Annotated in this window: 51 protein-coding genes (2 of these 51 only partly in view); 33 read left to right on the forward strand and 18 right to left on the reverse strand. The window is 72.0% G+C overall.

Annotated features, from left to right (window positions below):
* Positions 1–748, forward strand: partial view of a transglycosylase domain-containing protein gene (locus BLQ67_RS11910; RefSeq protein ID WP_172802316.1) — the 3' portion only. 1814 nt of this gene lie to the left of the window's left edge; 748 of the gene's 2562 nt are visible here — the last part of the coding sequence; its start codon lies beyond the left edge, outside the window; the stop codon is at positions 746–748.
* 42 nt (positions 749–790) lie between these two features.
* On the opposite strand, the gene BLQ67_RS11915 is transcribed toward BLQ67_RS11910, so the two are convergent.
* Entirely contained in the window at positions 791–1525 is a 735-nt protein-coding gene (locus BLQ67_RS11915) for a GntR family transcriptional regulator (RefSeq protein WP_092505338.1), read from the reverse strand.
* A gap of 204 nt (positions 1526–1729) precedes the next feature.
* On the opposite strand from BLQ67_RS11915, the gene BLQ67_RS11920 reads away from it, so the two are divergent.
* From BLQ67_RS11920 to BLQ67_RS11965, 10 genes are all read left to right on the forward strand, one after another.
* A complete protein-coding gene (locus BLQ67_RS11920) occupies positions 1730–3907 on the forward strand; it encodes an alpha-ketoacid dehydrogenase subunit alpha/beta (protein ID WP_092505340.1) in 2178 nt (725 codons plus the stop codon).
* Between the two features lie 20 nt (positions 3908–3927).
* Positions 3928–5250: a dihydrolipoamide acetyltransferase family protein gene (locus BLQ67_RS11925; RefSeq protein ID WP_092505342.1), complete on the forward strand. Its 1323-nt coding sequence runs from the start codon at positions 3928–3930 to the stop codon at positions 5248–5250.
* 203 nt (positions 5251–5453) lie between these two features.
* A complete protein-coding gene (locus tag BLQ67_RS11930; RefSeq protein ID WP_092505344.1) occupies positions 5454–6563 on the forward strand; it encodes a BMP family ABC transporter substrate-binding protein in 1110 nt (369 codons plus the stop codon).
* Between the two features lie 136 nt (positions 6564–6699).
* A complete protein-coding gene (locus BLQ67_RS11935; RefSeq protein ID WP_092505346.1) occupies positions 6700–8202 on the forward strand; it encodes an ABC transporter ATP-binding protein in 1503 nt (500 codons plus the stop codon).
* The gene (locus tag BLQ67_RS11940; protein WP_172802317.1) at positions 8199–9575 is read left to right on the forward strand and encodes an ABC transporter permease; all 1377 of its coding nucleotides are present in this window, start codon (positions 8199–8201) and stop codon (positions 9573–9575) included. The genes BLQ67_RS11935 and BLQ67_RS11940 overlap by 4 nt, the downstream gene beginning before the upstream one ends.
* Positions 9572–10894: an ABC transporter permease gene (locus BLQ67_RS11945; RefSeq protein WP_092505348.1), complete on the forward strand. Its 1323-nt coding sequence runs from the start codon at positions 9572–9574 to the stop codon at positions 10892–10894. Before BLQ67_RS11940 ends, BLQ67_RS11945 begins: the two co-directional genes overlap by 4 nt.
* Entirely contained in the window at positions 10891–11301 is a 411-nt protein-coding gene (locus tag BLQ67_RS11950) for a cytidine deaminase (RefSeq protein WP_092505350.1), read from the forward strand. Before BLQ67_RS11945 ends, BLQ67_RS11950 begins: the two co-directional genes overlap by 4 nt.
* Before the next feature lie 36 nt (positions 11302–11337).
* Positions 11338–12627, forward strand: a complete 1290-nt coding sequence (locus tag BLQ67_RS11955; RefSeq protein WP_092505352.1) for a thymidine phosphorylase — start codon at positions 11338–11340, stop codon at positions 12625–12627.
* Positions 12628–12805: 178 nt separating this feature from the next.
* Entirely contained in the window at positions 12806–13087 is a 282-nt protein-coding gene (locus tag BLQ67_RS11960) for a hypothetical protein (RefSeq protein ID WP_092505354.1), read from the forward strand.
* A gap of 4 nt (positions 13088–13091) precedes the next feature.
* Positions 13092–14555: an amidase gene (locus BLQ67_RS11965; protein ID WP_092505356.1), complete on the forward strand. Its 1464-nt coding sequence runs from the start codon at positions 13092–13094 to the stop codon at positions 14553–14555.
* A 6-nt stretch (positions 14556–14561) separates the two neighbouring features.
* On the opposite strand, the gene BLQ67_RS11970 is transcribed toward BLQ67_RS11965, so the two are convergent.
* Positions 14562–15494 carry a nucleoside hydrolase gene (locus BLQ67_RS11970; protein WP_092505358.1) on the reverse strand — a complete coding sequence of 311 codons (933 nt, stop codon included), beginning with the start codon at positions 15492–15494 and terminating at the stop codon, positions 14562–14564.
* Between the two features lie 92 nt (positions 15495–15586).
* Here BLQ67_RS11970 and BLQ67_RS11975 point away from each other — a divergent pair, with 92 nt between their 5' ends.
* The 3 genes from BLQ67_RS11975 to BLQ67_RS11985 are packed head-to-tail and all read left to right on the forward strand — an operon-like array spanning position 15587 to position 17408.
* Positions 15587–16690, forward strand: coding sequence for an adenosine deaminase (locus BLQ67_RS11975; RefSeq protein ID WP_231945041.1), 1104 nt, complete (start codon positions 15587–15589; stop codon positions 16688–16690).
* The gene (locus BLQ67_RS11980) at positions 16687–17136 is read left to right on the forward strand and encodes a PTS sugar transporter subunit IIA (protein WP_092505362.1); all 450 of its coding nucleotides are present in this window, start codon (positions 16687–16689) and stop codon (positions 17134–17136) included. Before BLQ67_RS11975 ends, BLQ67_RS11980 begins: the two co-directional genes overlap by 4 nt.
* A complete protein-coding gene (locus BLQ67_RS11985; RefSeq protein WP_092505364.1) occupies positions 17133–17408 on the forward strand; it encodes a PTS sugar transporter subunit IIB in 276 nt (91 codons plus the stop codon). Before BLQ67_RS11980 ends, BLQ67_RS11985 begins: the two co-directional genes overlap by 4 nt.
* Positions 17409–17484: 76 nt before the next feature.
* On the opposite strand, the gene BLQ67_RS11990 is transcribed toward BLQ67_RS11985, so the two are convergent.
* The 5 genes from BLQ67_RS11990 to BLQ67_RS12015 all read right to left on the reverse strand — a co-directional run bounded on the left by BLQ67_RS11990 (position 17485) and on the right by BLQ67_RS12015 (position 25641).
* Positions 17485–18981 carry a class I SAM-dependent DNA methyltransferase gene (locus tag BLQ67_RS11990; protein WP_092505366.1) on the reverse strand — a complete coding sequence of 499 codons (1497 nt, stop codon included), beginning with the start codon at positions 18979–18981 and terminating at the stop codon, positions 17485–17487.
* 52 nt (positions 18982–19033) lie between these two features.
* On the reverse strand, positions 19034–20257 hold the full coding sequence (locus BLQ67_RS11995) for a restriction endonuclease subunit S (protein ID WP_092505368.1): 1224 nt from the start codon (positions 20255–20257) through the stop codon (positions 19034–19036).
* Positions 20254–23031: a type I restriction endonuclease subunit R gene (locus BLQ67_RS12005; protein ID WP_172802318.1), complete on the reverse strand. Its 2778-nt coding sequence runs from the start codon at positions 23029–23031 to the stop codon at positions 20254–20256. The genes BLQ67_RS11995 and BLQ67_RS12005 overlap by 4 nt, the downstream gene beginning before the upstream one ends.
* Before the next feature lie 130 nt (positions 23032–23161).
* Positions 23162–24811: a phospho-sugar mutase gene (locus BLQ67_RS12010; protein WP_092505372.1), complete on the reverse strand. Its 1650-nt coding sequence runs from the start codon at positions 24809–24811 to the stop codon at positions 23162–23164.
* On the reverse strand, positions 24808–25641 hold the full coding sequence (locus BLQ67_RS12015) for a purine-nucleoside phosphorylase (protein ID WP_092505374.1): 834 nt from the start codon (positions 25639–25641) through the stop codon (positions 24808–24810). The genes BLQ67_RS12010 and BLQ67_RS12015 overlap by 4 nt, the downstream gene beginning before the upstream one ends.
* Before the next feature lie 87 nt (positions 25642–25728).
* Between BLQ67_RS12015 and BLQ67_RS12020 the strand changes: the two genes are divergently transcribed.
* Positions 25729–27159 (forward strand): NAD(P)H-quinone dehydrogenase, encoded by a 1431-nt coding sequence (locus tag BLQ67_RS12020; RefSeq protein ID WP_092505376.1) that lies wholly within the window; start codon positions 25729–25731, stop codon positions 27157–27159.
* Between the two features lie 18 nt (positions 27160–27177).
* Here BLQ67_RS12020 and BLQ67_RS12025 read toward each other — a convergent pair whose 3' ends face one another.
* The 3 genes from BLQ67_RS12025 to BLQ67_RS12035 are packed head-to-tail and all read right to left on the reverse strand — an operon-like array spanning position 27178 to position 29549.
* Positions 27178–27714 carry an MOSC domain-containing protein gene (locus tag BLQ67_RS12025; RefSeq protein WP_092505378.1) on the reverse strand — a complete coding sequence of 179 codons (537 nt, stop codon included), beginning with the start codon at positions 27712–27714 and terminating at the stop codon, positions 27178–27180.
* A gap of 28 nt (positions 27715–27742) precedes the next feature.
* Positions 27743–28819, reverse strand: coding sequence for a sensor histidine kinase (locus BLQ67_RS12030; protein WP_269457083.1), 1077 nt, complete (start codon positions 28817–28819; stop codon positions 27743–27745).
* 4 nt (positions 28820–28823) lie between these two features.
* Positions 28824–29549: a response regulator transcription factor gene (locus tag BLQ67_RS12035; protein ID WP_092505382.1), complete on the reverse strand. Its 726-nt coding sequence runs from the start codon at positions 29547–29549 to the stop codon at positions 28824–28826.
* 88 nt (positions 29550–29637) lie between these two features.
* Here BLQ67_RS12035 and BLQ67_RS12040 point away from each other — a divergent pair, with 88 nt between their 5' ends.
* The gene (locus tag BLQ67_RS12040; protein WP_092505384.1) at positions 29638–30264 is read left to right on the forward strand and encodes a M15 family metallopeptidase; all 627 of its coding nucleotides are present in this window, start codon (positions 29638–29640) and stop codon (positions 30262–30264) included.
* 127 nt (positions 30265–30391) lie between these two features.
* Positions 30392–30775, forward strand: a complete 384-nt coding sequence (locus BLQ67_RS12045) for a YciI family protein (protein WP_092505386.1) — start codon at positions 30392–30394, stop codon at positions 30773–30775.
* A gap of 19 nt (positions 30776–30794) precedes the next feature.
* On the opposite strand, the gene BLQ67_RS16470 is transcribed toward BLQ67_RS12045, so the two are convergent.
* Positions 30795–30950: a hypothetical protein gene (locus BLQ67_RS16470; protein ID WP_157674827.1), complete on the reverse strand. Its 156-nt coding sequence runs from the start codon at positions 30948–30950 to the stop codon at positions 30795–30797.
* 48 nt (positions 30951–30998) lie between these two features.
* Between BLQ67_RS16470 and BLQ67_RS12050 the strand changes: the two genes are divergently transcribed.
* From BLQ67_RS12050 to BLQ67_RS12060, 3 genes are all read left to right on the forward strand, one after another.
* Positions 30999–32267, forward strand: coding sequence for a DUF6596 domain-containing protein (locus tag BLQ67_RS12050; RefSeq protein ID WP_231945042.1), 1269 nt, complete (start codon positions 30999–31001; stop codon positions 32265–32267).
* 48 nt (positions 32268–32315) lie between these two features.
* Positions 32316–33395: a VanZ family protein gene (locus BLQ67_RS12055; RefSeq protein ID WP_092505388.1), complete on the forward strand. Its 1080-nt coding sequence runs from the start codon at positions 32316–32318 to the stop codon at positions 33393–33395.
* Between the two features lie 194 nt (positions 33396–33589).
* On the forward strand, positions 33590–34462 hold the full coding sequence (locus BLQ67_RS12060) for an endonuclease domain-containing protein (protein WP_092505390.1): 873 nt from the start codon (positions 33590–33592) through the stop codon (positions 34460–34462).
* Positions 34463–34564: 102 nt separating this feature from the next.
* Here BLQ67_RS12060 and BLQ67_RS12065 read toward each other — a convergent pair whose 3' ends face one another.
* Positions 34565–36334, reverse strand: coding sequence for an acetyl/propionyl/methylcrotonyl-CoA carboxylase subunit alpha (locus tag BLQ67_RS12065; protein ID WP_092505392.1), 1770 nt, complete (start codon positions 36332–36334; stop codon positions 34565–34567).
* A gap of 150 nt (positions 36335–36484) precedes the next feature.
* Between BLQ67_RS12065 and BLQ67_RS12070 the strand changes: the two genes are divergently transcribed.
* From BLQ67_RS12070 to BLQ67_RS12080, 3 genes are read left to right on the forward strand one after another with little or no spacing between them, the layout of a single operon-like run.
* On the forward strand, positions 36485–37066 hold the full coding sequence (locus tag BLQ67_RS12070) for a TetR/AcrR family transcriptional regulator (RefSeq protein ID WP_157674828.1): 582 nt from the start codon (positions 36485–36487) through the stop codon (positions 37064–37066).
* Complete coding sequence (locus BLQ67_RS12075; protein WP_092505396.1) at positions 37063–38793, forward strand: ABC transporter ATP-binding protein; 1731 nt, start codon at positions 37063–37065, stop codon at positions 38791–38793. The genes BLQ67_RS12070 and BLQ67_RS12075 overlap by 4 nt, the downstream gene beginning before the upstream one ends.
* Positions 38794–38795: 2 nt before the next feature.
* The gene (locus tag BLQ67_RS12080; protein WP_092505397.1) at positions 38796–40868 is read left to right on the forward strand and encodes an ABC transporter ATP-binding protein; all 2073 of its coding nucleotides are present in this window, start codon (positions 38796–38798) and stop codon (positions 40866–40868) included.
* A 69-nt stretch (positions 40869–40937) separates the two neighbouring features.
* Here BLQ67_RS12080 and BLQ67_RS12085 read toward each other — a convergent pair whose 3' ends face one another.
* Together BLQ67_RS12085 and BLQ67_RS12090 are read right to left on the reverse strand one after the other, a co-directional pair.
* Positions 40938–41687, reverse strand: coding sequence for an ABC transporter ATP-binding protein (locus BLQ67_RS12085; protein WP_092505399.1), 750 nt, complete (start codon positions 41685–41687; stop codon positions 40938–40940).
* 38 nt (positions 41688–41725) lie between these two features.
* Positions 41726–43213, reverse strand: a complete 1488-nt coding sequence (locus BLQ67_RS12090) for an ABC transporter permease (protein WP_092505401.1) — start codon at positions 43211–43213, stop codon at positions 41726–41728.
* 136 nt (positions 43214–43349) lie between these two features.
* On the opposite strand from BLQ67_RS12090, the gene BLQ67_RS12095 reads away from it, so the two are divergent.
* Complete coding sequence (locus BLQ67_RS12095; RefSeq protein ID WP_172802319.1) at positions 43350–44624, forward strand: cell wall-binding repeat-containing protein; 1275 nt, start codon at positions 43350–43352, stop codon at positions 44622–44624.
* 15 nt (positions 44625–44639) lie between these two features.
* On the opposite strand, the gene BLQ67_RS12100 is transcribed toward BLQ67_RS12095, so the two are convergent.
* Positions 44640–45275: a Maf family protein gene (locus BLQ67_RS12100; protein WP_172802320.1), complete on the reverse strand. Its 636-nt coding sequence runs from the start codon at positions 45273–45275 to the stop codon at positions 44640–44642.
* Positions 45276–45338: 63 nt separating this feature from the next.
* Here BLQ67_RS12100 and BLQ67_RS12105 point away from each other — a divergent pair, with 63 nt between their 5' ends.
* From BLQ67_RS12105 to BLQ67_RS12115, 3 genes are read left to right on the forward strand one after another with little or no spacing between them, the layout of a single operon-like run.
* A complete protein-coding gene (locus tag BLQ67_RS12105) occupies positions 45339–46766 on the forward strand; it encodes a dihydrolipoyl dehydrogenase family protein (protein WP_092505405.1) in 1428 nt (475 codons plus the stop codon).
* Positions 46767–46793: 27 nt separating this feature from the next.
* Complete coding sequence (locus tag BLQ67_RS12110; RefSeq protein WP_172802321.1) at positions 46794–48038, forward strand: class I SAM-dependent RNA methyltransferase; 1245 nt, start codon at positions 46794–46796, stop codon at positions 48036–48038.
* 49 nt (positions 48039–48087) lie between these two features.
* Entirely contained in the window at positions 48088–48921 is an 834-nt protein-coding gene (locus tag BLQ67_RS12115) for a hypothetical protein (protein ID WP_092505407.1), read from the forward strand.
* Between the two features lie 9 nt (positions 48922–48930).
* Here BLQ67_RS12115 and BLQ67_RS12120 read toward each other — a convergent pair whose 3' ends face one another.
* The 3 genes from BLQ67_RS12120 to BLQ67_RS12130 all read right to left on the reverse strand — a co-directional run bounded on the left by BLQ67_RS12120 (position 48931) and on the right by BLQ67_RS12130 (position 51771).
* Positions 48931–49890, reverse strand: a complete 960-nt coding sequence (locus BLQ67_RS12120) for a DNA topoisomerase IB (protein WP_172802322.1) — start codon at positions 49888–49890, stop codon at positions 48931–48933.
* A 14-nt stretch (positions 49891–49904) separates the two neighbouring features.
* Positions 49905–50126 carry a hypothetical protein gene (locus BLQ67_RS12125; protein ID WP_092505411.1) on the reverse strand — a complete coding sequence of 74 codons (222 nt, stop codon included), beginning with the start codon at positions 50124–50126 and terminating at the stop codon, positions 49905–49907.
* Between the two features lie 61 nt (positions 50127–50187).
* Complete coding sequence (locus BLQ67_RS12130) at positions 50188–51771, reverse strand: acyl-CoA carboxylase subunit beta (protein ID WP_092505413.1); 1584 nt, start codon at positions 51769–51771, stop codon at positions 50188–50190.
* A 144-nt stretch (positions 51772–51915) separates the two neighbouring features.
* Here BLQ67_RS12130 and BLQ67_RS12135 point away from each other — a divergent pair, with 144 nt between their 5' ends.
* The 6 genes in view from BLQ67_RS12135 to BLQ67_RS12160 are tightly spaced (at most 40 nt apart) and all read left to right on the forward strand, a layout consistent with a single transcriptional unit that may run on beyond the window.
* A complete protein-coding gene (locus tag BLQ67_RS12135) occupies positions 51916–52641 on the forward strand; it encodes a biotin--[acetyl-CoA-carboxylase] ligase (protein WP_092505415.1) in 726 nt (241 codons plus the stop codon).
* An 18-nt stretch (positions 52642–52659) separates the two neighbouring features.
* Positions 52660–53172 (forward strand): PH domain-containing protein, encoded by a 513-nt coding sequence (locus BLQ67_RS12140; RefSeq protein ID WP_092505417.1) that lies wholly within the window; start codon positions 52660–52662, stop codon positions 53170–53172.
* The gene (locus tag BLQ67_RS12145) at positions 53169–54515 is read left to right on the forward strand and encodes a UDP-glucose dehydrogenase family protein (protein ID WP_092505419.1); all 1347 of its coding nucleotides are present in this window, start codon (positions 53169–53171) and stop codon (positions 54513–54515) included. Before BLQ67_RS12140 ends, BLQ67_RS12145 begins: the two co-directional genes overlap by 4 nt.
* Entirely contained in the window at positions 54512–55630 is a 1119-nt protein-coding gene (locus tag BLQ67_RS12150) for a 5-(carboxyamino)imidazole ribonucleotide synthase (protein WP_092505421.1), read from the forward strand. Before BLQ67_RS12145 ends, BLQ67_RS12150 begins: the two co-directional genes overlap by 4 nt.
* Before the next feature lie 40 nt (positions 55631–55670).
* Entirely contained in the window at positions 55671–56210 is a 540-nt protein-coding gene (gene purE / locus BLQ67_RS12155; RefSeq protein ID WP_092505423.1) for a 5-(carboxyamino)imidazole ribonucleotide mutase, read from the forward strand.
* Positions 56207–56863 carry the beginning of an LCP family protein gene (locus BLQ67_RS12160; RefSeq protein WP_231945043.1) on the forward strand. 723 nt of this gene lie beyond the right edge of the window, so only the first 657 of its 1380 coding nucleotides appear in the window; its start codon is at positions 56207–56209; its stop codon lies beyond the right edge, outside the window. The genes purE and BLQ67_RS12160 overlap by 4 nt, the downstream gene beginning before the upstream one ends.

Below are 56863 nucleotides of genomic sequence, written 5' to 3' on the forward strand. Positions count from 1 at the left end.
GTTCGTGCTGCAGGAGGTCACGAACCGCAACCCGAAGAACAACCCGGCGGGCACCGCTCCGGTGATCTCGAAGACCGGCACGAGCGACGCCGTGCGGCAGACGTGGGTCAACGGCGCGTCGTCGACCGTCGCGACGAGCGTGTGGATCGGCAACATCGTGGGCGAGGTGAACATCTTCGAGCTCGGCGGGCGCGCGATGTGGGACCGTCGCTCGGTCGTGTTCACCGACGTCATGGAGGCGGCGCTCGCGCGCTACCCGGGTGGCGCGTTCCAGACGCCGGATGCCGCGACGCTGCGCGGCAACGCCGTGCCGCTGCCGAACGTCGCAGGGCAGACGCCCGACGAGGCACGCGCGACGCTCGAGGGCGCCGGCTTCACGGTCGTCGTCGGCTCGACGGTGGCGGGTGCGCAGGAGGCGGGGCGCATCGAGTACTCCTCGCCGGGCGCGGATGCGCTCGTGCTGCCGCAGACCTCGGTCACGCTGCTCGTGAGCGACGGCTCGCTCTTCACTCCACCCGAAGCCGCGATCCCATCGCTCGAGGGCATGACGCTCGACGCCGCCGGCGCCGCGATGGGCGCCGCGGGCTTCGACGCGGCGAACCTGCAGGTGACGTGGGCGCGCGCCGATCCCGCCTCGCGCTGCATCGTGCTCGACCAGAACCCGGATTCGGGCACGGGCGGCCCACCGACCTCGCCGGTGTCGATCGTCGTGGGATCGGATCGCGACGGGCCGGACCCCACCTGCTGACGCGGAGGTCCGAGCCGCTGGCGCCGAGGCCCGAGCCGCCGACTACACGTCGTACGTGAACTCGAGCCGCACCATGTCGCCGCGGAAGCGGATGCGCGTGAACTCGAACGGCTTGCCGGCCGGCGACGAGATCCGCTGCTCGAGCTGCAGGATCGGCGTGCCCTCGTGCACGGCGAGCAGCTTGGCGTCGTTCGCCGACGCCGCGGCGGTCTCGAGCGTCTCGAGCACCTTCGTCATGCGCAGGCCGAAGTCGCGGTCGAGCACGGTGCAGAGCTGCTCGGCGACGAGGTCGCGCTCGAGCACGCCGGGGGCGAGCGACTCGGGCACGTGCGACTCGTGCACGCTGATGGGGGTGCCGTCGACGCGGCGCAAGCGGCGCACGATGAACGTGGGCGTGCCCGTGGGGATGTCGAGCGCCTGCGCGACGCGCGTCGACGCGGGCTCGAGGCGCTGGCCGAGCAGCTCGGTGTCGGTGGCGTAGCCCTGCTGCTCGAGCTGCTCGCGGATGCCCTGGTACGAGGGGGAGCGCGTGGAGATCTTCGAGCGCGACACGAACGTGCCCTTGCCCTGGACGCGGAAGAGGAGGCCCTCGTCGACGAGGCGGGCGAGCACCTGGCGTGCCGTCATGCGGCTGATGCCGTAGAGCTGGTTGAGCTCGTTCTCCGAGGGGATGCGCTGGTCGGGCTGCCAGTCGCCGCGCTGGATCTTGGCGCGGATGACGTCGGCGAGCTGGATGTAGAGCGGGGTCGCCGACTCCCGATCGAGCTTCTCGACCATGGGTATCCTCCTTCGCTCCGTGCGGCCCTGCACGGAGGGTCCGACACCTACTCATCTATGCTTGTATAGAGTTGTACGGTACGGTGGTGACGAGTACGACGGCGTCCGTCGCGCTGCATGCGAGAGCATAGCCGCGGAGGGCCCAGTACCCAGCACCACGAGCCGACAGGCCACGCGCTACCGATTCATCGAGGATGAGGATCAATGGCAAGGACGACCACGCTGAAGCCCGCTGCGCCCTGGGTGGAGCTCCGCACGACGAAGGCCGACTGGGATGCCGCCGACCCGGCGCTCCTCGAGACCATGCTCGTGCAGCTGCACCTCATCCGCGCCTTCGAGGAGTACGTGCTCGAGCTGGCTGGGCAGAAGCTCATCAACGGGCCCGCGCACTCGTCGATCGGCCAGGAGGGCGGCGCCGTCGGCAGCGCGCTGCCGCTCGTGAGCGCCGACCACGTCAACGGCTCGCACCGAGGCCACCACCAGTTCCTCGCGAAGGCGTTCGGCCACGTGCAGCCCGAGGGATTCGCGGCGCGCGACGCCATCTCGGAGCCCGTGCAGGACATCCTCTACCGCGCGCTCTCCGAGATCGCGGGCCTCAAGGACGGCTACTGCAAGGGCCGCGGCGGGTCGATGCACCTGCAGTGGACCGAGGCCGGCGCCATGGGCACGAACGCGATCGTCGGCGGCGCCGTGCCGTTCGCGGTCGGCTTCGCCTGGGCCAGCCAGCACGCAGGCACCGACAACGTCTCGGTCACGTACTTCGGCGACGGCGCCGTGAACATCGGCTCGGTGCTCGAGTCGTTCAACCTCGCCGCAGCGTGGAAGACGCCCACGTGCTTCTTCATCGAGAACAACCAGTACGCCGTGTCGACGAACGTCGACGAGGCGACGGGCGAGGCGCGCCTCTCGGGCCGCGGCCTCGGCTTCGGCATCCCCTCGTGGCGCGTCGACGGCCAGGACACCCTCGCGGTGCACCTCGCGATGCAGCAGGCCGTCGACCACATGCGCGCGGGCAACGGCCCGACGGTCGTCGAGGTCGACACGTACCGCTACTTCCACCAGAACGGCCCATTCCCGGGCAGCGCCTTCGGCTACCGCACGAAGGACGAGGAGAAGTCGTGGCGCGACCGCGACCCGATCGCGATCGTCGAGGGCCACCTCGCGCGCCGCGGCATCCTCTCGGCCGACGAGGCCAAGGAGGTGCGCAGCCGCGTCAAGCAGGTCATGGCCGAGATCGGCGACCGCGTCGTCGAGGCCGACCCGAACGGCAAGCCGGGCCAGCTGCGCATCCGCGAGGAGCTGTGGCCCGATCCCGCCTTCCTGAACCGCGGCATCCGCGGCGACATCCCCGAGATCACCGACGTCGCCGTGCAGGAGAACGACGCGTTCGGCCCCGACGACCTCGAGGACAGGAAGTTCGTCGACGTCATCGCCGCGGTCATGCACCGCCGCATGTCGCAGGACGACACCATCGTGACGCTCGGCGAGGACATCCACCGCCTCGGCGGCGGCTCGCGCGGCGCGACGAAGGGCCTCGCCGACGACTTCCCCGACCGCACGCTCGGCACGCCCATCAGCGAGAACGCGTTCACGGGCTTCGGCGGCGGCCTCGCGCTCGACGGCCGGTACTACCCGGTCATCGAGCTCATGTACGCCGACTTCCTGTGGGTCGCAGCCGACCAGCTGTTCAACCAGATCGGCAAGGCGCGCCACATGTTCGGCGGCGACCACGCCATGCCGCTCATGATGCGCATCAAGATCGGCACGAACACGGGCTACGGCTCGCAGCACTCCATGGACCCCGCGGGCATCCTCGCGACGAGCGTCGGCTGGCGCATCATCGCCCCGTCGTCGCCGCTCGACTACGTGGGCCTGCTGAACACGGCGATGCGCCTCGGCGACCCCATCGCGGTGCTCGAGCACGACGCCGACCTCTACAAGACGGTCGGCCCCGCGCCGAAGGACCTCGACTACTGCCTGCCGTTCGGCAAGGCGGCCGTGCGCCGCGAGGGCTCGCAGGCGACCGTCATCTCGTACCTGTCGATGGTGCAGCGCGCCCTCGACGCCGTCGAGGAGTCGGGCGTCGACGGCGAGGTCATCGACCTGCGCTGGCTCGACCGCGCGAGCGTCGACTGGGATGCCATCGGCGAGTCGATCAGGAAGACGAACCGCGTCGTCATCGTCGAGCAGGGCTCGGAGGGCACGTCGTACGGCGGCTGGCTCTCGGACGAGATCCAGCGCCGCTTCTTCGACTGGCTCGACGCACCCATCACGCGCGTCCAGGGCTCGGAGTCGTCGCCGTCGATCTCGAAGGTGCTCGAGAAGGCCGCGCTCGCCCACACCCACGACATCGTCGCGGCGCTGCGCGCCGTGACGGCCTGAGCAGAGGAGGAGCGGACACCATGGCACGCTTCCTGAAGATGCCCGGCGTCTCGGCCGACTCCGACGCGGCCGTGCTCGAGGGCTGGCTCGTCGAGGCCGGCGCCTCGGTGACGGCCGGCGCGGCGATCGCCTCGGTCGAGACCGAGAAGGCGGTCGTCGACATCGAGGTCGACGACGACGCCGTGATCCACGCCCTGCTCGTCGAGTCGGGCGACACCGTGCCCGTCGGCGACCCCATCGCCGTGCTGCTCGCGCCCGGCGAGGCCGCGAGCGAGGGCGAGTCGCTCATCGCGCAGCTCGGCGGTGCCCCGGCAGCCGCACCGGCAGCGGAGCCCGCGCCTTCGATCGCGCAGGAGGAGGCGAAGGAGGCCGTCGAGGCTGCCGAGCCCGTCGCCGCGCCCGCGCAGCCGGCTCCCACGACGCCCGAGCCCGTCGCCGCACCCGCGGCGCCGACCGGGGGATCGGGGGAGCGCCGCTTCGCGAGCCCCCTCGCGCGCCGCATGGCGAAGGAGGCGGGGCTCGACCTCGCCGCCATCCAGGGCACGGGCCCTGGCGGCCGCATCGTGCGCGCCGACGTCGAGTCGGCCGCGAGCGCCCCCGAGGCGCCCGCAGCGGCAGCGCCCGCCGCGGCGCCCGCATCCGCGCCGGTCGTGAGCCCGGCGGGTGGCACGGCGACGCCGCACACGAAGCTGCGCAGGATCATCGCGTCGCGGCTGCAGCAGTCGAAGCGCGAGGCGCCGCACTTCTACCTGCGGCGCGACCTGCGCGTCGACGCTCTGCTCGCCCTGCGCGCGCAGGTGAACGAGGGCTCGGCCGTGCGCGTCTCGGTCAACGACCTCTTCGTGAAGGCGGCGGCGCGAGCGCTCGTCGACGTGCCCGAGATGAACGTCATCTGGACCGACGACGCCGTCGTCTCGTACGCGACCGCCGACATCTCGATCGCGGTCGCGAGCGACCGCGGCCTCGTGACGCCGACGATCCGCGGCATCGAGTCGCTGTCGCTCACGTCGCTGTCGGCGCAGATCAAGGATGCGGTCGGCCGCGCCAACGAGGGACGCCTGCAGCAGGCGGAGCTCGAGGGCGGCACGATGTCGATCACGAACCTCGGCATGTTCGGCGTCGACGAGTTCTCGGCGATCATCAACCCGCCGCAGGCGTCGATCCTCGCGATCGGCGCGGCCACGAGGCGCGCCGTCGTGAACGACGAGGGCGAGCTCGAGGCCGGTTCGGTCGTCACCGTCACGTTGTCGGTCGACCACCGACCCGTCGACGGCGTCGTCGCGGCGCGGTGGCTCGACCGCCTCGCGCAGCTCGTCGCCTCGCCCATGCAGATCCTGCTCTGACGCACGATCGCTGCGTCGACGCAGCAGATCGAGCGTGCCGAGGGCCCCGCACCGAACGGTGCGGGGCCCTCGGCGCGACGGCGACGAGTGAGTCGGAGTCACCTTTGCAACGATCACGTTTCGACTCGTCGCTTTCGGCCTCGCGCGCGTGCGCGGCTGGCTAGGCTGCCCGGTACCCCGGCCGTCCACGCGCGGCCACCCCCATGCACTGGAGGACTCCCTTGAGGAACATTCGGAAGACCGCGCTCGGCGGTCTCGCGACGCTCGGCGTCGCGGCTCTGCTCGCCGGCTGCGCTTCGGCGCCGGAGGAGGGTCCCGCCGAGTCCGGCGAGGCCACCGCAGACATCTCGCCCTGCATCGTGTCGGACGCGGGCGGCTTCAACGACCAGTCGTTCAACCAGCTCGGCCTCGAGGGCCTCGAGGCCGCTGCCGACGAGCTCGGCGTCGAGGCATCGCAGGCGGAGTCGCAGTCGGAGACCGACTACCAGTCGAACATCCAGAACCTGCTCGACAACGGCTGCGACATGATGATCACGGTCGGCTTCCTGCTCGCCGAGGCCACGTCGGCCGCCGCCGAGGCGAACCCCGACGTCAACTTCGCCATCATCGACGACTCGTCGATCACGGCCGACAACGTGCAGCCGATCACGTTCGACACGGCCCAGGCCGCGTTCCTCGCCGGCTACGCCGCCGCTGCCTCGTCGCAGTCGGGCATCATCGCCACGTGGGGTGGCATCAACATCCCGCCCGTGACGATCTTCATGGACGGCTTCGTGCTCGGCGCGCAGTACTACAACGAGCAGAACGGCGCAGACGTGCAGGTGCTCGGCTGGGACGTCGAGGCGCAGGACGGCACGTTCGTCGGCGCGTTCGAGGCCGGCCCCGCAGCCAACGCCACGGCGACCACGTTCCTCCAGCAGGGCGCGGACATCGTCATGCCGGTCGGTGGCCCGATCTTCCTCTCCGCTGGCGAGGCGATCCGCACGGCGCAGGCCGAGAACCCCGACACGCGCTACGGCATGATCGGCGTCGACGCCGACCTGTCGCAGACGGCTCCCGAGTACGCCGACCTCTTCGTCACCTCCGTGCTCAAGGGCATGGATGCGGGCGTCGAGGCAGTCGTCCTCGCCGACGCAGCCGGTGAGTTCTCGAGCGACCCGTACGTGGGCACGCTGGAGAACGACGGCGTCGGCATCGCCGGCTTCAACGAGTGGGAGTCGCAGGTCCCCGAGGGCCTCGCAGACGAGCTCGAGACGATCCGCACGGCGATCATCGCCGGCGACATCGTCGTCGACTCGCCCTCCTCGCCGTAAGGCACCGCATTCGCGTGGGGGTCGGCGTCATGCCGGCCCCCACGCGTGCGACTACAGTCGTGACACCGGCACCCGCACACGGGCTGCCGGTCGACCATCCCCACCACCCACGGCACCACCCATTCGAGGAGCGGCGATGACCCTCGAGCTGCGCGGCATCACCAAGCGCTTCGGCTCGCTCACGGCCAACGACCACATCGACCTCACGGTCGAGGCAGGCGAGATCCACTGCCTGCTGGGCGAGAACGGCGCGGGCAAGTCCACGCTCATGAACGTGCTCTACGGCCTGTACCAGGCCGACGAGGGCGACATCCTGCTCGACGACGTCGTGCAGCGGTTCGCGGGACCCGGCGACGCCATGCGCGCCGGCATCGGCATGGTGCACCAGCACTTCATGCTCATCCCCGTCTTCACCGTCGCCGAGAACGTGCTGCTCGGCCACGAGAAGGAGCTCGGCGGGCTCGCAGGCGCCAAGCGCCGCGTCGTCGAGATCTCCGAGCGCTTCGGCTTCCACATCGACCCCGACGCCCGCATCGAGGACCTCCCGGTGGGCGTGCAGCAGCGCGTCGAGATCATCAAGGCCCTGTCGCTCGACGCGAAGGTGCTCGTGTTCGACGAGCCCACCGCGGTGCTGACGCCGCAGGAGACCGACGAGCTCATGGCGATCATGCAGCAGCTGCGCGACGAGGGCACGGCCATCGTGTTCATCACGCACAAGCTGCGCGAGGTGCGCGCCATCGCCGACCGCATCACCGTGATCCGCCTCGGCCAGGTCGTCGGCACCGCCGAGCCCACCGCGACGAGCGTCGAGCTCGCCTCGCTCATGGTCGGCCGCCCCGTCGAGCTGACCGTGCAGAAGCAGCCGTCGGTGCGCACCGACAACGAGCTCGTCATCGAGCACCTCACCGTGCTCGACGAGCAGGGCATCGCCGTCGTCGACGACCTCTCGCTGACGGTGCACGGCGGCGAGGTCGTGTGCATCGCCGGCGTGCAGGGCAACGGCCAGACCGAGCTCACCGAGGCCATCCTCGGCTTGCAGCGGCGCGCGACCGGCAGCATCCGCCTCAACGGCGTCGAGCTGCTCGGCCGCAGCGTGCGCGACGTGCTCGACTCGGGCGTCGGCTTCGTGCCGGAGGACCGCAAGATCGACGGCCTCGTCGGCGAGTTCTCGATCGCCGAGAACCTCATGCTCGACCGCTACCTCGGCGACCCGTTCGTGCAGCGCGGCACGATCGTGCGCGGCGCGCGCGACGAGTTCGCGCAGGAGCGCCTCGGCGCGTTCGACATCCGCGCCCAGTCGATCCAGACGCCCGTCGGCACGCTGTCGGGCGGCAACCAGCAGAAGGTCGTGCTGGCGCGCGAGCTCTCGCGGCCGCTGCAGCTGTTCGTCGCGTCGCAGCCCACGCGCGGCCTCGACGTCGGCTCGATCGAGTTCGTGCACGCGCAGGTCATCGCGACGCGCGATGCGGGCATCCCCGTCATCGTCGTCTCCACCGAGCTCGACGAGGTCGTCGGGCTCGCCGACCGCATCGCGGTCATGTACGGCGGCGGCGTCGTGGGCGTCGTGCCCGCCGACACGTCGCGCGACGACCTCGGCATCATGATGGCCGGAGAGCTGCCGGAGGGACTCGCAGCATGACCGACGAGAAGGACACGTCGGGCCCCGCGCCCGACGCCACCGACCACGACGCGCCCCTCGCTGCCGACCAGCAGCGCACCGGCGGCGCCCCGTCGAACGACGCCGACGGCGACCGCGACGTCGTGCACGCCCCGACGGTCGTCGAGGTGCCCGTCGCCGAGGCGCCGAAGACCGAGTCGCACGAGCAGAACCAGGACGAGGACCGCTGGGGGAGCGTCGCGCGCGAGATCCTCGGTGGCACGCCCATGGTGTCGCTGCTCGCCGTGCTCGTCGCCTTCGTCGTCGGCGGCATCCTCATCGCCGCGACCGACGAGCAGGTGCAGGCGGCGAGCGGCTACTTCTTCGCTCGCCCCGGCGACACGCTCGCCGCGATCGGCTCGGCAGTGGGCGGCGCCTACTGGGCGCTGTTCCAGGGCTCGATCCTCAACTTCTCGCGGCCCGAGGGCGGCTTCGTCGCCCTCATCCGCCCGCTCACCGAGACGCTGCACTTCGCGGCGCCGCTCATCGCAGCGGGCCTCGGCGTCGCCGTCGCCTTCCGCGTCGGCATGTTCAACATCGGTGGCCGCGGGCAGATGCTCGCTGCTGCCGCTGCAGCCGGATGGGTGGGCTTCTCGTTCCCGCTGCCGCCCGTGCTGCACATCATCGTGGCGCTGCTCGCCGGCATGATCGCCGGCGCGCTGTGGGCGGGCATCGCCGGCCTCCTCAAGGCGCGCACCGGCGCGCACGAGGTCATCACGACGATCATGCTGAACTTCGTCGCGCTGTGGCTGCTGTCGTACCTCATCCGCACGCCGAACCTGCTGCAGGCGCCGGGGAGCAACAACCCGATCACGCCGCGCATGCTCGAGACGGCCATCCTGCCGCCGCTGCTCGGCTCGCAGTTCAACCTCACGTGGGGCATCGTGCTGTCGGTCGCGGCGGTCGTCGTGGCCTGGTGGCTCATCGAGCGCTCGAGCCTCGGCTTCCGCTTCCGCGCCGTCGGCCTCAACCCGCAGGCCGCGCTCAACGCCGGCATGTCGGTGAAGACCGTCTACGTGCAGGCGATGCTCGTCGCGGGTGCCTTCATGGGCCTCGCGGGCGCGCAGCAGGTGCAGGCGACCGTCACGACGGGCTTCACCTCCGGCATCGACGCCGGCATCGGCTTCGACGCCATCACCGTGGCGCTGCTGGGCCGCTCGAACCCGTGGGGCGTGCTCGCCGCCGGCCTGCTGTTCGGCGCGTTCAAGGCAGGCGGATTCCGCATGCAGGCCGCCGAGGGCGTGCCGATCGACATCGTGCTCGTCGTGCAGTCGGTCATCGTGCTGTGCATCGCGGCCCCGCCGCTCGTGCGCACGATCTTCCGTCTGCCCAAGCCGAGGGGAGGCGTGCGATGAGCACCGTCCAGACCGCCGGCCTCGCTCCGGAGGCGACCACCGAGGTCGCGCGTCCGCGCAGCCTCCGCGTGCCCATCACCTACGCCGTGCTCACGGTCGTCGCGGCCATCGTGCTCGTCGGCCTCGGCCGCGACGGCGAGACGACGCTGCGCCTGTCGACGAACGCCGACCTGCTGCAGCTGCCCGACGCCGTGCTGCCCGCGCGCATCACGGGCATCGTCGCCGCGCTGCTGCTCGCCGCCATGACGGGCGTCGCCATCGCGGCGCACCTCACCCGCCGCAAGGTCGGCGTGTGGCTGCCCATCGTCTACGGCGTCGTCGCCGTCGTCGCCTTCCTCGTGTGGGCAGGCGCGACGAAGTCGATCCCGCTGCCCGGCCTCCTCGTGCTCACGGTCGGCCTCGCCGTGCCCCTGATCTTCGGCGCCCTCGGCGGCGTGATCTCCGAGCGCGTCGGCGTCGTGAACATCGCCATCGAGGGCCAGCTGCTCTCGGGCGCGTTCGCCGCTGCCGTCGCCTCGTCGGCGATCGCGTCGGGCCCCATCGGCGACATGGGCACGGTCGGCATCCTCATCGCCGGCGTCGGCGGCGTCATCGCCGCCATGGTCGCCGCCGTGCTCGTCTCGATGGTGCTCGCCGCGTTCTCGATCAAGTACTACGTCGACCAGGTCATCGTCGGCGTCGTGCTCAACGTGCTCGTGCTCGGCCTCACGAACTTCCTCTACTCGTCGGTGCTCACCGACCACCCCGAGCTCAACAACCCCGACCGGTTCTCGCGCATCCGCATCCCGCTGCTCGCCGACATCCCGATCGTCGGCCCTGCGCTCTTCAACCAGACCGTCATCGTCTACGCCGTGTACGTCGCGGTGATCGTCGTGACGATCGGCCTGTTCCGCACGACGTGGGGCCTTCGCCTGCGCGCGCTCGGCGAGCACCCGCTCGCGGCCGACACCGTCGGCATCCGCGTCAACAGGTGGCGCTTCTGGAACGTGACGCTCGCGGGCGCGATCGTCGGCATCGGTGGCGCGTACTTCACGCTCGACTCGAACGGCTCGTTCCAGCGCGACATGACGAGCGGCCTCGGCTTCATCGCCCTCGCCGCCGTGATCTTCGGCCAGTGGCACCCGATCAAGGCGACGTTCGCGGCGCTGCTGTTCGGCTTCGCGCAGGCGCTGCAGAACGTGCTGCAGTCGATCGGCTCGGGCGTGCCCAACGAGTTCATGCTCATGCTGCCGTACGTGATCACGATCCTCGCCGTCGCCGGCTTCATCGGGCAGTCGCGGGCTCCGGCCGCGAGCGGCAAGCCCTACATGAAGTCATGACGACGGTCGACTGGGATGCGCTGCACGCCGCAGCGGTCGAGGCGAACGCGAAGGCGTACGCGCCGTACTCGGGCTTCGCCGTCGGCTGCGCGGCGCTGACCGACGACGGCCGCGTCGTGTCGGGCGCGAACGTCGAGAACGCGGCGTACGGCGTGACGCTGTGCGCCGAGTGCTCGATGGTCTCGGCGCTCGTGATGGGCGGCGGCGGGAAGCTGGTCGCGTTCACGTGCGTCGACGGCCACGGCGCCACGCTCATGCCGTGTGGACGCTGCCGCCAGCTGCTGTTCGAGCACGCCGCACCGGGCATGCTGCTGCAGACGCTGTCGGGCATCCGTACGATCGACGAGGTGCTGCCGGACGCCTTCGGGCCCACGACGCTCGACGCGTACCGCGCATCCGACTCCTGAGGGCCGACCGGCCCTCTTCCTGACGAGAGGGACCCCATGGCAGAGGCGCACGACGTCGTCGACCTCATCCGCACGAAGCGCGACCGCGGCGTGCTCGCGACCGACGAGATCGACTGGCTCATCGACGCGTACACGCGCGGCTACGTCGAGGATGCGCAGATGGCGGCCCTCGCGATGGCGATCCTGCTCAACGGCATGGAGCGGCGCGAGATCCACGACCTCACGCAGGCGATGATCGCGTCTGGCGAGCGCATGGACTTCTCGTCGCTGCCGATGCCCACGGTCGACAAGCACTCGACGGGTGGCGTCGGCGACAAGATCACGCTGCCGCTCATGCCGCTCGTCGCGGCGTTCGGCGTCGCGGTGCCGCAGCTGTCGGGCCGCGGCCTCGGCCACACGGGCGGCACGCTCGACAAGCTCGAGTCGATCCCCGGCTGGCGCGCCGCGCTGTCGAACGACGAGATGCTCGCGCAGCTCGCCGACGTCGGCGGCGTCATCTGCGCCGCCGGATCGGGCCTCGCGCCCGCCGACAAGCGCCTCTACGCGCTGCGCGACATCACGGGCACCGTGGAGGCGATCCCGCTCATCGCGTCGTCGATCATGTCGAAGAAGATCGCCGAGGGCACGGGTGCGCTCGTGCTCGACGTGAAGTTCGGCTCGGGCGCGTTCATGCAGCAGGAGTCGCGAGCGCGCGAGCTCGCCGAGACGATGGTGGCGCTCGGCAAGGATGCGGGCGTCGACACGCGCGCGCTGCTCACGAGCATGGACGTGCCGCTGGGCCTCGCGATCGGCAACGCCAACGAGGTGCGCGAGTCGGTCGAGGTGCTCGCCGGCGGCGGCCCCGCCGACGTCGTCGAGCTCACGGTCGCGCTCGCGCGCGAGATGCTCGCGGCGGTCGGGCAGCCCGACGCCGACGTCGAGGCCGCGCTCGCCGACGGTCGCGCGATGGACCGCTGGCGTCGCTTCGTCGTCGCGCAGGGCGGCGACCCCGACGCGGCGCTGCCCGTCGCCAACGAGACCCACACGGTCGTGGCGGAGTCCGACGGCGTGCTCGCGCGCCAGGAGGCGCTGCCGTTCGGCGTCGCCGCCTGGCGCCTCGGCGCGGGCCGTGCGCGCGCGACCGACGAGGTCGTGCACGCCGCAGGCATCGACCTGCACGTGAAGCCCGGCGACGCCGTGCGCGCCGGCCAGCCGCTCTGGACGCTCTCGGCCGACGACGCCTCGCGCTTCGACCGCGCGCTCGCGTCGCTCGAGGGTGCCTGGGAGGTCGCGCCCGTCGGCACGCCCGTCGACGTGCAGCCCATCGTGCGCGACCGCATCGTCTGACGCCGCATGACCGCCGCGATCGCGGGGTCGCGCCCATGACCGCACCTCAGGGAGCGGATGGTGGGCAACCTGCAGGGACGGCGGGTCGGGGAACGGACCGAGCCTCCTTCCGCAGGAGGAGCGCCGATCGTGCCGTAATCCGATGCGCATCCCAGCCCGCGCGGGCCAGGATGGAGGCATGAGCACCAACCAGGTCCAGGGCGCGTCGAGCGCCTGGAGCATCACGAGCCTCGTCATCGGCATCGCGTCGATCTTCATGGGGTGGACCTTCCTCGCGCCCATCGCCGGCATCGTCGTGGGCGTCATGGCGAAGGGCCGCGAGCCGCACGCGCGCACGATGGCGAACTGGGGCATCGGCCTCAACGTCGTCATGCTCGTCGGCAGCCTGCTGCTGTGGATCCTGTTCGGCGGCGCCATCCTGGCGCTGCTGGGCATCGGCGCGTTCGCGTCCGTCTCCTGACCCGGTGAGCGACCCCGGCGCGACGGCGCACGAGTCCGAGCTCACCTGGCTGTCGACGCGCGAGCTCGCCACCCGCATCCGCTCCGGCGACGTGTCCGCGCGCGAGGCGCTCGTCGACCAGCTCGCACGCATCGACGCCGTCGACGGTGCGATCAACGCCGTCGTGACGCGCGACGACGAGCGCGCCCTCGCCGCGGCGGATCGGGCGGATGCGCGCGCCGCGGCGGGCGAGCCGCTCGGCCGCCTGCACGGCGTGCCGATGACGCACAAGGAGTCGACCGACACGGCCGGCTGGCGGTCGACCAAGGGGTCGCCGCTGCTCGCCGACCGCGTGCCCGAGCGCGACGCGCTCGTGATCGCCCGCCTGCACGCCGCGGGCGTCGTGATGTCGGGCAAGACGAACGTGCCCGAGCTCACCGCCGGCTCCCACACGTTCAACACGCTGTTCGGCACGACGACGAACCCGTACGACACGACCCGCTCGGCAGGCGGCTCGTCGGGCGGCGCCGCCGCGGCGATCGCGGCCGGCGTGCAGGCGTCGGGCGACGGCTCCGACATGGGCGGCTCGCTGCGCACGCCCGCGTCGTTCACGAACCTCGTCGGCCTGCGCCCGACGAACGGCCGCATCCCGCACGCCCTGCCGTCGGATCCGTGGCAGTGGCTCGCGCAGTCGGGCTTCATGGCGCGCACCGTGAGCGACGTCGCGCTGCTCATGGCCGTCGCGTCGGGTCCCGCCCACGGCGCGCCCGCGTCGATCCAGGAGCCCGGCACGGTCTTCGACCACCCCGACCTCGTCGACCCGTCGCGGCACGCGCCCGGCTCGGGCCTCGCCGGCCTGCGCATCGCCGTGTCGACCGACCTCGCGGGGCTCCTGCCCGTCGAGCCCGCCGTCCGAGCGATCGTCGACCGCGTCGGCGACGTGCTCGCCGCAGCCGGCGCGCACGTCGACGACCGCATCCCGAACCTCGCCGACGGCGACGAGGTGTTCCGCGTGCAGCGCGCGATGGACTTCGTCGCCGACTACCGCGACCTCGTGCGGCAGGACCCGTCGCGGGTCAAGGAGGCCGTGCGTTGGAACGTCGACCTCGGCATGCGACTCACGGCCGACGAGATCGCCGACGCCCGCGAAGCCCGCGTGCGCCTCGCCACCGAGATCGAGACCTTCTTCGCGCACCACGACCTGCTCGTCACGACCACGAGCCAGGTCGTCCCGTTCGACGCCTCGCTCGAGTTCCCGACCGCGATCGACGGCACGCGCATGCGCGACTACCTCGAGTGGATGCGGGCATCCACCGTGATCTCGGCGACGGGATGCCCCGCGATCTCCGTGCCGATCGGCGTCACGCCCGAGGGGCTGCCGGTGGGCGTGCAGCTCGTCGCGGCACCCGGTCGCGACGTCGCGCTGCTGCTCGCGGCGCAGGCGCTCGAGGAGGTCGCGGGCGTCGCGGGGCTGCGGCCGACGCTCTAGCGAGCGTCAGGCGAGGCGCGTGAGCGCGTCGACGACGTGCGCCCACATGCGCGGGGCGTCGAGGCCCAGCGCGACCGACGTCGTGCAGCCCTCGGGCGCCGCGTGGCGCAGGTCGACGACGGTCTGGCCCGTCGTGAGCTCGCCGTGCAGCTCGACCGCGATGGGCGCGCGCCGCACCGTCATGCAGCCGGGATCGACGACGTAGGCGACGGCGCACGCGTCGTGCACGGGCGGCCACTCGAAGCCCTGGTCCCGATACGTGCCGCGGAAGAACTCGAGCAGCTCGAGCGTGAACGACGCCGGGCGACCGGGCACCGAGGCGATGGCGTCGAGCACGGCCTGGTCGGCGAGCGCCTGATGCGTGAGGTCGAGCCCCACCATGACGACCGGGCAGCCCGCATCCAGCACGATCTGCGCGGCCTCGGGGTCGATCGCCGCGTTGTACTCGGCGACGGGGGAGTAGTTGCCGCCGGCCGCGGCGCCGCCCATCCACACGACCTCGCGCACACGCTCGGCGATGCGCGGCTCGCGCCGCACCGCGAGGGCGAGGTTGGTGAGCGCGCCCGTCGGCACGAGCGTGATCGTGCCCGGCTCGGCGGCCATGACGGTCTCGACGATGACGTCGACGGCGTGCCGAGGGTCGAGTGCGATCGTGGGCTCGGGCAGCTCGGGCCCGTCGAGCCCCGACTCGCCGTGGTACTCGGGCGCCACGACCTGCTCGCGCACCAGCGGCCGATCCGCTCCCGCCGCGAACGGCACGCCGACCAGGCCCGCGATCGTGCCGACGGCGAGCGCGTTGCGCGTGACCTTGTCGAGCGTCTGGTTGCCCGCGACCGTCGTGACGGCCACGAGCTCGACCTCGGGCGACCCTGCGGCGAGCAGCAGCGCGATCGCATCGTCGTGGCCGGGATCGCAGTCGAGGATGATGCGGCGGGGCATGCTCTCAGCGTAGGTGTGCGGGAAGACACGCCTGCAACCGCATGCAGCGTGCGGAGTCCGTAGGATCGAGGGGACGGATCTGGGAGGACGACGTGGACCGCATCCTGCTCGACGGCGTGGACATCGGCGCGCTGCCGAAGGTGAGCCTGCACGACCACCTCGACGGTGGCCTCAGGCCGCAGACGATCATCGAGATCGCCGACGAGATCGGCCTCGAGCTCCCCGCGAAGGACGCCGACGCGCTCGGCGACTGGTTCGCCGAGTCCGCCGACTCCGGCTCGCTCGTCGACTACCTCAAGACGTTCGACGTCACGACGGCCGTCATGCAGACCGAGGGCGCGCTCGTGCGCATCGCCCGCGAGTTCGTGCTCGACCTCGCCGACGACGGCGTCGTGCACGGCGAGATCCGCTGGGCGCCCGAGCAGCACCTCACGCGCGGCCTGTCGCTCGACGCCGCCGTCGAGGCGGTGCAGGCGGGCCTCGACGAGGGCGTCGCGCTCGTGCGCTCGCGCGGCCGCCGCATCCAGGTCGGGCAGCTCGTGTCGGCCATGCGCCACCTCGACCGCTGGACCGAGATCGCCGAGCTCGCCATCCGCCACCGCGACCGCGGCGTCGTCGGCTTCGACATCGCCGGCCCCGAGGACGGCTTCCCGCCCTCGCGCCACTCGGAGGCGTTCGACCTGCTGTCGCGCGCCCACATGCCCGTCACGGTGCACGCCGGCGAGGCCGCTGGCATCGACTCCATCCGCGACGCGCTCTTCGCCGGCCGCACGCTGCGCCTCGGCCACGGCGTGCGCATCGCGGAGGACATCACGGTCGACGACCGCGGCGACGACCTGCTCGTCGAGCTCGGCGCGACCGCCGAGTGGGTGCGCTCGCGGCAGATCCCGCTCGAGCTCAGCCCCTCGTCGAACCTGCAGACCGGTGCGATCGCGGCGTTCGGCGACCAGCTCGACGACCACCCGTTCGACCTGCTGTACCAGCTCGGGTTCCGCGTCACGGTGAACACCGACAACCGCCTGCAGTCCGACACGTCGCTCACGAACGAGCTCGCGCTGCTCGCGGAGACGTTCGAGTACGACCTCGACGACCTCGAGCAGCTGCAGGTCAACGCGGCCCGGTCGACGTTCCTGCCCGTCGAGGAGCGCGACGACCTCGTCGAGCACATCACGGACGTCTTCGACGAGCTGCGATGACGGAGTCCGTCCTCGCCGACGCGACCTTCTCGCCCGGCGTCGCCGCCGCGTCGTGGGAGGACGCCGTGCGCGCCGCCGGCCGTGACCTCGTGAGCGCACGCGCCGTCGGCCCCGCGTACGTCGACGAGATGGTGCAGCTCATCGACGACGGCGGCCCGTGGTGCGTCATCGCCCCCGGCATCGCCCTGCCGCACGCGCGGCCGAGCGCGCTCGTGCGCCGGGATGCCGCCGCGATCGTGACGCTGCGGGAGCCCGTCGAGTTCGGCCACGCGCACAACGACCCCGTGCGGGTCGTCGTGGCGCTCGCGTCGACGACGCAGGCCGAGCACATCCGGTCGCTCGCCGCGATCGCGGTGCAGCTCGACCGGGCCGGCGTCGTGGACGCCGTGGCCGAGGCGACGACGCGGGCGGATGCGATCGCCGCGATCGAGGGGCGCGCGGCATGAGGATCGTGACGGTGTGCGGCGCCGGCGTCGGCACGAGCGCGATCCTCGCCACGACCGTGCGCCGCGCCCTCGCACGGCTCGACGTCGAGGCCGACGTCGCGCCGTCGAGCACCGACGACGTCGCCCGCGACGCCGCCGACGCGCAGCTCGTGCTCACGACGCCCGAGTGGTTCACGCGCGTGCGCGCCGAGGCCGGCACGGCGCACGTCGCGGTCGTCGACCGCATCATGGACCTCGACGCGGTGACGAGCGTGCTGGAGCGGGAGCTCTAGAGCGCGAACGGCCCGCATATTCACCGCTATGAGCGGTCCTAACAAAATTGCTCCCGGTACCCAGCGTGGCGCGGGCTCACACCGATCCTTCGTTTGCGCGAGACTCAAGCGCAGCAGCGACGGCCTCGAACTCCGCGAGGGCTGCAGCTAGGTCGTCGACAACCTCGCGTGCGATCACCTCAGGCGCTGGCAGGTCGTCCGGGTCGTCGAGAGACTCGTCGCGAAGCCAGGTGATATCGAGGTTGGTTTTCGAACGTGCGATCAGCTCGTCGTATGAGAACGACTTCCACCGACCGCCCTCGACCGCCTCGACGCGCTCGCTTCGGGGCTCACCGGGGAGATAGGACGAGATGAACTCGTCGAGGTCTGCGCGGCGGAGTGGACTCTGCTTGAGTGTGAAATGCATGTTGGTGCGCAGGTCATAGACCCAGAGCTTGCGCGTCCACGGTGTCTCGCTGGCGGGCTTCTTGTCAAAAAAGAGAACGTTGGCCTTGACCCCTTGGGCGTAGAAAATGCCCGTCGGCAGTCGGAGCATCGTGTGAAGATCGAAGTCGTTGAGAAGTTTGCGTCGCAGCACCTCGCCGGCGCCAGCTTCAAACAGCACGTTGTCGGGAAGCACGACGGCTGCCCGGCCATTGATGTCGAGCACAGTCATGATGTGCTGCAAGAAGTTGAGCTGCTTGTTCGACGTCGTTGTCACGAAGTCAGCGCGTTCGATTTCGGTATCTTCTCGCACCTCGCGCCCGTCTGCCCCGACCATCGTTAGCGATGACTTGCGACCAAACGGAGGGTTCGACAACACGACCGAGTAGCGCTCGTCGGGGTCCGTGATCAGAGCGTCTCGGACGTCAATGAGCGACTCTCCGTGGGAAGTCCCAATTCCGTGGAGCAGAAGGTTCATAGCCGCAAGACGTGCCGTGCCGTCGACAAGTTCGGTGCCGTGAGCGAATCCGTCGCGCAGATGTTCGCGTTGAGTTGGCGTTAGGTGTTCGGCTGAGCGCGACGCATAATCGTGGGCGACTAGCAGGAAGCCGGCGGTGCCGCACGCGGGGTCGAGCACAGTGTCGTCCGGCGAGGGGCGGACGGCATCGACGATGGCCTGGATCAGGACGCGTGGAGTGAAGTACTGGCCGGCCCCGGACCCCTTGTCGGACGCACCCTTCGCCAGCAACTGCTCGTAGGCATCGCCCTTGAGGTCGGTGCCGGACGCAGACCAATGCTCGCGATCGATCAAGTCGACGATCAGGCGCTTGAGCTTCGCTGGATCCTGAATGCGATTCTGCGCCTTGCGAAAGATGACGCCTAGGGTGCCGGGTTGTTGAGATAGGCCGACGAGGATTCGTGTGTACTCGAACTCGAGTGCGGCCCCCTCGGCGTCGAGCAGCCGCTGCCAGGAGTACTCGTCAGGCACGATCCGATGAGGCCGGAGCTTCCGCGTGGCGCGCTCATGCGCCATCTTCAAGAAGAGCAGGAACGTGAGTTGCTCGATGTAGTCCAGTACTCCGACTCCGTCGTCGCGGAGCAGGTTGCGGAACGAGTCGAGCTTGTCGACCAAGCGACGAGAGGCGGTCATGCGGTCCTTTGGAACGGGTAGTCGAACAACGACTGAAGAGTGGTTTGGCTAGTCACGGGTTATGCGGCCGCGAGTCCAACAATTGACCTGAGAATGCGGCGCGAAGGAGCGAGCGGCGCAGAGAGACGGCTCTCGCTCTCGCTTGTCCGATTTGAGTGGCTAGCCGCTCAAGGACTTCGTTGGAGGCTGTGACAGCTTGCACAATCTGCCTTTGATCAGCGAGCGATGGCACGGGAACGGATATCCCGTTGAGGTCAGATTGGTTCACCTTGTAGATGCCAGCGCTAGTCCTCGCGACACGCTCGATCTGCTCGCGAACGACCCTTGAATTCCAGACCAAGGCGAGAAACTCGGGGTTGATGATCGTCTCGTTGGGTTGCGCTCGGATCAGCGTGTCGGGGTAGGCAACAACGTCTGGATCCTCGGACACCAGCCCGCCCAAGCCAACGAGTCGAATGCTGCCGTTTCCACGGGCGATCATGAAATCGCCCTTCCGAACGAGATAGCGGGCAGCGTCCGTGGCGGTCCAAGCCCCCGGCTTCCGTTCGCGAAGGTCAATGCGGCCAGCGCGGATCGACGTCAGTCGAAGGACGGGGAAGCCACCTTCCAGCGTCGGTACCGATCTTCCATTGCTCAGCCCGGCTGTGATGACACGCGCGAGGGGCAACGCCCGTTGGGCTACGCGTGCGAGCTCGTTTCGGAGGATCGCAGTGCGTAGCGTCTCCTGTCGTCGCTGTGCCATGCCTACATAGCCCTCGGCGGTGTCGAGCCCGGAGAGCCGATCCTCCAGCGTCAAGAGGATTCGTTGCTGCTCCTCCAACGGCGGCACTGGAAGCTCGAAGGCGTGGAAGCGGGGCATCTCGATCGACGCGACTGTTGTACCGGACTTACGTGTTCCGCGAAGCAATTCCCGTTCAAACGCGCGGATGCCCCATGCGACCCATCGAGCGTCAACGCCCGTGCGTGGGACGAGCGCCTTCATGTCCTGGTTCATCGTCGTTGCGAAGGGCACGTAAGCGACGGGCAGCGTGCGATCGAGGATGCCGGACCGCGTGACAACCGCGATCGACCCAGCCGGTACGAGTTTCGTCGACGAGCCCAGTACGGCCGCCGCGGTCACATGGTCCTGAGTTCCGGCGAGCACCTCCGAGCGCATATCTTTCGGCGAAAGCCAGGGGATATCACCATCGGACCAGTACTCGGGCATTGACTTCGATGGGGTTCCGCCGCCATACCAGGTTCCGAGTTCTCCGAGCCTCACCCGCTCCCACGTCACGCCGTCAGCTCCCGGTTCAGTTCCTCTACCAACTCGCCGGCCGCATCGCCGAGGTCACGGAGGGCTCCGTCGACACCGCCGCGCTCGTCGAACGGAGCATTGTCGAGGTCTTCGGCCGTGATGCCCGCTGACACCGCGACGATCTGCATGATCTTGTCGAGCCACCACCGTTGGCTCACGTTGAACTCGACGCCCGACTGCGCTTGTCGAGCGAGCCAGTTCACATAACGCGACTTGACGAGATCCGCGTAAGGGATCAGCGCGTCATCGATGCCCGTCTCGTAGCGTAGTAGGGAGATGAGGTCGGTTGCAGTGTGACGGTTGCGCGTCTCGGCGAGGCCGCGATGTTCGACGCCGAGAGACAGGTATGCGCTCCAGATGTAGTCGACCGTCCAGTTGTGCGGCGGGCGTTTGATGCGTTCCGCAAGTTCGTTGACATGGCCGAACGCGATGCCGCGTCCCTTGACGTCGAACATCAACTGGATCGCGCTGATCTCATCACGGTGCGCTGCAAGGTACGCCCTCCAAGAAGTGATCGTCTCCCGGGCCGCATCCGGGTCGACGACTCCGTGAGCGTCGATGAGCGAGTCGCGGCTGACCTCATCGATCACTTGGTCGTGCGCGCGCCGCAGCTCGATGATCCGCGTGCGAAGTTCCGGGTTCGACGCGAGCGGCCTGATCGCTACATCGAGCAACTTCTGCACTACGTCGGACGGTGCACGGTTCGGGTCGGCGGCGATCGCCGCGGCCTGTGCATCTGGGTTCACGGCAGCGACCAGAGCTCTGACGATGCTGCGAAGGGACCGTCCTGCGACGGCGTCTAGTTCCGCGCGCTCTGGTTGCGTCACTTGTTGTTCGAGTGCCGCCAGCCGGTTTGCGAGCGTCGCTGTCTCGTCCTCTGAGAGGTTGAGCGTCGCCGCCCTGTCAAGCAGCTTCTTCAGACTCATGGTGCGATCGCGGTTGAGCGGCGGTTCCACGAACTCGTGCTCGGTAACGCCGACAGCATCCACCAGCACGAAGCGCGTCTTGGCCTCGGCATCGTCCGTAACAGCGCGGAATGTGGCCGGATCGATGGTCCGCGCGCCGCGCCCCTTCATCTGCTCGAAGTAGTGAGCTGAGCGTACGTCACGCATAAACAGGACGCACTCGAGCGGCTTCACGTCGGTGCCGGTCGCGATCATGTCGACCGTGACGGCGATGCGCAGATTTGGGCTCGTGCGGAAGGCCTTCAGATGGCCCTTCGCATCCTTTGCGCTGTATGTGATCTTCGCCGCGAAGTCGTTGCCCCTGCCGAAGACCTCACGCACCGTCTGCACGATCTCCTCGGCGTGGTTGTCATCTTTGGCGAAGATCAGCGTCTTCGGCACGGTACGACGGCTGGGGAAGATCTCGGTGAATAGGCGGTCGCGAAACGTCTCGAGCACGAGGCGTATCTGATGCTTTGCGGTGACCGCGCGGTCGAGCTGGGGACTCGCGTAGTTGAGGTCCTCGTCGAGCTTCTCGATCCTTATCTCGCGCGTCTCGCGATTGACCTTCGGGACGAACGTCCCCGCCTCGATGGTCGACCCATTTTCGGTGATCTCGGTCTTGATTCGGTAGATGTCGAAGTCGACGTTCACGCCATCCGCGACGGATTCTGCGTAGGTGTACTCCGAGACAAGGTTCTGCTGGAAGAAGCCGAACGTCTGCTTTCCTGGCGTAGCAGTGAGCCCGACGACGTGAGCATCGAAGTATTCCAGCACGCCACGCCAGACCCCATAGATGCTCCGGTGCGCTTCATCAACGACGACGAGATCGAAGGCTTCCGGCGGGAGATCGGGGTTGTACGTCACGTCGACTGGCGACTCCGGAGCGAACTCATCGAGGCCCGGATCGTCGTCGTCGGGCACGTTCTCGTTCTGGATTGCCTTGAATACTCGCTGGATGGTCGAGATCGCGACCTTCGTCGAGTCGGGCATCCGGCCCCGAGTCAGCTTCGTCACGTTGTACAGCTCAGTGAATCGGCGACCGTCGTCAGGGGTGCGGTAGTTCTGGAACTCACCGAGGGTCTGATCTGCAAGGTTGTTGCGGTCGACGAGGAACAGCACCCGGCCGAACCCGCCCCACTTCAGGAGCCGATACGCCTCGGTCACCGCGGTGTACGTCTTACCCGCCCCGGTCGCCATCTGGACGAGCGAACGGCTGAACTGCTGCTCGCGTAGGCTCCGCTCGATTCCATGGATCGCATCGATCTGGGCGGGTCGCAGATGTCCCTCTTCAAGCGTCGGCAGACTGCCGACGCGGCCGCGCCAGGTAAGCGCTTCCTGGGGATGCTCGCTCGCCGCACGAACAATGCGACCGAGGGCCTCGGGCTTCGGGAAGTGGAAGATGCGCCGTGCTCTCGGCGCTGGGTCGAAGCCGTTGGTGAAGTGGGTCTCGGTACCGGATGCCTCGAAGACGAATGGTAGCCGGCCTCCGGCATCAAGCGCTCGCTTTCGAACGTCCCCGGGCAGACCAGCCGCATACATGGCTGACTGCCATTCGACTCCCGACAAGGGCGTGCCCACCGGCTTGGCTTCGATGACGCCAACGACTGCCTTCTCGACATAGAGCAAGTAGTCCACACGTCCGTGACCGGGCTTCATGATGACTTCGCGCAACGCCACGCCAGAACCAGCAAAGAGATTGAGAGCTCCGCGGTCCTGCACGCTCCAACCCGCGGCTTCAAGCTGTCGGTCGATGAGCACGCGTGCGCGCTGTTCCGCCGCCAGGCGATCGTCCTCAATAGGGGGCATCGCCCGAATCCTAGCCGTCGGCCGCCGAGAGGCCGAGGGCGCACGCGTAGGCCAGGGTTGACCCGAGGCTGCCACCGATCGCTCCAATGGATGGCTCGAGGAGTCGCCACGTTTGAGACGACGCCGCCGCTCAGCCGAGCAGCGGGCGCATCGCCTCCTTGAGGGCCTCGACGCGCTGCTCGGCGGCGTGGATGCGCTCGTGCGGCGAGCCGTGCGTCGACACCGCATCGACGTAGACCTTGACCTTGGGCTCGGTGCCCGACGGGCGGATCATGACGCGGGCACCGTCGGCGAGCGTGAGGCGCAGGATGTCGCCGACCTCGCCGTGCTCGGGCGCCGCCAGGTCGTCGGCGGCGACGACGTCGCTGCCCGCGAGCTGCGCGGGCGGCGCATCCTTGAGCCCCTGCACGATCGCGGGGATGCGGCTGCGGTCGCTCACGCGCAGGCTCACCTGGCCGCTCGCGAAGCCGCCGAACTCGGCGGCGAGGGCGATGAGCTCGTCGGCGAGCGACGAGCCGCGCGCGTGCAGGTCGTTCGCGAGCGTCAGCACGCGCAGCAGCGACGAGATGCCGTCCTTGTCGCGCACGGTGCCGGGGTTCACGAGGTAGCCGAGCGCCTCCTCGTAGCCGTAGACGAGGCCGGGCACGCGCGAGATCCACTTGAAGCCCGTCGCGGTCGTCGAGAAGTCGAGGCCGTGCGCCTCGGCGATGACCTGCAGGCCCGGCGACGAGACGATGGATGCGGCGAGCGCGCCCTGCCCGTGCGCCGAGCGGGCCGCGTCCCAGCCGAGCAGCAGCCCGACCTCGTTGCCGGTGAGCTGGCGCCAGCCGCCCTCGCGGTCGGGGTCGGGGATCGCGACCGAGAGGCGGTCGGCGTCGGGGTCGTTGACGAGCACGAGGTCGGCGCCCGCGGCGTCGGCGGCCGCGTACGCGAGGTCCATCGCGCCCGGCTCCTCGGGGTTCGGGAAGGCGACGGTGGGGAAGCGACCGTCGGGCTCGGCCTGCTCGGGCACCTCGACCACGGCGGGGAAGCCCGCGGCCGCCACGACGGCGCGCACGGTGGCGCTGCCGACGCCGTGCATCGCCGAGTAGACGACCGTCGGTGGCTCGGCGGCGGGCGTGCCCGCGATGGCTGCGGTCGCGCGCACGTACGCCTGCTCGACCTCGTCGCCCGCCATCGCGAAGTCCGCGCGCGGCAGGTCGTCGAACGACGTGGATGCCGCGACGTCGGCGATGCGGTCGGCGATCGCTGCGTCGACGGGCGGCACGATCTGGCTGCCGTCGTCGTCGCCGCCGAGGTACACCTTGTAGCCGTTGTCGCGCGGCGGGTTGTGGCTCGCGGTGACCATGACGCCGGCGCTCGCGCCGAGGTGGCGCACGGCGAAGGCGAGCACGGGTGTGGGCAGCGCGCGCGGCAGCAGCGTGGCGGCGACGCCTGCGCCGGCCATGATGGCGGCGACGTCGCGCGCGAACACGTCGGAGTTCGTGCGGCCGTCGAAGCCGACGACGATCGTCGGGGCGTCCTCGCGCTCGGCGAGGAAGCGGGCGAAGCCCGCGGTCGCCTGGCCCACGAGCACGCGGTTCATGCGGTTCGGGCCGGCGCCGAGCTCGCCGCGCAGCCCGGCGGTGCCGAACTGCAGGCGCGCGCCGAACGCATCCGCGATCGCCGCCTGCGCATCCGCGTCGCCGGCCTCGGCCTGCGCGATGCGCTGCTCGAGCTCGGCACGCGTGACGGGGTCGGGGTCCTGCGCGAGCCAGGCGCGCGCCGCGTCGAGCGTCACGCGCGGCCGATCGCTGCGACGACGTCGGCGAGCAGGCGCGAGATCACGGGCTCGGCGGTGCGGCCGGCCTCGATGACCTCCTCGTGGCTCAGCGGCGTCTGCTGGATGCCGGCGGCGAGGTTCGTGACGAGCGAGAAGCCCAGCACCTCCATGCCGGCCTCGCGGGCCGCGATCGCCTCGAGCGCCGTCGACATGCCCACGATGTGGCCGCCGATCGCCTTCGCCATCTGCACCTCGGCGGGCGTCTCGTAGTGCGGGCCGCGGAACTGGCAGTACACGCCCTCGTCGAGCGACGCGTCGACCGAGCGGGCGACGTCGCGCAGGCGCGACGAGTACAGGTCGGTGAGGTCGACGAACGTCGCGCCCTCGAGCGGCGAGTCGGCCGTGAGGTTGATGTGGTCGGAGATGAGCACGGGCTGGCCGGGCGTCCACGTCTCGCGGATGCCGCCCGCGCCGTTCGTGAGCACCATGATCGACGCACCGGTCTGCGCGGCGGTGCGCACCGAGTGCACGACGCGGCGCACGCCGTGGCCCTCGTAGTAGTGCGTGCGTGCGCCGATGACGAGGGCGCGGCGGCCGTCGGCGAGCAGCACCGAGCGGATCGTGCCCGAGTGGCCCTCGAGGGCGGGCTTCGAGAAGCCCGTCACCTCGGTCGGGTCGATCGTGTGCGTCGTCTCGCCGACGAGGTCGGCGGCCTTCGCCCATCCCGAGCCCAGGGTGAGGGCGATGTCGTGGCGGTCGACGCCCGTGATGCGGCGGATGTCGTCGGCTGCTGCGCGGGCGACCTGGATCGGGTCGGCTCCCGCGGCGTCGAGGGGGTGCTGGGTCATGCAGCCACGATAGGCGATCCGCGCGGGTGGAATCCCGTGCCGCAGCACGCCGCGCGAGCGCGGGCCGGATGCTGCGAGGATGGGGGCGTGAGCGTGTTCGAGCGGCAGCAGCGGGTGGTCATCGTCGGTGGCGGACCCGGCGGGTACGAGGCGGCCCTCGCGGGTGCGCAGCAGGGCGCCGACGTCACGCTCATCGAGCGCGTCGGCGTGGGCGGCTCGGCCGTGCTCACCGACGTCGTGCCATCGAAGTCGCTCATCGCGACCGCCGAGTCGGCCGCCGCCATCCGCGACGCGTCGAGCCTCGGCGTGCAGTTCTTCGCCCGCGGCGAGACGGGGCGCCCGTCGAAGCCCGAGGTCGCCGTCAACCTGCGCGCCGTCAACCGTCGCCTGCTGGCGCTCGCGGCGCAGCAGTCGCTCGACATGGCCGCCGACCTCGAGCGCGCAGGCGTGCACATCGTGCAGGGCGAGGGGCGTCTCGTGTCGCCGACGCGCGTGTCGGTGTCGACGGGCCGCAAGGGCGCCGACTTCGACGAGGTCGAGGCCGACACCATCGTCATCTCCGTGGGCGCGAGCCCGCGCATGCTGCCGTCGGCGATGCCCGACGGCGAGCGCATCCTCACGTGGACGCAGCTGTACGGGCTCGAGGACGTGCCCGAGCACCTCATCGTCGTGGGCTCGGGCGTCACGGGCGCGGAGTTCGCCAGCGCCTACTCGAACATGGGCTCGAAGGTCACGCTCGTGTCGAGCCGCGACCAGGTGCTGCCCGGCGAGGACGCGGATGCCGCGGCCGTGATCGAGGACGTGTTCACGCGCCAGGGCATGACGCTGCTCGCGAAGTCGCGGGCCGACAAGGTCGAGCGCTCCGACGACGGGGTCGTCGTCACGCTCTCCGACGGCCGCACCGTCGAGGGCTCGCACTGCCTCATGGCCGTCGGCTCCATCCCGAACACCGCCGGGATCGGGCTGCAGGAGGCGGGCGTGCAGCTCACCGAGTCGGGCCACATCCTCGTGAACCGCGTCGCGCGCACGAACCTGCCGAGCGTCTACGCCGTCGGCGACTGCTCGAACGCGCTGCCGCTCGCGTCGGTCGCATCGATGCAGGGCCGCACGGCCATGTTCCACGCGCTCGGCGACGCCGTGCACCCCATCTCGATGCGCACGGTCGCGTCGAACATCTTCACGCAGCCCGAGATCGCGACCGTCGGCTGGACGGCGAAGGAGATCGAGGACGGCATCGCGCAGGGCGAGATCCACGAGGTGCACCTGTCGACGAACCCGCGCGCGAAGATGATGGGCATCCAGGACGGCTTCGTGAAGCTCTTCGCCCGTACGGGCTCCGGCACCGTCATCGGCGGCGTCGTCGTGGCGCCGAAGGCCTCGGAGCTCATCTACCCGATCGCGATGGCCGCCGAGCACCGCCTCACGGTCGACATGGTCGCGCGCGTCTTCCCCGTCTACCCGTCGCTCACGGGCTCCATCGCCGACGCCGCGCGCGCGATGCACCGCGTCGCCGACTGACCCCGCGGCGCCCGCACGTCAGACGACGTCGAGCGCCTCGTGCGCGCCATCGGGCAGCTCGACGACGATCGCATCGTCGGGCCGCACGACGCCGCCGGCGACGACGATCGCCATGACGCCCGTCTTGCGCACGACCGCGCCGTCGGCATCCGTGTGCACGACCTCCTTCAGCAGGCCGGGCTCGAACCGCTCGATCTGCACGCACGGGTTGCGCAGCCCCGTGACCTCGACGACGGCCTCGTCGCCGAGCCGCAGCCGCGTGCCGCGCGGCAGGTCGAGCAGCACGATGCCCTCGGTCGTCACGTTCTCGCCGAGGTCGCCGGGCGCGACGTCGGCCGTGAGCTCGTCGAAGAGCTCGCGGTGGATGAGGTGCACCTGCCGCAGGTTGGGCGTGGTCGGGTCGCGGCGCATGCGCGACACGTGCTGCACCGTGGCGCCCGCGTGCGCGTCGCCCTCGACGCCGTGGCCGGCGACGAGGGTGATCGACGCGCGCGGCGGCTTCGAGAAGCGGTGCCGATCGTCGCGGCTGACGGAGACGACGCGTGCGGAGGTCATGGTCCGAGTCTGCCGCGCGCGCTGCGCCCTACGCCACAGGCGCGGGCGCCGTCGGCAGCTCGACCGTGACGCGCAGGCCGCCGTCGGGCCTCGCGCGCAGCAGCAGCACGCCGTCGTGCGCCTCGACGATGCTGCGCACGATCGCGAGGCCGAGCCCCACGCCGGGGCGATCGCGGTCGTGGGTGCGCCCGGCGCCGCGGCGGAACGGCTCGGCGAGCGTCACGGCCTCCTCGGGGGCGATGCGCGCGCCCGTGCTCTCGACCGCGAGCCACGCGACGCCGCCGCGCTCGCCCGTCTCGACGTGGATGCGCCCGCTGGCGTCGAGGTTGTGCACGATCGCGTTGTCGACGAGGTTCGTCGCGAGCTGGTGCAGCAGCGCCGGGGCGCCCACGACGACCGCGGCCGCCGTCGACGCCTCCACGGCGATGCCGCGCGCCTCGGCCCGCGGCAGCAGCGTCTCGACGGCATCCTCGGCCGCGAGCGACAGGTCGACGCGCTCGCGAGCGAACGCCCGACCGTCGGCGCGGGCGAGCAGCAGCAGCGACTCCGTGAGGTCGATCGCTCGCGCGTTGACGGCGTGCAGCCGCGTCAGCAGGGCAGGCACGTCGTCGGGCGGCGTCGCCCGCGCCACGTCGAGCAGCGCCTGCATCGTCGCGAGCGGCGTGCGCAGCTCGTGCGACGCGTTCGCCGCGAACCGCTGCTGCTCGGCGACGTGCGCCTCGAGCCGATCGAGCATGCCGTCGAACGCGTCGGCGAGGTCGCGCAGCTCGTCGCGACGACCCGGCAGGCGGATGCGGTGGGCGAGCGAGCCCTGCGTCACGAGCCGCGCGGCGTCGCCGATGCGGTCGAGCGGGGCGAGCATGCGGCCGGCGAGCAGCCACCCGCCGACGACGCCCACGACGAGCAGCACGCCCATCGCCAGCGCAGCGGCAGGCGTGAACGCGCGCGCGAGGTCGCCGCGGTTGGGGATGAAGCCGTTCGCCGAGTCGATCGGCCCCGCGGGCACGTAGCGCAGCAGGAAGACGTAGACGACGGCGAGCAGCAGCGCGCCCGCCACCACGACGACCGCCGCGTAGCTGAGGGCGAGCCGCAGGCGCACGCTCACGCCCTCACGCCTGGGGGTCGGCATCCGCTGCTCCCGCCTGCGCCTCGGTCGGCTCGTCGTGCTCGTCGTCGTCGCTCGCGATGCGGTAGCCGACGCCAGGCACCGTGCGCACGATCCACGGCTCGCCGAGCCGCTTGCGCAGCGTCGACACCGTGATGCGCACCGCGTTCGTGAAGGGGTCGGCGTGCTCGTCCCATGCGCGCTCGAGCAGCGTCTCGGCGCTCACGACGCCCCCGGCCGCATCCACGAGCACCTCGAGCACCGCGAACTGCTTGCGCGTGAGCGCGACGTAGCGGCCGTCGCGGTGCACCTCGCGGCGGAACGGGTCGAGGCGCAGCCCCGCGATCTCCCGCACGGGCGGCCGCGGCCGCGCACGCCGGCGGTCGAGGGCGCGCAGCCGCAGCACGAGCTCGCGCATCGCGAACGGCTTCGTGACGTAGTCGTCGGCGCCGACCTCGAACCCCGACGCCTTGTCGTCGAGCCGATCGGCGGCCGTGAGCATGAGGATGGGCGTGCCCGAGCCGTCCGCGACGATGCTGCGGGCGATCTCGTCGCCCGCGACGCCGGGCACGTCGCGGTCGAGCACCGCCGCGTCGTACGTCGTGAGGGCGAGCAGCTCGAGCGCGCTGTCGCCGTCGAGCGCGACGTCGGCGGCGATGGCCTCGAGCCGCAGGCCGTCGCGAATGGCCTCCGCCAGCAGCGGCTCGTCCTCGACCACCAGCACGCGCACGCCTCCGATCGTACGGAGCGCCGCGTATCGCGGGCGTATCGAGAATCGCAGACGCTCTCGCAACGCCGCCCCCGCTTGCCTGGCAGGCATGACCACCGCCGCTGCACCCCCGCACCGCCGCCGTCGCGCGCTCGTCGCCGTCGGCCTCGTCGCCGCCGCGCTCGCGACCATCGCCGTGCCCACCGCGCTCGAGCGAGCGCTCGATGCGCTCGCGTCGGGCGGCTCGGTCGTCGAGCTCTCGCGCGTGCTGCCGATCGGCGACGCCGCCGAGCCGGGCGTCGACGACGGGCTGCTGCCCGACGGACCCGTGTCGCCGTACGCCGACGTGCCCGCCATCACGGGCCTCGCACCCGACCTGCTCGCGGCGCTGCGCGCCGCATCCGACGCCGCGGCCGCCGACGGCGTCGAGGTCGTCGTCAACTCGGGCTGGCGCTCGGCCGCGCTGCAGCAGGCGATGCTCGACGAGGCCATCGTCACCTACGGCTCGGCCGAGGAGGCCGCGCGCTGGGTGTCGACCCCCGACGAGTCGGCGCACGTCACGGGCGACGCCGTCGACGTCGGCGGCTGGGACGGCGCCGACTGGATGGGGCGTCACGGATGGGCGTGGGGCCTCTGCCAGACGTACGCGAACGAGTCGTGGCACTTCGAGCTGCGGCCGGAGGCCGTCGACGGCGCGTGCCCGCCCATGGCGTCGGACCCGACCGCGGCGCACTGAGCGAGCGCGCCGCCGGCCGGGCGCGACACGCCCGGGATGCGCATCCCGCGCCAGCGTGTCGAATCCTGCGCGCCCCATCCGTCTCCCAGGTGTGGCACCGTGCCACCAGGAGACGAGGAGAGTCACCATGACGACGTACGCGTACTTCATCCACGAGTCCGACTGGGACAGCGACGCCTACATGCCCGCCGATGGCAGCAAGGCCGACGGGCTCAGCGAGGACTTCGGCGAGTTCGGTGCGTTCGAGGAGCGCGTGCGCGAGCTCGGCGGCACGATCGTGGGCGGCCAGGCGCTGCAGAACGCGCGCTACGGCGGCCGCGTGACGCCCGGCGGCGAGGGGCGTCGCGAGGAGGACGCCGTCTTCACCGACGGTGCGAACCCCGAGCTCACCGAGGTCGTCAGCGGCTTCTACCTCATCGACGTCGACGACGAGGACGTCGCGCGTCGCATCGCTGCCTACGTGCCCACGGGTGGGCACATCGAGTGGCGCCGCGTCTTCCCGATGGAGTGACGCGGGCCCGCGGCGTCGGTCAGTCGGCGCGGCCGGTGAGCGCGGCGCCCACGACGGCGACGAGGCCCACCATCGCGACCGTGACGAGGCCGCACGCCACGAGGATGACCGCCGTGAACGGGTCGGCGGGCGAGACGGTGGCGTCGAGGTGCGAGGCTTCGGCGACGAGGTGCATGCGCCCAGCCTACCCGCGCCGCGCAGGCGAGCCTGGGACGATGCGGGCGTGACGAGCGCCCGCATCGACTCCGCTGCGTTCCAGGACGCATGGCCGCAGGTCGTGCGCGCCCTCGCGGCCGCGACCGGGTCGATCGACGAGGGCGAGGAGCTCGCCGCCGAGGCGTTCGCGCGCGCGTCCGCGCTGGCCGAGGCGCCCGCATCCCTCGTCGGCTGGTGCATCGCCGTGGGGCGGCGCGCCGCGATCGACGCCGCTCGGCGCCGCGCCACCGAGCGCGGCGCGCTGCCGGCGCTGCACGACGAGTCGACGGGAGGTGCGCGCATGTCGGCGATCGACGACCGCGTCGCGCTGCTCGTCGTCGCGTGCGACGAGCTGCTGGCGCCCGCGTCGCGCATGGTGCTCGCGATGCGGCTCGTGCTCGGCATCGACGTCGACGCCATCGCCGCGCACCTCGGGCTCGAGCGCGGCGCTGCCGCCGCCCGGCTCACGCGAGCGAAGCGGCAGCTCGCGTCGCAGCGCGGGGCCTTCGCGGTGCCGACGGGGGACGAGCGAGCGCGCCGCATGCCCGTGGTGCTCGACTGCGTGCACGGTCTCGTCGCGATCGGGCAGCGGCTCGCGATCGACCCCGACGACGCGCTCGGCGACCTCGTCGGGCACGCCGAGTCGCTCGCCGAGGCGCTCGTGCGCGAACGACCGCGCGACGCCGAGGCCCGCGCCGTGCTCGCCATCGCGCGCCTCGCCCTCGCGCGGCGGCCCGGCCGCGTCGTCGACGGCGTCGCCGTGCCGCCCGAGGAGGTGGATCGCCGCAGGTGGGATGCGCGCAGGCTCGGCCTGGGCGTCGACGACGCGCTCGCCGCCGCGGGGCTCGCGGGCGACGACCCCGGCCGCTTCGCGCTCGAGGCCCGGATCGCCGCGCTGCACTCCGCGGCGCCGACCGCGTGGGATGTGCCGTGGGCGCTCGTCGCCCGCCTGCACGGCGCCGTCGAGGCGCGCTGGCCCGCGCGGTCGGCGACCCTCTCCCGCCTCGTCGCGGAGGCGTACGCGCTGCTCGTCGAGGCGGGGCTGCCGACCGCGCCCGGCGGTCGGCTGCCGTCCGCGCCCGACGGGCTCGAGCGCATCCTCGCCGACGTCGCCGCCCTCGACGACGGCGCTCGCGCCACGCGCCGCGACGTCGCGCTCGTCGCCGCGGACCTCGCGTGGCGCACCTCGGCGCCCGACGCCGTCGACCGCTACCGCGCGCTCGCGGCGCTGCTCGCCGACGACGCCATCGCATCCGACCCGATCCGAGCCTTCTGCGAGCGACGCGCCCACGGGTGAGAGAGATTCACGCGCGCCCGTCGATAGCGTCGAGGCAGGGGGACGCGCATGGGGTTCGGATCGACGCCGGCGCTCACGGCGATCGCGGTCGCGGTGGGGGTCACGGTGCTCGTCTGGGTGCCCGCATCCATCCTGCTGCTGCGTCGGCGGGGACGGCTCGACTGGCGCACGGCGTCGCTGTCGATCGGCGCGCTCGCCTACGCGTGCGCCGTGATCGTCGCGACGCTCTTCCCCACGGGCGCGTGCTATCTGCCCTTCACGGCGCAGCTCGTGCCGGGTGCATCGGTGCTCGACGTGCTCGAGCAGGGCGGCATCGCGCTGTCGAACCCCGCGCTGCGGCAGATGCTGCTCACGGTGCTGCTGTTCGTGCCGCTCGGCATGCTCGTGCGGCGCCGCGGCCGGCCGGGCATCGTCGCGACCGTCGCGATCGGCCTCGGCGTCGCGGCGCTCGTCGAGGTGACGCAGCTCACCGGCACGTTCGGCCTCGCCGCCTGCCAGTACCGGCTGTTCGACGTCGACGACGTGCTGCTCGGTGGCGTGGGCGCGCTCGTCGGCGGCCTCGCGGCGCCGCTCGTGCGGCGGCTGCCCGGGCAGTCCGACGCGCGACTCCACGCGCTGCCGCAGCCGCTCACGGCGCGGCGCCGGCTCGGCGCGATGGCGATCGACGTCGGCGTCTCGATCGGCATCGGCGGCGCCGTCATGGTGCTGGGGATCGGCGGCGTCGGCCTCGTGGTGCTGCTGACGTCGGGCTCGGAGCGCGAGGCGCCCGTCGCGCTCGTCAACGCGATCGGTGTCGTGGTCGGCGCATCCGGGGCCCTCGCCGCCGCGATCGTGCACCTGCTCGTCGTGCTGCGCACGGGTCGCACCGTCGGCGAGCTCGCCGGCTCGCTCGATGCGCGCCGCGAGACGGGGGAGCCCGCCGGCATCGGCCGCCGCGCCGCCCGCTGGGCGCTCGGCATCGGCGGCTGGACCCTCCTGTCGGCGTTCGCCTTCGACCCGGTGACGCAGTCACTCGCCGTCCTCTGGGCGGCGGCGGCGATCGTGCTGGCCTTCCGCTCCCGCGCCCACTCGGGCCTCCCCCTCCGCCTCACGCGCCAGCTCGCGAGGGACGCGCGCGACCCCCGCTGACCCCTCCCGTCTGCTGGCCGCTTGCGTTTTGCAGGCGATCAGGGGTGGCAGAGGGGTATCTTCCCTCTGCCCATGCTGATCGCCTGCAAAACGCAATGGAGTCGCGGTTCCACAGGTCGGTGAGGTCGTGAGTCGTCCACAGCTGCGCCCAGGGCGACGGCTGACCGTGGTCGGTCCGAGGCATCCTCCGCGACATGGAAGTGGAGCAGGCGCTCGAGTCGTTGGGCGGCATCGCGAGCCTCGAGCAGATGCGTGCCCGAGGGATCGGCCGTGCCGAGATCCTCGAGGCGCGGCGCAGGGCGACGGTGTTCAAGGTGCGGCGCGGATGGTGCGCCCTCCGCACCGCGGATGCGCAGCTCGTCGCGGCCGTGCGCATCCGTGGCCAGGCGACGTGCATCACCGCGACCCGCGCGCTCGGGCTCTGGACCTTCGACGATGGTCGGTTGCACGTCGCGGTGCCGGGCAACGGATCTCGACTGAACCCTCGCGTCGAGGGCGCACCGCCCGCGCATCTCGACGCATCCGTGCTCGTGCACTGGCGTGCGCGTACCGCCGCGCCGACGATGGCGCGTCAGCCCCTGCGCGAGGTGGTGCAGCACGTCGTCGAATGCCAACCGCCGGAGCTCGCGCTCGCGGTGCTCGACTCGGCAGTGCATGAGGGCAGGTGCTCGCTCGACTGGCTCCGGCGCACCCTCGATGGCACGGCTCGGGGGCGGATGCTCGCCGCCGAGGTCGATCCCGGCGCGGGTGCTGGTGGCGAGAGCATCGTGCGGTGGCGCCTGCGCCAGGAGGGCATCCGGGTGCGGACGCAGGTCTGGATCGACGGGCTGGGCCCGCGGGACTTCGTCGTCGGAGACCGTCTGGTCGTCGAGATCGACGGCCGCGAGCATCACGCGCTCGTCGAAGGCTTCGCGCGCGACCGATGGCTCGACAGGGAGCTGCAGCTGCGGGGCTACGACGTCCTGCGCTTCACGTACGCGGAGGTGCTGCACGACTGGCCGCGCGTGCTCGCCGACATCCGACGCATGGTCAGCGTCGACCGCCATCGCACGCGCGCCGGCCGCTGACCGACGGCGATGGGGTTTGCGTTCTGCAGGCGATCAGGGGTGGCAGAGGGGTATCTTCCCTCTGCCCATGCTGATCGCCTGCAAAACGTAGAACCGTCAGGGTCAGGCGGCGTCGGCGTCGGCGATCACCAGCAGGCGGTGGCCGCTCGAGATCGTCGTGCCGATGGGGGCGTCGAGGCCCGTCACGACGCCGTCGCGCGGCGCCTGGATCGGCTGCTCCATCTTCATGGCCTCGAGCACGACGAGCAGGTCGCCGGCGACGACGTGCTGGCCCTCCTCGACGGCGACCTTCACGACCGTGGCCTGCATGGGGGATGCGATGGTGCCGCCGGTCGCGCCGCCGGCGGCCGCGATGCGCGTGCGGCGCGGGGCAGGGCCCTTGGTGGCGACGGTCTCGGGGAAGAGGCGGGCGGGCATCGACACGGCGATGCGCTTGCCGTCGGCCTCGACGACGACCTCGCGGCGCGCCTCGGGGCCGCCGAGCTCGCCGGCCTCGCCACCCCAGCGCGGGATGTCGTTGACGAACTCCGACTCGATCCACGACGTGTAGATCGAGAACGGCTCGCCGTCGGCGGGCGCGAAGGCCGGGTCGTCGACGACGACGCGGTGGAAGGGCAGCACGGTCGGCAGACCCTCGACGCGGAACTCCGCGAGTGCGCGGCGCGAGCGCTCGAGCGCCTCCTCGCGCGTCGCGCCGGTCACGATGAGCTTCGCGAGCAGCGAGTCGAACTGGCCGCCGATGACGTCGCCCGAGACGACGCCGGAGTCGACGCGCACGCCGGGGCCGGTGGCGGGCACGAACTGGTGCACGGGGCCGGGCGCGGGGATGAAGCCGGCGCCGGCATCCTCGCCGTTGATGCGGAACTCGAACGAGTGGCCCTGCACGACGGGGTCCGGGTAGTCGAGCACGCCGCCTGCGGCGAGGCGGAACTGCTCGCGCACGAGGTCGATGCCCGTGACCTCCTCGGACACGGGGTGCTCGACCTGGAGGCGCGTGTTGACCTCGAGGAACGAGATGGTGCCGTCGCGGCCGACGAGGAACTCGCACGTGCCGGCGCCGACGTAGCCGACCTCCTTGAGGATGGCCTTCGACGACTCGTAGAGGCGCGCGACCTGGTCGTCGGTGAGGAAGGGCGCGGGCGCCTCCTCGACGAGCTTCTGGTGGCGGCGCTGCAGCGAGCAGTCGCGCGTCGACACGACGACGACGTTGCCGTGCGCGTCGGCGAGGCACTGCGTCTCGACGTGGCGGGGGCGGTCGAGGTACTTCTCGACGAAGCACTCGCCGCGGCCGAACGCCGCGATGGCCTCGCGCGTCGCGGAGTCGAAGAGCTCGGGGATCTCCTCGCGCGTGCGGGCGACCTTGAGTCCGCGGCCGCCGCCGCCGAACGCCGCCTTGATGGCGACGGGCAGGCCCACCTCGTCGGCGAACGCGACGACCTCGTCCGCGGTCTCGACGGGGTTGAGCGTGCCGGGGGCGAGGGGAGCGCCGACCTTCTCGGCGATGTGGCGGGCCGAGACCTTGTCGCCGAGCTGCTCGATGGCGTCGGGGCTCGGGCCGATCCAGGTGATGCCGGCGTCGATGACGGCCCGGGCGAAGTCGGCGTTCTCGGCGAGGAAGCCGTAGCCGGGGTGCACGGCGTCGGCGCCGGAGCGGCGGGCGACCGAGAGGATCTTCTCGATCACGAGGTACGACTCGGCGCTCGTCGACCCGTGCAGCGAGTAGGCCTCGTCGGCGAGCTGCACGTGCTGCGCGTCGCGGTCGGGCTCTGCGTAGACGGCGACGCTGCCGATCCCCGCATCCCGGGCTGCTCGGACGACTCGGACGGCGATCTCGCCACGATTGGCGACGAGGACCTTCGTGATGGGGGGCATGAAGATCGAGCCTACGCGAGCGCGGATGCGTGCTCTCGGCGGACACCGACAACGCGCGGGGCGGATCCGTTGCCGATCTCCACAGGCGCGGCGGATGGTGAGGACCACCTGCGTTGCGGAGTGAGTGCTCACTCAGTAGCATCGAGCACCGTGGCCCCACCGACTCGCATGACGCTCGAGGACCGCCAGGTGCAGATCCTCGACGCCATCGTCCCCGTCGTGCTCGAGCACGGCGCGGCGATCACCTCCCGCCAGCTCGCCGACGCCGCAGGCGTCGCCGAGGGCACCCTGTTCCGCTCGTTCGGCGACAAGGACTCGCTGCTGCGCGCCCTGTTCGACCGCACGGCCGAGGTCGCCTACGACCTCGCCGACCTCGAGGATCTCGCCGATGCGACCCTCGAGACCACCGTCAGCGCGATCGCCGGCGTGCTCACCGTGCGCTTCTCGGCCATCTTCCAGATGGCGATCGCGCTCGGCCCCATCCTGCTCGCCGAGGGCAAGCGCGACGACCCCCGCTTCGACGAGCTGCGCGACCGCATCGCCGCGCTGCTCGCCGAGCACGCCGACGAGCTCGCCGTCGCCCCTCCCGTCGCGGCCGACGCGCTGCGCACGCTGACGTTCGCCGCCGCGACGGGCTGGGGCGACCGCAGCGCCATGGACATGTCAGACGTCACCGGCATCCTCTTGCACGGGATCGCCCGCACCGACACCCGGAAGGAGAGCCGCGCATGAAGCTGTGGAGGCTCATCACCGCCGCGATCCGCACCTCGTGGCTCGCATTCATCCTCGTCGTCGTCTTCCAGATGACGCAGGCCCTGCTGTCGCTCATGCTGCCCACGATCAACGCGGACATCATCGACGAGGGCGTGCTGCAGGGCGACACCGACACCATCTGGAGGCTCGGCGGCGAGATGCTGCTCATGAGCCTCGGGCAGGTGATCGCGAACGCGCTCGCGATCCTGTTCGGCGCCCGCCTCGCGATGACGGCCGGCCGCGACCTGCGCGCCCGCATCTTCGCGCGCGTCTCGTCGTTCTCCGAGCGCGACGTGCAGCGCTTCGGCCCCGCGTCGCTCATCACGCGCAACACCAACGACGTGCAGCAGGTGCAGATGCTCGTGCTCATGGGCTGCACCATGCTCATGTCGGCGCCGATGCTCGCGATCGGCGGCGTCGTCATGGCGATCCGCGCCGACGCCGAGCTCTCGCGCCTCATCTGGATCATCGTGCCGCTCATGGTGCTCGTCATGGGCGTGATCGTGTCGCGCCTCGTGCCGATCTTCGTGCTGCTGCAGGACCGCATCGACCGCATCAACCAGGTCATGCGTGAGCAGCTCACGGGCATCCGCGTCGTGCGCGCCTTCGTGCAGGAGCGGCGCGAGCGCGCCCGCTTCCAGCAGGCGAACGACGGCGTGACGGATGCGATGCTGCGCACGGGCAACCTGTTCGTGCTCACGTTCCCGCTCGTCATGCTCATCGTGAACGCGTCGAGCGTCGCGGTGATCTGGTTCGGCGCCCAGCTCGTCGACGACGGCACGCTCGAGGTCGGCACGATGATGGCGTTCCTGCAGTACCTCATGCAGATCCTGTTCGGCGTCATGATGGCGACGTTCCTCACGATGATGATCCCGAGGGCCGCCGTCGGCGCCCGCCGCATCACCGAGGTGCTCGAGGCCGAGCCGACCGTCGCGACGTCGACGACGGCGCGACCCGACCAGCCCGAGCCCGGCCGCATCGTCTTCGACGACGTCACCTTCACGTACCCGGGCGCCGAGACGCCCGTGCTGCAGGGGGTGTCGTTCACGGCGGAGCCCGGCGAGACCGTCGCGATCATCGGCTCGACCGGTGCAGGCAAGACGACGATCGTCAACCTCGTGCCGCGCCTGTTCGACGTGTCGAGCGGCACGGTGACGGTGGGCGGCGTGGATGTGCGCGACGCCGACGAGCAGGCGCTGTGGGCGTCGATCGGCCTCGTGCCGCAGAAGCCGTACCTCTTCTCGGGCACGATCGCGTCGAACCTCCGCTACGGCAAGGAGGACGCGACCGACGACGAGCTGTGGGCGGCGCTCGAGACGGCGCAGGCCGCCGACTTCGTGCGCGCGAAGGACAAGGGGCTCGAGAGCCCCATCGCGCAGGGCGGCACGAACGTGTCCGGTGGCCAGCGCCAGCGGCTCGCGATCGCGCGTGCGCTCGTGAAGCGTCCGCCGATCCTCGTCTTCGACGACTCGTTCAGCGCCCTCGACCTCGGCACCGACGCCCGCCTGCGCGCGGCGCTCGAGACCGACGTCGTCGGCACGACGCGCCTCGTCGTCGCCCAGCGCGTCTCGACGATCGTCGAGGCCGACCGCATCGTCGTGCTCGACGACGGCAGGGTCGTGGGCCTCGGCACCCACGACGAGCTGCTCGCATCCAACGACACGTACCGCGAGATCGTCGACTCGCAGATGGCCGTGGAGGTCTGACGATGGCACGCAAGCAGAGGGAGCCCGTGGTGGAGCGGGAGCTCACCGAGGAGGAGCGCCTCGAGGCCGAGATGGCCGAGGCCGCGCGTCGCGGCGCCGACGACTGGGAGGCCCCTCCCGGCAAGGCGAAGGCGCTGCTGCCCACGCTCAAGCGACTGCTCGGGATGCTCGCGCCGTTCAAGGTGCTGCTCGCGATCGTGTTCGTGGTCGGCACGGCTGGCATCGTGCTCAACGTCATCGCCCCGCGCGTGCTCGCCGAGGCGACGAACCTCATCGTGCAGGGCCTCGTGCAGACGGCGCTCGGCGCGCAGGGCGTGCCCGCGGGCACGTCGCAGGCCGACGTCGTCGAGCTGCTGCGCCAGGGCGGGCAGGACGACTTCGCGAACATCATCCAGGCGATGGACGGCTTCACGGTCGGCGCCGGCATCGACTTCGCGGCGCTGAGCCAGGTGCTCATGCTCGTGCTGGCGCTGTACGTCGTCGCGAGCCTGTTCCAGTGGGTGCAGGGCTACTTCGTGAACCGCGTCGTGCAGCGCACGGTCGCGAGCCTGCGCGCCGCGGTCGAGGACAAGGTGCACCGTCTGCCGCTGAAGTACTACGACTCGATGCAGCGCGGCGAGCTGCTGTCGCGCGTCACGAACGACCTCGACAACGTGGGCCAGTCGATGAGCCAGACGCTGTCGCAGATCGTGACGGGCGTGCTGACGATCGTCGGCGTGCTCGTGATGATGCTCACGATCAACGTGTGGCTCGCGCTCATCGCGCTCATCTCCGTGCCGCTCACGGGCATCATCCTCGGTCTCGTCATGGGCAGGGCGCAGGGCCTGTTCGCCGAGCAGTGGAAGCGCACGGGCCGCCTCAACGGCCTCGTCGAGGAGTCGTTCACGGGCCACGCGCTCGTGAAGGTCTTCGGCAAGGAGCGCGTCGTGCGCGAGCAGTTCCAGGAGGAGAACGAGGCCGTGTTCCAGGCGTCGTTCAAGGCCCAGTTCCTCTCGGGCCTCGTCTTCCCGCTCATGACGTTCGTCGGCAACGTCGGCTACGTGCTCGTGGCCGTCGCCGGTGGCCTGTTCGTGGCCAACGGCTCGATCCGCGTCGGCGACGTGCAGGCGTTCATCCAGTACTCGCAGCAGTTCTCGCAGAACCTCGGCCAGCTGGGCCAGACGTTCACGATGGTGCAGTCGGGTGCCGCGAGCGCCGAGCGCGTCTTCGAGCTGCTCGACGCCGACGAGGAGGAGTCCGACGCCGACGGCGGCACGATCGAGGCGACGAGCGGTGCCGTGGCGTTCGAGCACGTCGCGTTCGCCTACGACCCGGCGCAGCCGCTCATCACCGACCTGTCGCTGACGGTCGCACCCGGGCAGACGGTCGCGATCGTCGGCCCGACCGGTGCGGGCAAGACGACGCTCGTGAACCTGCTCATGCGGTTCTACGAGATCGACGGCGGCCGCATCACGCTCGACGGCGTCGACACCCGCACGCTCACGCGCGACGCGCTGCGCGAGCAGACGGGCATGGTGCTGCAGGACACGTGGCTCTTCGGCGGCACGATCCGCGACAACATCGCCTACGGCAACCCGGATGCGACCGAGGAGCAGATCCACGAGGCGGCGCGGGCGACGTTCGTCGACCGCTTCGTGCAGTCGCTGCCCGACGGCTACGACACCGTCCTCGACGAGGAGGCCTCGAACCTCTCGGCAGGCGAGAAGCAGCTCGTGACCATCGCGCGCGCCTTCCTGGCGCAGCCGTCGGTGCTCATCCTCGACGAGGCCACGTCGAGCGTCGACACCCGCACCGAGCTGCTGCTGCAGCAGGCGATGGCGGCGCTGCGGCAGGACCGCACGTCGTTCGTCATCGCGCACCGCCTGTCGACGATCCGCGACGCCGACCTCATCCTCGTGATGGAGCACGGCGACATCGTCGAGCAGGGCTCGCACGTCGAGCTGCTCGAGCGGCACGGCGCGTACCGCAGGCTGTACGACGCGCAGTTCCAGCAGGCGGCGGTCGACCTCGACCTCGAGGATGCGATCGACGGGCACACGCCCACGGGGTCGGTGGCCACGCAGCCGCAGACCTGATCCGCCCACGAACGCCGACGGCGGCTCGACCATCGAGGTCGAGCCGCCGTCGGCGTTCGCGGCTCGTGGTCAGCCGCGGCGCACGTCGTCGGCGATGCGGCCCTCGGCCACGCGCACGCGGCGGTCGGCGCGCTCGGCGAGCGCCCGGTCGTGCGTCACGAGCACGAGCGTGACGTCGTGCTCGGCGCGCAGGCGCTCGAGCAGGCCGATGATCTCGTCGCGCGTCGACTCGTCGAGGGCGCCGGTCGGCTCGTCGGCGAGCAGCACGCTGGGTCGCTTCACGATGGCGCGGGCGATGGCGACGCGCTGCTGCTGGCCGCCCGAGAGCTCGGTGGGCAGGTGATCGGCGCGGTCGCCGAGGCCGACCTGCTCGAGCGTCGCCCGCGCCCGCTCCGCACGCTCGGCGGCGGGGACGCCGAGCGGCACGAGCGCCGTCTCGACGTTCTCCTGCGCCGTGAGCGTGGGGATGAGGTTGGCAGCCTGGAACACGAAGCCGATGCGCTCGGCGCGCGCCTTGGCGAGGCGTGCGCCGTTCGCGCCCGACAGCGCGAGCTCGCCGAGCCGCACGGTGCCCGACGTGGGGGCGTCGAGCCCGCCGAGCAGCAGCATGAGCGTGGACTTGCCGCCGCCCGTCGGTCCCTGGATGGCGACGTACTCGCCGGCGTCGATCTGCAGGTCGATGCCGCGCAGCGCCTGCACGTCGTGGCGCTTGGCGCCCGTCGCACGGTAGGTGCGGGTGAGGCCTGCGAGGGCGTAGCCGGCGGCGCGGCGGGCGTCGCTCGCGGTGGTGATGATGGGCGTGGAGCCGGTGAGGGTCATGGCGTCCTCCTGGAGGTCGTGGTGGGTCGGTGGACGGGTCAGTGCACGCTGCGCAGGGCGACGGCGGGCTGGAGGCGCGCGGCGCGCCAGCCGCCGACGAGGCCGGCGAGCACGCTGCCGAGCGCGGCGAGGCCGATGGCGCCCGCGACGATCGCGAGGCTCACGGGGGCCTGCAGCGCGATGGCCTGCGCGGCGGCGCCGAGGCCGTCGGGCATGCCGCCCATGCCGCCGGGTCCGCCCTGCGTCGCGGGGTCGGTCGCGCCGGCGAGCGTGGGCTCGGGGGCGATGGCGGTGACGACGAGGCATGCGGCGACGCCGAGGATCGCGCCGCCGACGGCGCCGATGAGGCCCTGCGCGAGCGACTCGGCGGCGATCTGGCGCACGATGCGCGCATTCGACCATCCGATGGCCTTGAGGGTGCCGAGCTCGCGGGTGCGGCGCGTGACCGACTGCACCGTGAAGAGCGCGGCGAGCGCGAAGGCGACGGCGAGCACGATCACGGCGAGCCACAGGCCGAGCGTCGCCATGAGCGACGACGCCGACTGCAGCGAGCCGGAGACGGTGGAGGCGAGCTCCTCCTGCGTCGACACGGTCGCGTCGGGCAGTGCCTGCTGCAGGTCGGTCGCGAGGCCCGAGATGGCACCGGCGTCGGTGGCCTGCACGACGACGCTCGTGACGAGGCCCTCCTGGCTCGAGAGCGACTGGGCGACGTCGAGCGGGATCGTGACGTCGGCGGAGGTCGACGAGGCGCCACCGGACGCGGTGACGATGCCGACGACCTCGAGGTCCGAGCCGGCGAGCGCGATGGTGTCGCCGACGGCGACCTCCTCGGTCGAGGCGTACGTGTCGCTGACGACGGCGACGAGCGCGCCTGCGTCGGACGCCTCGAGCAGGCGGCCGTCGACGAGGGTCGTGGCGGTGAGCGGGCCGAGCGTGGCGGCGGGGTCGACGCCGTCGACGGTCGTGGAGGCGACGTCGAAGCTCGACGGTCCGAATCCCTCGCCGCCCGCGGGCGCCTCGGGCATGCCGGTGGGCGCGGTGCCCTCGGCGGTCGTGCCGTCGGTCGTGCCCGTGCCGACGTCGGTCGGCGGCTGCATGATCTGCCCCGAGAACGACGTCGCCTCGAGCGAGAGCACGCCGGTGGCGGCTGCGACGCCGTCGGTCGCGGCGACGGTGTCGACCGTGGAGGCGTCGAGCGTGCCGGTGCCGCGGGAGACCGAGAGCACCTCCGACTCGAGCGTCGTCGTGCCGTCGGCGTCGGTGGTGCCCGCGCCGTCGTCGAACGAGAAGCCCGGTCCGCCCTCGCCGGGCTCGCCGGATCCGGGGCCCGCGGGGGTGGCGGTGACGGCGAGGTCGGTGCCGACGCCGTAGACGCCGTCGAGGGCGTCGGCCTGGGCGCTGCGGAAGCCGGCGCTCAGCGCCGAGACGACGATGACGAGGGCGACGGCGACGGCCATGCCGATCGCGACGGTGATGGTCTGCCTGCGACGAGTCGAGAGCTCGCGGCGGAGGTACGTGAGGAGCATGCCTCGGACGCTAGGTGCGCGTCATCGGGCGTGGTCCATGGCGCGCATTCACGAACGCCAAGAGCGCGCACTTCGACTGGCGTCATCGTGTCGCGTGTCGCAGGTGCGAAGTCGAGCAATCCTCTATGCTCGCCCAATGCGCAGTCCCTCCCGCCGCTCCGCCGCGTTCCTCGTCGCTGTCGCCGCGATGGTCCTCGGTGGGCTCGTCGCACCCGCACCCGCGCCAGCCGCCACGGCCCAGGCCGACCGGCGCATCTGCTACGGCATGGGCACGTACGTCGAGGCGGTCTCGGCCTCGTCGGTGACGCTCCAGCCCGGGTCGGCGGGATACCCGCGAGAGTACGAGCTCGACGGCATCGTGCAGCGGAGCGCTGGTGAGCCCGTCGTCTTCGATGGCCTGACGTCCGGCGAGCATCGAGTGACCGTCCGTCTGTTCCAGGGCGCCACCGTCTCCGCGACCGCCGACGTCCCCGTCATGGTCGGCGACGCACGGGTCGGTGGCGTCGACCGCTTCTCGACCGCCGCCCAGATCGCCTCGGCATCCCGCGGCGCCGACTGCACGCCTGCCACGGCGTACATCGCGAGCGGCACGAGCTTCCCCGATGCGCTCTCGGCGGCGGCGGTGGCAGGCAACCCCAGGTCGATGCTGCTGCTCTCGGACCGTGACCGGCTGTCGGCCTCGGCGGCGGAGCAGCTCGTCGCAGCAGACGTGCAGCGTGTGCGGCTCATCGGCGGCCCCGACCGACTCTCGGACGCGCTGTGCGAGCAGGTCCGTGCGCTCGGCATCACGGAGTGCACTCGGATCGCCGGCGCCAACCGGTACGCGACGTCGATGGCCGTCGCCGAGGAGATGGGGCCGCCCGATCGGATGCGGTCGACATGGCGGCATGTCGTGGTGGTGACGGGCGAGAACTACCCTGACGCCGTGACGGCCGGCACGTGGGCGGCGACGCAGGGCGCGCCCATCATCCTCGTTCCGGGCAGCGCGTCTCGGCTGCCGGACGACCTCTACGACCTCCTCGCTCAGGGCGTGACCGAGCAGATCACGATCGTCGGCGGCGCGCCGAGCGTGAGTGCGGGCATCGAGGCCGAGCTCCGCGCGATGCACGTGCGCGTGCAACGGTTCGCCGGTGCCGACCGCTACGCGACGAACGCGGCGCTCAACGCGCACATCGCGACCATCAGCCCGGGTTCGAGCCCATACGCCGTCGTCGCGACCGGCAGGAACTTCCCCGACGCGCTCACGGGAAGCATGCTGGCCGTGGCCTCGGGCTCATCCCTCGTGCTGTCGGAGCCGACGTGCATGCCCGCATCGGTGCGCGCGGTGGTCGAGCGGCGATCGGTCGGTGCGCTCGTGCTCCTTGGAGGACCTCAGACGCTCTCGGAGTCTGTGCGCACCACCACCTGCTAGCGGAGCAGCGCGGACTCAGCGGTTCCAGAGCTCCTGCCAGGCGACGCCGAGCTCGCGGGCCATGCGGCGCACGGTGGGGATGCTCATGCCGATGACCGTCGACGGATCGCCGTGGATCTCGTCGATGAACGCGGAGCCGAGCGAGTCGATCGTGAAGGCGCCGGCGACCTCGAGCGGCTCGCCCGTGGCGACGTAGGCGTCGATCTCGTCGTCGGCGAGGTCGGCGAAGCGCAGGCGGGCGCCGACGGTGGCGCCGACGGCGCCGACGACGCGGCCCTCGTCGACGCGGATGAGCCAGTGGCCCGAGTGCAGCACGGCCTCGCGGCCGCGCTGCGCGAGCCAGCGCTCGCGGGCGCGCTCGGGCGTGTGCGGCTTGCCGAGCGTCTGCCCGTCGAGCTCGAGCGCCGAGTCGCCGCCGAACAGCAGCCCCGTCATCGCCCGTCCCTCGGGCTCGCGGCCCAGCACGGCCTCCGCCTTGGCGCGCGCGAGCAGCTGCACGACCTGCGTCGTCGTCGCGGGCCCGTGCTCGGCCTCCCACGCCTCGACGGCGAGGTCCTCGTCGACCTCGCTCGCGAGCAGCACGGGCTCGATGCCGGCCTGCCGCATGAGCATGAGGCGGGCGGGGGAGGTGGAGGCGAGGTGGAAGCGCATCGCCAGCCAGGCTAGCCGCGCAACCGGTCGCGCCGGCGACCCGCCTGCTCGTAGCGTGAGCGCATGGCAGCCTCCGCATCCGAGCCCACGCACGACGTCATCGTGATCGGCGGTGGGCCGGTCGGCGAGAACGCGGCGCAGTACGCCATCCAGGGCTCCGATCGCACGGCGGCGCTCGTCGAGGCCGAGCTCGTGGGCGGCGAGTGCTCGTACTGGGCGTGCATGCCGTCGAAGGCGCTGCTCGTGCCGGCGGCGGTGCGGTCGCTCGCGCAGCACATGCCGGGCCTCGGGGAGCAGGCGCCGCTCGACGTCGATGCGGTGCTCGCGCGCCGCGACGCGTTCACGTCGGGCTGGGACGACGCCGGCCAGGTCGCGTGGGCGGAGGGCGTGGGCATCGAGGTCGTGCGCGGTCGCGCGCGGCTCGCGGGGGAGCGCACGGTCGTCGTCGGCGATCGCACGCTCGTCGCGCGCCACGCGGTCGTGCTCGCCACGGGATCCGTGCCGGCGGAGCCGCCGATCGACGGGCTCGCGGATGCGCTGCCGTGGGGCTCGCGCGACGCGACCGCGATGCACGAGGTGCCGGGCTCGATCCTCGTCGTGGGCGGCGGCGTCGTGGCGTGCGAGGCGGCGACGTGGCTCGCGGCGCTCGGCGCGCACGTGACGCTCGCCGCGCGCGGCGGGCTGCTCGCGCGGCTCGAGCCCGAGGCCGCTGCCGCGGTGGAGCAGGGGCTGCGGGATGCGGGCGTCGACGTGCGCCTGCATGCCGACGTGCAGCGCGTGCGCCGCGAGGCACCCGCGGCGACCGGCACGGGCCACGTGCACGGCGGCGCCGTGACGACGACGATCGACGGCGTCGACGTGACGACCGACGAGATCCTCGTCGCCACGGGCCGGCGCCCCGCGACCGGCGACCTCGGGCTCGAGACCGTGGGCCTCGACGCGGTCGCGGTCGACGGCAGGCAGCGCGTCGCGGGCGTCGACGGCTGGCTGTACGCGGCCGGCGACGTCGCGGGCCGCTGGCAGCTGACGCACATGGGCAAGCACGAGGCGCGCATCGCGGGCGAGGTCATCGGCCGCATCGCCGACGGCGGGCACGCGCACGACGTCGTGGGCGTCGACGAGGATCCGCTGACGCAGGTCGTCTTCACGGATCCCGAGGTCGCCGCGGTCGGGATCACGCAGGCGGAGGCCGAGGATGCGGGCATCCGCGTCGAGCGCGTCGCGATCGACCTCGCCGTCGCGGGCACGTCGCTCGCGCGCGACGACGCCGGCGGCACGGTGATCGCGATCGTCGACGCCGACCGCGACGTGCTCGTGGGCGTCACGCTCGTCGGCCACGGCGTCGCCGAGCTGCTGCACGCCGCGACGGTCGCGGTCGCGGCGCGCGTGCCCATCCCGCGCCTGTGGCATGCCGTGCCGGCGTATCCGACGGCGAGCGAGATCTGGCTGCGGGTCGTCGAGGACCTGCGCAGGCAGCGACGCGCGGACTGAGCGCCCGCCGCGTGGGAGACTCGGGGGATGCCCATCCAGCGCGGAGACGAGCTCGCCCTCACGATCGACAACGTCGCCCACGGCGGCGTCTTCGTCGGCAGGAACGAGGGCCGCGTGCTCTTCGTGCCCGACACCCTGCCGGGGGAGACGGTGCGCGTGCGCGTCACCGACCTCAGGAAGTCGTTCGGCCGCGGCGAGACGCTCGAGGTGCTCGAGGCGTCGCCCGACCGCGTCGAGCACGTGTGGCCCGAGGCGAGCATCGAGCGCGCGCCCGAGCGCCGCGCCGGCGGTGCCGAGCTCGGCCACGTGCGCCTCGCGGCGCAGCGTGCGCTGAAGCAGCGCGTGATCGAGGATGCGCTGCGCCGCACGGGCCGCATCGAGCGCGACGTGCGCGTGCAGGCGGCGCCGGGCGACGACGGCCGCGGCGGCCTCGGCTGGCGCACCCGCGTGACGCTGCACGTCGACGAGCAGGGCCGCCAGGGCCCGTTCGCCGCGCGCAGCCACACGGTCGTGCCCGTCGAGACCCTGCCGCTCGCCACCGACGCCATCCAGGACCAGGCGCAGCTCGACATGCGCCTGCCGGGTGCGTCGAGCGTCGACTACGTGCAGCGCGCCGACGGCTCCGTCGACGTCATCGCCACCGAGGGCGACCCCGTGCGCGGTCGCACCGACACGATCCTCGAGCGCGTGGGCGACCGCGAGCTGCGCGTCGACCGCTCCGGCTTCTGGCAGGTGCACCGCGAGGCGCCGGGCGTGCTCGTCGACGCCGTGCGTCGCGCGATCGACGTCGACCGCATCGACCCGAAGGCTGCGAACCTCGACCTGTACGGCGGCGTCGGCCTGCTCGCGACGGCGCTCGGCGACGTGCTGGGCCCGCAGGCGCGCATGATGAGCGTCGAGTCCGACGAGGTCGCGACCGACCACGCGAGCGAGAACCTCGCCGAGTGGCTCGGTGCCATGGCGATCACGGCGAAGGTCGACCGCTTCCTGCGCGACGCGATCCAGGATGCGTCGGCCAGCGAGCGCGACCGGCTGCGCGCCGCGACGGTCGTGCTCGACCCGCCGCGCGCCGGCGCGGGCGGCGAGACCATCGCGTCGCTCGTGGAGCTCGCACCGCAGCAGATCGTCTACGTCGCGTGCGACCCCGTGGCGTTCGCGCGCGACGCGCGCCTGCTCGTCGACGGCGGCTACGACCTGGGCCCGCTCGAGGCGTTCGACCTCTTCCCGCACACGCACCACGTGGAGTGCGTCGCCCGCTTCACGCGCGGCTGACGACGCCTGCTGGGTTCCGCCGCGGATGCCTCGGCGGGAGGATGGGCGCGTGACCGACCTCGACGCCATCGCCGCCGAGCTGCTCGCGACGCCGCCCGGGGCGTTCACCGCAGCGCGGGATGCGCGCGCGAAGGCTGAGCCCGATCGCGAGCTCGCGCGCGGCATCGCTGCGCTCCGGCGCCCGACGGTCGCGGCCTGGGCCGTGGATGCGCTCGCGCGCGACCGGGCCGACGACGTGGAGCGCATGCTCGAGCTCGCTGCATCGCTCCGCGATGCGCAGGACGACCTCGACGGCGCCGAGCTGCGCGCGCTGTCGGCGCAGCGCCGCCAGCTCGTCGGTCGGCTCGTGGCCGAGGCCGTCGCCGTCGCAGAGGCGGCCGGCGTCCGCGTGAGCGCCGCGGCTCGCGAGGACGTCGATCGCACCCTCACGGCCGCGATGCTCGATGCGGATGCGGGGCAGGCGGTCGCGAGCGGCAGGCTCGTGCGCGCGCTCGAGGCCGTGGGACTCGAAGGCGTCGACCTCGATGGCGCGCTGGCCGGGGGAGCGCCGCCACCGCGCGCACCGCGAGCCAGTCGCGACGAGGTCGCCGAGCGCCGCGCGCGCAAGGCGGCGGAGCGTGCGGCTCGCGATGCCGAGCAGGAGGCGACGGCCGCCGCCCGCGCGCTGCACCGCGCCGAGTCCGCCGAGTCGACGGCCCGCGAGCGTGCCGAGCACCTCGAGCAGCGCATCGCCGAGCTGCAGCGCGACGTCGCCCGGCTCGGGCACGAGCTCGACGCCGCCCGGGCCGACGAGCGCGCGGCGGCCGACGATCGTGCGGACGCCGAGCGCCGCGTCAGCGGGGCCGAGGGACGCGCCGCCGAGGCACGCGACGCCCTCGACTGACGGCGCGGCTCAGCGCAGCAACGCCAGGAGCGCCCGCTCGCGCGCGCCGCGCAGGGCGACGACCTCGCCGGCCTCGAAGCGCTCGAACACCTCGGGGTCGATGTACGACGCCTTCGCGACGCTCGGGGTGTTGCCGAGCGCCTCCGACGTGTCGACGACCGCCTGCCGCGCGGCCTTCGCGCGCTCGCGCTGCGTGCCGACGTCGCGGGCGCGGGCGAGCGAGTCGGCGGCGACGATCGTGCCGTGCAGCGTGCGGAAGTCCTTCGCCGTGAACTCGCCGCCCGTCGCCTCCTTCACGGCCGCGTTGAGGTCGCTGTCGCGCAGCGCGCGCCGCGTGCCGGCGTCGTCCCACGCGAACAGGCGCGACCGAGCCGACCGCGACGAGAGCTCGGCGATGCACGCCGCGAGCGGCGCATCCTCGACCGTCACGTCGAACTTCTGGCCCGACTTGGCGGGGAAGCGCAGGCGCACGGCGTCGCCGTCGACCGACGCGTGCCGCACGAGCAGCGTCATGAGGCCGCGGCTGCCGTTGTCCTCGGCGTAGGCGTCGCCGCCCGCGCGGATCGCGACGACGTCGAGCAGGCGCATCGCCGCGGCCAGCACGCGCTCGCGCGGCAGCCCGTCGGCGCCGAGCTCCGACGTGATGCGTCGGCGGGCGGCCGGCAGCGCCTCGGCGAGGTCGAGCGCCCGCTCGAACTTCACCCGGTCGCGCTTCGCCGACCAGTCGTCGTGGTACCGGTACTGCGTGCGGCCCGCGTCGTCGACGCCCGTCGCCTGGATGTGCGCGAGCGGGTCGGCCGCGATCCACACGTCGGTCCATGCAGGCGGCAGCACGAGCGCCGCCGCGCGATCGCGATCGGCGGCCGAGACCTTGCGTCCGGAGTCGTGCGTGAACGTCCAACCCTTGCCGGCCCGCCGTCGGCGGATGCCCGGGTCGTCGCCGGGATGCGCGCGCCGCAGCCGAGGCACGGGCGTCGTACCGCTCAGACGCCCGACGAGGTGGATGCGAGCGAGCCGTCGCCCGGGCGCGTGCCCGCGATCCAGCCCGTCGGCGCGTCGAGCACCTTGCGGTGCTTCGTCTGCGCCCATTCGGTGCCGAGCTCCGCGAGCACGGCGTGGATGGCGGCCTGCTCCTCGGCCGTCGGCGAGCCCTGCAGCACCACCATGTCGGTCTCGCCGGGCTCCGGCTTCCACGTCTCGGTCATGCGTCCACCATCCCGATCGTCGCGCGTGCGGCGCGAGGGGTTGCGCCCGTCGTCCGCAGCATCACAGGGGGATGTTGCCGTGCTTGCGCTCGGGGCGCGCGACCTTCTTCGTGCGCAGCGCGCGGAAGGCCTTCGTGATGGCCACGCGGGTCTCGGCCGGCTCGATGATGCCGTCGATCTCGCCGCGCTCGGCCGCGAGGAACGGGCTCGTCACGTTGTACGTGTAGTCGTTCGCGAGCTGCTGGCGCACGGCGGCGACGTCGCGGCCCTCCTCCTCGGCCTGCTTGATCTCCGAGCGGTAGAGGATGTTCACGGCGCCCTGGCCGCCCATGACGGCGATCTCGGCGGTCGGCCACGCGATGTTGATGTCGGCGCCGAGCTGCTTCGAGCCCATGACGATGTACGCGCCGCCGTAGGCCTTGCGCGTGATGACCGTCACCATCGGCACCGTCGCCTCCGCGTACGCGTAGATAAGCTTCGCGCCGCGGCGGATGACGCCCGTCCACTCCTGGTCGGTGCCGGGCAGGTAGCCGGGCACGTCGACGAGCGTGAGGATCGGGATCGAGAACGAGTCGCAGAAGCGCACGAAGCGTGCGGCCTTCTCGCCGGCCTCGATGTTGAGCGTGCCGGCCATCTGCTTCGGCTGGTTGGCGATGATGCCGATCGTGCGGCCCTCGAGGCGACCGAAGCCGATGACGATGTTCGGCGCGTAGAGCGGCTGCACCTCGAGGAACTCGCGGTCGTCGACGAGCACCTCGATGATGTCGAGCACGTCGTACGGCTGGTTGGGCGAGTCGGGGATGACGCGGTTGAGCGTCTGGTCGAGGTCGTTGACCACGCGGTGCGCCTGGTGGTCGTACGCGGGCACCTCCGACTGGTTGTTGTCGGGCAGGAACGCGAGCAGCGCGCGCACGTAGTCGAGCGCATCCGCCTCGTCTGCTGCGAGGTAGTGGCTGACGCCCGAGATGGAGTTGTGGGTGAGGCCGCCGCCGAGCTCCTCGAAGCCGACCTCCTCGCCCGTGACGGTCTTGATGACGTCGGGGCCCGTGACGAACATGTGGCTCGTCTTGTCGACCATGACGACGAAGTCGGTGAGCGCGGGGCCGTAGACGGCGCCACCGGCCGCGGGGCCCATGACGATGGAGATCTGCGGGATGACGCCGGACGCGGCGGTCGTGCGCTTGAAGATCTCGCCGTACTTGCCCAGGGCGACGACGCCCTCCTGGATGCGCGCGCCGCCCGAGTCGAGCATGCCGACGATGGGCACGCCCACGCGGGTCGCGTAGTCCATGATCTTCACGATCTTCTCGCCGGCGACCTCGCCGAGCGAGCCGCCGAACGTCGTGAAGTCCTGCGAGTACACGGCGATGCGGCGGCCGTGCACCGTCGCGATGCCCGTCACGACGGCGTCGCCGTACGGGCGCTTCTCGTCCATGCCGAACGCGGTCGTGCGGTGGCGCACGTAGGCGTCGAACTCGACGAACGTGCCCGGGTCGACGAACGTCTCGATGCGCTCGCGAGCGGACTGCTTGCCCTTGGAGTGCTGGCGCTCGCGGGCGGCGCGCTCCTTGGCGACGATCGTCTCCTCGTTGCGCTGTCGGAGCTGCTCGATGCGGCCTGCGGTCGTCGATTCGGCGTTGGTCACCCGTCCACCCTAGACGGCGGTGGATGCCCAGCCCTGGTGGCATCCCACGACGTCTTCGCCCGATCCGTCGTGGATTCCTCCAACGCCCCGCGTGCGCGTGCGCAGCGCCTCGCGCGCGTGCGCGTCGCGGGTACGGTTGGGCGCGTGCCCTTCGAGTCCGCGCGCGCCATCGCCCCCGTGACGGCCCTGTCGTCGGTGGGCAGCACCTTCGACGTCGTCGACGCCGCGGCCCCGCCGCTCAGCACGTGGGCGACGCTCGACCAGCGCGCCGGCCGCGGCCGTCTGGGCCGCGAGTGGGTCGCGCCCGCGGGCCGCTGCCTCGCGGCGAGCATCGTCGTGCGCCCGTCGGCGTCGGCGGATGCGTGGGGCTGGCTGCCGCTCGCCGTGGGCCTCGCGCTCGCCGAGGCGATCGACCCGCTCGTGCCGGCCGCGACCGTGGGCGTGAAGTGGCCGAACGACGTGCTCGTCGACGGCAGGAAGGTCGCGGGCATCCTCTGCGAGCGCCGCGGCGACGCCGTGATCGTCGGCGTGGGCGTGAACCTCGTGCTCGAGCCGCACGAGCTGCCGACCGATCGCGCGACGTCGCTGCGCATCGCGGGCGCCGAGGGCGACGCGGATGCGCTGGCGGACGCCGTGCTCGCGGGCGTGCTGCGCGGCATCCAGGGCGCCGCCGACCTCGACGACGCCGACCTGCACGCGCGCATCGCGGCGCGCTGCGCGACGATCGGCGAGCACGTGCGCGTGCTGCTGCCCGGCGACCGCACGCTCGTCGGCACCGTCACGGGCCTCGGGCCGGCCGGCGAGCTCGACGTCGACGTCGACGGCCGCGTCGAGCGGGTGTCGGCGGGTGACGTCACGCACGTGCGCTGAGGCTGCGAGGATGGTGCCATGAGCGATCCGGAGCGCGTCGTCGTGCGCCTGCGGTCGCACGGCAGGGCCCTCGTGCTGCCCGCGCTGCTGCTGTGCGGCATCGCCTTCGGCACGACGTTCGCGCTCGGTCGCGTCGCGTGGCCGCTGTGGGATCTCGTCGTGTGGACGCTCGCGCTCGTGCTCGTCGTCGTGCTGTGCCTCGTGCCGACGCTCGCGTGGCTCTCGAGACGTGTCGTCGTGACGTCGCGCCGCGTCATCGTGCGCAGCGCGTTCGGCGGCTCGAAGCGCGACGTGCCGCTGTCGCGCATCCACGACGTCACGCTGCGCCGGCAGGGCCTGCAGGCGGTGCTCGGCTCGGGCGACGTGCTGCTGTCGACGGGCGGCGAGCAGCCCGTCACGCTCGCCGACGTGCCGAGCGCGTCGCTCGTGCAGCGCACCCTCACCGATCTCGTGGCGACGACGCCCGGCATGCCCAGGACGGAGGACGCGTTCCGCGTCGACTCCGCACCACGACTGGAGGACCTCGCATGACCGCTCCCCGCATCGCCGTCGTCGGCTGCGGCTACCTCGGCGCCGTGCACGCCGCAGGCATGGCCTCCCTCGGCTTCGACACCGTCGGGATCGACGTCGACGCCGCGAAGGTCGAGGCGCTCGCCGCGGGCTCGGCGCCGTTCTTCGAGCCGGGCCTCGACGCCATGCTGCGCGGCGCGCTCGACGCGGGCACGCTGCGCTTCCAGACCGACGCGGCAGGCGTGGACGCCGACGTGTGGTTCGTGTGCGTCGGCACGCCGCAGCAGCCGGGCTCGAACGCCGCCGACCTCACGTACGTCGACGCGGCCGTCGCGGCGCTCGTGCCGCACCTGCGCGAGGGCATGCTCGTCGTCGGCAAGTCGACGGTGCCGGTCGGCACGGCCGAGCGGCTCGCCGCGATCGTCGAGCCGACGGGCGCACGCCTCGCGTGGAACCCCGAGTTCCTGCGCGAGGGCCTCGCCGTCACCGACACCCTCGCGCCCGACCGGCTCGTCTACGGCGTGCGCGACGGCGACGATGCGTCCGTCGCCGCCCTCGACGCCGTGTACGCGTCGATCCTCGAGCGCGACACCCCGCGCATCGTCACCGACTACGCGACCGCCGAGCTCGTGAAGGTGAGCGCGAACGCGTTCCTCGCGACGAAGATCTCGTTCATCAACGCCATCGCCGAGGTGGCGGAGGCATCGGGCGCCGACGTCGTGCAGCTCGCGGATGCGATCGGCATCGACGCGCGCATCGGACGCCGCTTCCTCAACTCGGGCATCGGGTTCGGCGGCGGCTGCCTGCCGAAGGACATCCGCGCGTTCCGCGCCCGCTCGATCGAGCTCGGCGCCGACGAGGCGCTCGGCTTCCTCGACGAGGTCGACCGCGTGAACCAGCGCCGCCGCGACCGCATGGTCGCGCTCGTCGAGCGCGAGCTCGTCGCCGCGGGTGGGGGATCGGTCGCGATGCTGGGCCTCGCGTTCAAGCCCGACAGCGACGACGTGCGCGACTCCGCGGCGCTCGAGGTCGCGATGCGCCTCGCCGCGACGCACGACGTCGTCGCCTACGACCCCGAGGCGTCCGCGCCCGCCGCCCGTCGCGCGCCCGAGCTGCGCATCGCCGACTCGCTCGACGCCGCCCTCGCCGACGCATCCGTCGTCGCGCTCGGCACCGAGTGGCGCGAGTTCCGCGACCTCGACCCCGCCGACGTCGCGACCCGCACGGCCGCGCGGGTCGTCGTCGACGGTCGCAACGTGCTCGACCGCGACGCGTGGAGCGCCGCAGGATTCCGGGTCGTCGCGATCGGCAGGCCCGACCGCGACCCCGTCACCACCGCATCGCACCAGGAGGCAACCGCATGATCGTCGGCGTCGTCGGAGGCGGGCAGCTGGCCCGCATGATGATCCCTCCCGCCGTGGCGCTCGGCGTCGAGCTGCGCGTGCTCGCGGAGTCCGAGGGCATGTCGGCGGCGCTCGCCGCGACCGCCGTGGGCGACTACCGCGACGCCGAGACGGTGCTTGCGTTCGCGAAGGACGTCGACGTCGTGACGTTCGACCACGAGCACGTGCCGCAGGACGTGCTGCAGCAGCTCGTGGATGCGGGCGTCGCCGTGCACCCGGGGCCGCATGCGCTGCGCTTCGCGCAGGACAAGCGCCAGATGCGCCAGCGCATGGCCGAGCTCGGCGTCGCGCAGCCCGACTGGGCGCCGATCGACACGGCCGACGAGCTGCAGGCGTTCCTCGACGAGCACGGCGGCGCCGCGATCGTGAAGACGGCGACGGGCGGCTACGACGGGAAGGGCGTGCGCGTCGTGCGCGGGATCGACGACGTCGCCGACTGGCTGCAGGGTGCCGCCGACGGCGGCCCGCAGCTGCTCGCCGAGGAGCTCGTCGCGTTCCGCCGCGAGCTCGCGCAGCAGGTCGCGCGCCGCCCCTCGGGCGAGATCGTCGCGTGGCCGCTCGCGCAGACCGTGCAGCGCGACGGCATCTGCGCCGAGGTCGTCGTGCCCGCGCCGCACGCGGGCCGCATGGGCGCGGTCGCCGAGGACATGGCGGTGCGCATCGCCGAGGGCCTCGACGTCACCGGTGCCCTCGCGGTCGAGCTGTTCGAGACCGAGGACGGCCGCCTGCTCGTCAACGAGCTCGCGATGCGTCCTCACAACTCGGGCCACTGGTCGATCGACGGCTCGATCACGAGCCAGTTCGAGCAGCACCTGCGCGCCGTGCTCGACCTGCCGCTCGGCTCGAGCGCCATGCTCGCGCCAGCCGCCGTCATGATCAACGTCATCGGCGGCCCTGCCGAGGGCCGCATGGAGGCGCGCTACGCCAAGGCGCTCGCGGCGCAGCCGAGCGCCAAGGTGCACTCGTACTCCAAGACCGCGCGGCCCGGCCGCAAGGTCGGCCACGTGACGGTCGTCGGCGACGAGCTCGACGAGGTCGTCTACCAGGCGAGGGCTGCCGCGGCGACCTTCGAGTGACCCGCTGACGCGCGGCACGCCGCGCGCGCACACGCCGTCCATGGGCGACGCGCCTACCCTGTACTCCGTGGCAGTGCAGGTGAGCGTCATCATGGGGTCCGACTCGGACTGGCGGGTGATGCAGGATGCGGCGACCGCGCTCGACGAGCTCGGCATCGCCTACGAGGTCGACGTCGTCTCGGCGCATCGCACGCCCGACAAGATGACGACGTTCGCGCGCGCGGCAGCAGACCGCGGCGTGCGGGTCATCATCGCGGGTGCAGGCGGCGCCGCCCACCTGCCCGGCATGGTCGCGTCGATGACGCGTCTGCCGGTCATCGGCGTGCCCGTGCCGCTCGAGCGCCTCGACGGCCTCGACTCGCTGCTCTCCATCGTGCAGATGCCCGCGGGCATCCCGGTCGCGACCGTCTCCATCGGCGGCGCCCGCAACGCGGGCCTGCTCGCCGCGCGCATCCTCGGCACGACCGACGCCGACGTCGCCGCACGCCTCGACGCGTTCGCCGCGAGCCTCGAGGAGGCCGTCGAGCGCAAGGCGCAGGCGCTGCAGGAGCGCGTCGGCCAGGGCGAGGAGCGCGCATGACGGTGCTGCTCGCTCCGAGGGCGTCGCTGCGGACGCCCGACGCCGGATCCGAGCAGCTCATGACGCGGCGCGCCTGGTGGCTCGTCGTCGCCGGCTTCCTGCTGCCAGGCAGCGCGCAGGTGCTCGCCGGCAACAAGAGGCTGGGCCGCGTCGGCATCGTCGCGACGCTCGTGCTGCTGGCGCTGCTCGTCGTCGGCGGCATCCTCTGGCTCGTCGCGGACGTCTTCGTGCAGACCATCGTCCTGAACGCCGTCGGCCTGCTCGTGCTCGAGGTGCTCGCGTTCGCCTACGCCGTGCTGTGGCTCGTGCTCGGGCTCGACACCCTGCGCATCGCGCGCATCACGAAGGCGACGCCGCGCATCCGCGCCGCCATCGCGGCGCTCGCGGTCGTCGTCACCGTCGTGCCCGCGGGCGCGGCCGCATACGGTGGCACGCTGCTCGACGCCGGCCGCGGGCTCGTGTCGAGCGTCTTCGCGTTCGGCGGCCCGACCGTCGAACCCATCGACGGCCAGTACACGTTCATGCTGCTCGGTGGCGACGCCGGCGCCGACCGCGTCGGCCTGCGCCCCGACTCCATCACCGTCGTGTCGGTGAACGCCGAGACGGGCGCCGCGACGATGATCGGCGTGCCCCGCAACCTGGAGCGCGTGCCG

Origin of the sequence: Agrococcus jejuensis, from assembly GCF_900099705.1 — a bacterium.
Taxonomy (GTDB): Bacteria; Actinomycetota; Actinomycetes; order Actinomycetales; family Microbacteriaceae; genus Agrococcus; species Agrococcus jejuensis.

What these genes read in the sequence shown, in the direction of transcription:
- BLQ67_RS11915 (WP_092505338.1), bottom strand. Translation starts at nt 1,525, where the DNA reads ATGGTCGAGAAGCTCGATCGGGAGTCGGCGACCCCGCTCTACATCCAG.
- BLQ67_RS11920 (WP_092505340.1), top strand. Translation starts at nt 1,730, where the DNA reads ATGGCAAGGACGACCACGCTGAAGCCCGCTGCGCCCTGGGTGGAGCTC.
- BLQ67_RS11925 (WP_092505342.1), top strand. Translation starts at nt 3,928, where the DNA reads ATGGCACGCTTCCTGAAGATGCCCGGCGTCTCGGCCGACTCCGACGCG.
- BLQ67_RS11930 (WP_092505344.1), top strand. Translation starts at nt 5,454, where the DNA reads ATGCACTGGAGGACTCCCTTGAGGAACATTCGGAAGACCGCGCTCGGC.
- BLQ67_RS11935 (WP_092505346.1), top strand. Translation starts at nt 6,700, where the DNA reads ATGACCCTCGAGCTGCGCGGCATCACCAAGCGCTTCGGCTCGCTCACG.
- BLQ67_RS11940 (WP_172802317.1), top strand. Translation starts at nt 8,199, where the DNA reads ATGACCGACGAGAAGGACACGTCGGGCCCCGCGCCCGACGCCACCGAC.
- BLQ67_RS11945 (WP_092505348.1), top strand. Translation starts at nt 9,572, where the DNA reads ATGAGCACCGTCCAGACCGCCGGCCTCGCTCCGGAGGCGACCACCGAG.
- BLQ67_RS11950 (WP_092505350.1), top strand. Translation starts at nt 10,891, where the DNA reads ATGACGACGGTCGACTGGGATGCGCTGCACGCCGCAGCGGTCGAGGCG.
- BLQ67_RS11955 (WP_092505352.1), top strand. Translation starts at nt 11,338, where the DNA reads ATGGCAGAGGCGCACGACGTCGTCGACCTCATCCGCACGAAGCGCGAC.
- BLQ67_RS11960 (WP_092505354.1), top strand. Translation starts at nt 12,806, where the DNA reads ATGAGCACCAACCAGGTCCAGGGCGCGTCGAGCGCCTGGAGCATCACG.
- BLQ67_RS11970 (WP_092505358.1), bottom strand. Translation starts at nt 15,494, where the DNA reads ATGCCCCGCCGCATCATCCTCGACTGCGATCCCGGCCACGACGATGCG.
- BLQ67_RS11980 (WP_092505362.1), top strand. Translation starts at nt 16,687, where the DNA reads ATGACGGAGTCCGTCCTCGCCGACGCGACCTTCTCGCCCGGCGTCGCC.
- BLQ67_RS11985 (WP_092505364.1), top strand. Translation starts at nt 17,133, where the DNA reads ATGAGGATCGTGACGGTGTGCGGCGCCGGCGTCGGCACGAGCGCGATC.
- BLQ67_RS11990 (WP_092505366.1), bottom strand. Translation starts at nt 18,981, where the DNA reads ATGACCGCCTCTCGTCGCTTGGTCGACAAGCTCGACTCGTTCCGCAAC.
- BLQ67_RS12005 (WP_172802318.1), bottom strand. Translation starts at nt 23,031, where the DNA reads ATGCCCCCTATTGAGGACGATCGCCTGGCGGCGGAACAGCGCGCACGC.
- BLQ67_RS12015 (WP_092505374.1), bottom strand. Translation starts at nt 25,641, where the DNA reads ATGACCCAGCACCCCCTCGACGCCGCGGGAGCCGACCCGATCCAGGTC.
- BLQ67_RS12025 (WP_092505378.1), bottom strand. Translation starts at nt 27,714, where the DNA reads ATGACCTCCGCACGCGTCGTCTCCGTCAGCCGCGACGATCGGCACCGC.
- BLQ67_RS12040 (WP_092505384.1), top strand. Translation starts at nt 29,638, where the DNA reads ATGACCACCGCCGCTGCACCCCCGCACCGCCGCCGTCGCGCGCTCGTC.
- BLQ67_RS12045 (WP_092505386.1), top strand. Translation starts at nt 30,392, where the DNA reads ATGACGACGTACGCGTACTTCATCCACGAGTCCGACTGGGACAGCGAC.
- BLQ67_RS16470 (WP_157674827.1), bottom strand. Translation starts at nt 30,950, where the DNA reads ATGCACCTCGTCGCCGAAGCCTCGCACCTCGACGCCACCGTCTCGCCC.
- BLQ67_RS12055 (WP_092505388.1), top strand. Translation starts at nt 32,316, where the DNA reads ATGGGGTTCGGATCGACGCCGGCGCTCACGGCGATCGCGGTCGCGGTG.
- BLQ67_RS12060 (WP_092505390.1), top strand. Translation starts at nt 33,590, where the DNA reads ATGGAAGTGGAGCAGGCGCTCGAGTCGTTGGGCGGCATCGCGAGCCTC.
- BLQ67_RS12065 (WP_092505392.1), bottom strand. Translation starts at nt 36,334, where the DNA reads ATGCCCCCCATCACGAAGGTCCTCGTCGCCAATCGTGGCGAGATCGCC.
- BLQ67_RS12075 (WP_092505396.1), top strand. Translation starts at nt 37,063, where the DNA reads ATGAAGCTGTGGAGGCTCATCACCGCCGCGATCCGCACCTCGTGGCTC.
- BLQ67_RS12080 (WP_092505397.1), top strand. Translation starts at nt 38,796, where the DNA reads ATGGCACGCAAGCAGAGGGAGCCCGTGGTGGAGCGGGAGCTCACCGAG.
- BLQ67_RS12085 (WP_092505399.1), bottom strand. Translation starts at nt 41,687, where the DNA reads ATGACCCTCACCGGCTCCACGCCCATCATCACCACCGCGAGCGACGCC.
- BLQ67_RS12090 (WP_092505401.1), bottom strand. Translation starts at nt 43,213, where the DNA reads ATGCTCCTCACGTACCTCCGCCGCGAGCTCTCGACTCGTCGCAGGCAG.
- BLQ67_RS12095 (WP_172802319.1), top strand. Translation starts at nt 43,350, where the DNA reads ATGCGCAGTCCCTCCCGCCGCTCCGCCGCGTTCCTCGTCGCTGTCGCC.
- BLQ67_RS12100 (WP_172802320.1), bottom strand. Translation starts at nt 45,275, where the DNA reads ATGCGCTTCCACCTCGCCTCCACCTCCCCCGCCCGCCTCATGCTCATG.
- BLQ67_RS12105 (WP_092505405.1), top strand. Translation starts at nt 45,339, where the DNA reads ATGGCAGCCTCCGCATCCGAGCCCACGCACGACGTCATCGTGATCGGC.
- BLQ67_RS12110 (WP_172802321.1), top strand. Translation starts at nt 46,794, where the DNA reads ATGCCCATCCAGCGCGGAGACGAGCTCGCCCTCACGATCGACAACGTC.
- BLQ67_RS12125 (WP_092505411.1), bottom strand. Translation starts at nt 50,126, where the DNA reads ATGACCGAGACGTGGAAGCCGGAGCCCGGCGAGACCGACATGGTGGTG.
- BLQ67_RS12140 (WP_092505417.1), top strand. Translation starts at nt 52,660, where the DNA reads ATGAGCGATCCGGAGCGCGTCGTCGTGCGCCTGCGGTCGCACGGCAGG.
- BLQ67_RS12145 (WP_092505419.1), top strand. Translation starts at nt 53,169, where the DNA reads ATGACCGCTCCCCGCATCGCCGTCGTCGGCTGCGGCTACCTCGGCGCC.
- BLQ67_RS12150 (WP_092505421.1), top strand. Translation starts at nt 54,512, where the DNA reads ATGATCGTCGGCGTCGTCGGAGGCGGGCAGCTGGCCCGCATGATGATC.
- purE (WP_092505423.1), top strand. Translation starts at nt 55,671, where the DNA reads ATGGGCGACGCGCCTACCCTGTACTCCGTGGCAGTGCAGGTGAGCGTC.